The 57,474-nt window shown below is 70.0% G+C and carries 52 protein-coding genes and 1 tRNA gene (2 of these 53 only partly in view); 39 read left to right on the top strand and 14 right to left on the bottom strand.

The window, feature by feature from the left end; translation table 11 throughout:
- The 5 genes from AC4NN1_RS06620 to AC4NN1_RS06600 form a co-directional block, all read right to left on the bottom strand.
- Window positions 1–380: the 5' portion of a DoxX family protein gene (locus tag AC4NN1_RS06620; RefSeq protein ID WP_491954849.1), read on the bottom strand. Its footprint begins 52 nt before the window's first position; the window shows 380 of its 432 coding nt (coding positions 1–380); its start codon is at window positions 378–380; its stop codon lies beyond the left edge, outside the window.
- Window positions 381–425: 45 nt separating this feature from the next.
- A tRNA-OTHER gene (locus AC4NN1_RS06615) sits at window positions 426–500 on the bottom strand.
- Between the two features lie 82 nt (window positions 501–582).
- A complete protein-coding gene (locus AC4NN1_RS06610) occupies window positions 583–2,070 on the bottom strand; it encodes a serine/threonine-protein kinase (protein WP_491954848.1) in 1,488 nt (495 codons plus the stop codon).
- 90 nt (window positions 2,071–2,160) lie between these two features.
- Window positions 2,161–2,529 (bottom strand): hypothetical protein, encoded by a 369-nt coding sequence (locus AC4NN1_RS06605; protein WP_336124612.1) that lies wholly within the window; start codon window positions 2,527–2,529, stop codon window positions 2,161–2,163.
- Window positions 2,526–3,971, bottom strand: a complete 1,446-nt coding sequence (locus AC4NN1_RS06600) for a PspC domain-containing protein (RefSeq protein WP_491954847.1) — start codon at window positions 3,969–3,971, stop codon at window positions 2,526–2,528. The genes AC4NN1_RS06605 and AC4NN1_RS06600 overlap by 4 nt, the downstream gene beginning before the upstream one ends.
- 113 nt (window positions 3,972–4,084) lie before the next feature.
- Here AC4NN1_RS06600 and AC4NN1_RS06595 point away from each other — a divergent pair, with 113 nt between their 5' ends.
- From AC4NN1_RS06595 to ligD, 7 genes are all read left to right on the top strand, one after another.
- Window positions 4,085–5,350, top strand: coding sequence for a PspC domain-containing protein (locus AC4NN1_RS06595; protein ID WP_491954846.1), 1,266 nt, complete (start codon window positions 4,085–4,087; stop codon window positions 5,348–5,350).
- Complete coding sequence (locus AC4NN1_RS06590; RefSeq protein ID WP_491954845.1) at window positions 5,343–6,020, top strand: LuxR C-terminal-related transcriptional regulator; 678 nt, start codon at window positions 5,343–5,345, stop codon at window positions 6,018–6,020. Before AC4NN1_RS06595 ends, AC4NN1_RS06590 begins: the two co-directional genes overlap by 8 nt.
- 65 nt (window positions 6,021–6,085) lie before the next feature.
- Window positions 6,086–7,645: a glycosyltransferase family 2 protein gene (locus AC4NN1_RS06585; protein ID WP_491954844.1), complete on the top strand. Its 1,560-nt coding sequence runs from the start codon at window positions 6,086–6,088 to the stop codon at window positions 7,643–7,645.
- A 75-nt stretch (window positions 7,646–7,720) separates the two neighbouring features.
- Complete coding sequence (locus tag AC4NN1_RS06580) at window positions 7,721–8,824, top strand: FUSC family protein (protein ID WP_491954843.1); 1,104 nt, start codon at window positions 7,721–7,723, stop codon at window positions 8,822–8,824.
- Window positions 8,825–8,884: 60 nt separating this feature from the next.
- On the top strand, window positions 8,885–11,341 hold the full coding sequence (locus tag AC4NN1_RS06575) for an ATP-dependent helicase (protein ID WP_491954842.1): 2,457 nt from the start codon (window positions 8,885–8,887) through the stop codon (window positions 11,339–11,341).
- A gap of 41 nt (window positions 11,342–11,382) precedes the next feature.
- Window positions 11,383–12,447, top strand: coding sequence for an SseB family protein (locus AC4NN1_RS06570; protein ID WP_018188903.1), 1,065 nt, complete (start codon window positions 11,383–11,385; stop codon window positions 12,445–12,447).
- 55 nt (window positions 12,448–12,502) lie between these two features.
- Window positions 12,503–13,516 (top strand): non-homologous end-joining DNA ligase, encoded by a 1,014-nt coding sequence (gene ligD, locus AC4NN1_RS06565; protein WP_336124597.1) that lies wholly within the window; start codon window positions 12,503–12,505, stop codon window positions 13,514–13,516.
- Window positions 13,517–13,522: 6 nt separating this feature from the next.
- On the opposite strand, the gene AC4NN1_RS06560 is transcribed toward ligD, so the two are convergent.
- From AC4NN1_RS06560 to AC4NN1_RS06545, 4 genes are read right to left on the bottom strand one after another with little or no spacing between them, the layout of a single operon-like run.
- The gene (locus AC4NN1_RS06560; protein ID WP_018188901.1) at window positions 13,523–14,701 is read right to left on the bottom strand and encodes an AI-2E family transporter; all 1,179 of its coding nucleotides are present in this window, start codon (window positions 14,699–14,701) and stop codon (window positions 13,523–13,525) included.
- Between the two features lie 44 nt (window positions 14,702–14,745).
- Window positions 14,746–15,786 (bottom strand): ATP-dependent DNA ligase, encoded by a 1,041-nt coding sequence (locus AC4NN1_RS06555; RefSeq protein ID WP_491954841.1) that lies wholly within the window; start codon window positions 15,784–15,786, stop codon window positions 14,746–14,748.
- A gap of 47 nt (window positions 15,787–15,833) precedes the next feature.
- Window positions 15,834–17,060: an acyl-CoA dehydrogenase family protein gene (locus AC4NN1_RS06550; RefSeq protein WP_491954840.1), complete on the bottom strand. Its 1,227-nt coding sequence runs from the start codon at window positions 17,058–17,060 to the stop codon at window positions 15,834–15,836.
- A 59-nt stretch (window positions 17,061–17,119) separates the two neighbouring features.
- On the bottom strand, window positions 17,120–17,785 hold the full coding sequence (locus tag AC4NN1_RS06545; RefSeq protein WP_336124591.1) for a TetR/AcrR family transcriptional regulator: 666 nt from the start codon (window positions 17,783–17,785) through the stop codon (window positions 17,120–17,122).
- 74 nt (window positions 17,786–17,859) lie between these two features.
- Here AC4NN1_RS06545 and AC4NN1_RS06540 point away from each other — a divergent pair, with 74 nt between their 5' ends.
- Window positions 17,860–19,374 carry an FAD-dependent oxidoreductase gene (locus tag AC4NN1_RS06540; protein ID WP_491954839.1) on the top strand — a complete coding sequence of 505 codons (1,515 nt, stop codon included), beginning with the start codon at window positions 17,860–17,862 and terminating at the stop codon, window positions 19,372–19,374.
- A gap of 1 nt (window position 19,375) precedes the next feature.
- Here AC4NN1_RS06540 and AC4NN1_RS06535 read toward each other — a convergent pair whose 3' ends face one another.
- On the bottom strand, window positions 19,376–20,812 hold the full coding sequence (locus AC4NN1_RS06535) for a histidine-type phosphatase (RefSeq protein WP_491954838.1): 1,437 nt from the start codon (window positions 20,810–20,812) through the stop codon (window positions 19,376–19,378).
- 132 nt (window positions 20,813–20,944) lie between these two features.
- The gene (locus tag AC4NN1_RS06530) at window positions 20,945–21,445 is read right to left on the bottom strand and encodes a small multidrug efflux protein (RefSeq protein WP_311869757.1); all 501 of its coding nucleotides are present in this window, start codon (window positions 21,443–21,445) and stop codon (window positions 20,945–20,947) included.
- A gap of 152 nt (window positions 21,446–21,597) precedes the next feature.
- Here AC4NN1_RS06530 and AC4NN1_RS06525 point away from each other — a divergent pair, with 152 nt between their 5' ends.
- The 5 genes from AC4NN1_RS06525 to sucD all read left to right on the top strand — a co-directional run bounded on the left by AC4NN1_RS06525 (window position 21,598) and on the right by sucD (window position 26,433).
- Window positions 21,598–22,809, top strand: coding sequence for a sensor histidine kinase (locus AC4NN1_RS06525; protein WP_491954837.1), 1,212 nt, complete (start codon window positions 21,598–21,600; stop codon window positions 22,807–22,809).
- A complete protein-coding gene (locus AC4NN1_RS06520) occupies window positions 22,806–23,408 on the top strand; it encodes a response regulator transcription factor (protein WP_018188894.1) in 603 nt (200 codons plus the stop codon). The genes AC4NN1_RS06525 and AC4NN1_RS06520 overlap by 4 nt, the downstream gene beginning before the upstream one ends.
- A gap of 3 nt (window positions 23,409–23,411) precedes the next feature.
- Complete coding sequence (locus tag AC4NN1_RS06515; protein WP_491954836.1) at window positions 23,412–24,191, top strand: phosphotransferase; 780 nt, start codon at window positions 23,412–23,414, stop codon at window positions 24,189–24,191.
- Between the two features lie 135 nt (window positions 24,192–24,326).
- Window positions 24,327–25,493, top strand: coding sequence for an ADP-forming succinate--CoA ligase subunit beta (gene sucC / locus AC4NN1_RS06510; protein ID WP_020096637.1), 1,167 nt, complete (start codon window positions 24,327–24,329; stop codon window positions 25,491–25,493).
- 37 nt (window positions 25,494–25,530) lie between these two features.
- Window positions 25,531–26,433, top strand: a complete 903-nt coding sequence (gene sucD / locus AC4NN1_RS06505) for a succinate--CoA ligase subunit alpha (protein WP_018188891.1) — start codon at window positions 25,531–25,533, stop codon at window positions 26,431–26,433.
- A 145-nt stretch (window positions 26,434–26,578) separates the two neighbouring features.
- On the opposite strand, the gene AC4NN1_RS06500 is transcribed toward sucD, so the two are convergent.
- Complete coding sequence (locus AC4NN1_RS06500; RefSeq protein ID WP_020096639.1) at window positions 26,579–28,006, bottom strand: NCS2 family permease; 1,428 nt, start codon at window positions 28,004–28,006, stop codon at window positions 26,579–26,581.
- Window positions 28,007–28,115: 109 nt separating this feature from the next.
- Between AC4NN1_RS06500 and AC4NN1_RS06495 the strand changes: the two genes are divergently transcribed.
- The 26 genes from AC4NN1_RS06495 to AC4NN1_RS06370 all read left to right on the top strand — a co-directional run bounded on the left by AC4NN1_RS06495 (window position 28,116) and on the right by AC4NN1_RS06370 (window position 56,175).
- Complete coding sequence (locus AC4NN1_RS06495) at window positions 28,116–29,459, top strand: cell division protein PerM (protein WP_491954835.1); 1,344 nt, start codon at window positions 28,116–28,118, stop codon at window positions 29,457–29,459.
- A gap of 4 nt (window positions 29,460–29,463) precedes the next feature.
- Window positions 29,464–30,045 (top strand): phosphoribosylglycinamide formyltransferase, encoded by a 582-nt coding sequence (purN, locus tag AC4NN1_RS06490; protein ID WP_020096641.1) that lies wholly within the window; start codon window positions 29,464–29,466, stop codon window positions 30,043–30,045.
- Window positions 30,046–30,100: 55 nt separating this feature from the next.
- A complete protein-coding gene (gene purH / locus AC4NN1_RS06485) occupies window positions 30,101–31,708 on the top strand; it encodes a bifunctional phosphoribosylaminoimidazolecarboxamide formyltransferase/IMP cyclohydrolase (protein ID WP_018188887.1) in 1,608 nt (535 codons plus the stop codon).
- Between the two features lie 103 nt (window positions 31,709–31,811).
- Entirely contained in the window at window positions 31,812–32,516 is a 705-nt protein-coding gene (locus AC4NN1_RS06480; protein ID WP_491954834.1) for a WXG100-like domain-containing protein, read from the top strand.
- A 91-nt stretch (window positions 32,517–32,607) separates the two neighbouring features.
- Window positions 32,608–33,306, top strand: coding sequence for a hypothetical protein (locus AC4NN1_RS06475; protein ID WP_491954833.1), 699 nt, complete (start codon window positions 32,608–32,610; stop codon window positions 33,304–33,306).
- Window positions 33,303–34,409 (top strand): hypothetical protein, encoded by a 1,107-nt coding sequence (locus AC4NN1_RS06470; RefSeq protein WP_491954832.1) that lies wholly within the window; start codon window positions 33,303–33,305, stop codon window positions 34,407–34,409. Before AC4NN1_RS06475 ends, AC4NN1_RS06470 begins: the two co-directional genes overlap by 4 nt.
- Complete coding sequence (locus tag AC4NN1_RS06465; RefSeq protein WP_491954831.1) at window positions 34,406–34,981, top strand: hypothetical protein; 576 nt, start codon at window positions 34,406–34,408, stop codon at window positions 34,979–34,981. Before AC4NN1_RS06470 ends, AC4NN1_RS06465 begins: the two co-directional genes overlap by 4 nt.
- Window positions 34,982–35,056: 75 nt before the next feature.
- Complete coding sequence (locus tag AC4NN1_RS06460; protein ID WP_018188882.1) at window positions 35,057–35,758, top strand: hypothetical protein; 702 nt, start codon at window positions 35,057–35,059, stop codon at window positions 35,756–35,758.
- A gap of 12 nt (window positions 35,759–35,770) precedes the next feature.
- Entirely contained in the window at window positions 35,771–36,382 is a 612-nt protein-coding gene (locus AC4NN1_RS06455) for a hypothetical protein (protein ID WP_018188881.1), read from the top strand.
- A gap of 25 nt (window positions 36,383–36,407) precedes the next feature.
- Window positions 36,408–37,280, top strand: a complete 873-nt coding sequence (locus tag AC4NN1_RS06450; RefSeq protein ID WP_491954830.1) for a hypothetical protein — start codon at window positions 36,408–36,410, stop codon at window positions 37,278–37,280.
- Window positions 37,277–38,608 (top strand): RDD family protein, encoded by a 1,332-nt coding sequence (locus tag AC4NN1_RS06445; RefSeq protein ID WP_336124571.1) that lies wholly within the window; start codon window positions 37,277–37,279, stop codon window positions 38,606–38,608. The genes AC4NN1_RS06450 and AC4NN1_RS06445 overlap by 4 nt, the downstream gene beginning before the upstream one ends.
- 55 nt (window positions 38,609–38,663) lie before the next feature.
- Window positions 38,664–43,259, top strand: coding sequence for a type VII secretion EssC family protein (locus tag AC4NN1_RS06440; protein WP_491954829.1), 4,596 nt, complete (start codon window positions 38,664–38,666; stop codon window positions 43,257–43,259).
- An 84-nt stretch (window positions 43,260–43,343) separates the two neighbouring features.
- Complete coding sequence (locus tag AC4NN1_RS06435) at window positions 43,344–44,042, top strand: WXG100 family type VII secretion target (RefSeq protein WP_018188878.1); 699 nt, start codon at window positions 43,344–43,346, stop codon at window positions 44,040–44,042.
- A gap of 3 nt (window positions 44,043–44,045) precedes the next feature.
- Window positions 44,046–44,675 (top strand): polymorphic toxin type 15 domain-containing protein, encoded by a 630-nt coding sequence (locus tag AC4NN1_RS06430; RefSeq protein ID WP_349308951.1) that lies wholly within the window; start codon window positions 44,046–44,048, stop codon window positions 44,673–44,675.
- Window positions 44,676–44,685: 10 nt separating this feature from the next.
- Window positions 44,686–45,246, top strand: a complete 561-nt coding sequence (locus AC4NN1_RS06425; protein ID WP_349308950.1) for a GAD-like domain-containing protein — start codon at window positions 44,686–44,688, stop codon at window positions 45,244–45,246.
- An 84-nt stretch (window positions 45,247–45,330) separates the two neighbouring features.
- Complete coding sequence (locus tag AC4NN1_RS06420) at window positions 45,331–45,891, top strand: GAD-like domain-containing protein (protein ID WP_491954828.1); 561 nt, start codon at window positions 45,331–45,333, stop codon at window positions 45,889–45,891.
- A gap of 88 nt (window positions 45,892–45,979) precedes the next feature.
- Window positions 45,980–46,540: a GAD-like domain-containing protein gene (locus tag AC4NN1_RS06415; protein WP_491954827.1), complete on the top strand. Its 561-nt coding sequence runs from the start codon at window positions 45,980–45,982 to the stop codon at window positions 46,538–46,540.
- Window positions 46,541–46,576: 36 nt separating this feature from the next.
- Window positions 46,577–47,137, top strand: a complete 561-nt coding sequence (locus AC4NN1_RS06410) for a GAD-like domain-containing protein (RefSeq protein ID WP_491954826.1) — start codon at window positions 46,577–46,579, stop codon at window positions 47,135–47,137.
- Window positions 47,138–47,152: 15 nt separating this feature from the next.
- A complete protein-coding gene (locus AC4NN1_RS06405; protein WP_336124561.1) occupies window positions 47,153–47,677 on the top strand; it encodes a GAD-like domain-containing protein in 525 nt (174 codons plus the stop codon).
- 180 nt (window positions 47,678–47,857) lie between these two features.
- On the top strand, window positions 47,858–48,148 hold the full coding sequence (locus AC4NN1_RS06400; RefSeq protein ID WP_231370862.1) for a WXG100 family type VII secretion target: 291 nt from the start codon (window positions 47,858–47,860) through the stop codon (window positions 48,146–48,148).
- Window positions 48,149–48,256: 108 nt separating this feature from the next.
- Entirely contained in the window at window positions 48,257–48,481 is a 225-nt protein-coding gene (locus AC4NN1_RS06395) for a hypothetical protein (protein ID WP_018188871.1), read from the top strand.
- A 7-nt stretch (window positions 48,482–48,488) separates the two neighbouring features.
- Window positions 48,489–50,168, top strand: coding sequence for an ABC transporter substrate-binding protein (locus AC4NN1_RS06390; protein ID WP_491954825.1), 1,680 nt, complete (start codon window positions 48,489–48,491; stop codon window positions 50,166–50,168).
- A 69-nt stretch (window positions 50,169–50,237) separates the two neighbouring features.
- Window positions 50,238–51,743 (top strand): DNA-3-methyladenine glycosylase 2 family protein, encoded by a 1,506-nt coding sequence (locus AC4NN1_RS06385; protein ID WP_491954824.1) that lies wholly within the window; start codon window positions 50,238–50,240, stop codon window positions 51,741–51,743.
- Window positions 51,740–52,231: a methylated-DNA--[protein]-cysteine S-methyltransferase gene (locus tag AC4NN1_RS06380; protein WP_491954823.1), complete on the top strand. Its 492-nt coding sequence runs from the start codon at window positions 51,740–51,742 to the stop codon at window positions 52,229–52,231. Before AC4NN1_RS06385 ends, AC4NN1_RS06380 begins: the two co-directional genes overlap by 4 nt.
- 315 nt (window positions 52,232–52,546) lie before the next feature.
- Window positions 52,547–54,367 carry an ABC transporter ATP-binding protein gene (locus tag AC4NN1_RS06375; protein ID WP_018188867.1) on the top strand — a complete coding sequence of 607 codons (1,821 nt, stop codon included), beginning with the start codon at window positions 52,547–52,549 and terminating at the stop codon, window positions 54,365–54,367.
- A complete protein-coding gene (locus tag AC4NN1_RS06370; protein ID WP_018188866.1) occupies window positions 54,364–56,175 on the top strand; it encodes an ABC transporter ATP-binding protein in 1,812 nt (603 codons plus the stop codon). Before AC4NN1_RS06375 ends, AC4NN1_RS06370 begins: the two co-directional genes overlap by 4 nt.
- Before the next feature lie 173 nt (window positions 56,176–56,348).
- Here the strand turns inward: AC4NN1_RS06370 and AC4NN1_RS06365 are convergent, their stop codons facing one another.
- On the bottom strand, window positions 56,349–57,266 hold the full coding sequence (locus AC4NN1_RS06365) for an N-acetylglucosamine kinase (protein WP_491954822.1): 918 nt from the start codon (window positions 57,264–57,266) through the stop codon (window positions 56,349–56,351).
- Window positions 57,263–57,474 carry the end of a glycoside hydrolase family 113 gene (locus tag AC4NN1_RS06360; protein ID WP_491954821.1) on the bottom strand. The gene runs 754 nt beyond the window's last position, so only the last 212 of its 966 coding nucleotides appear in the window; its start codon lies off the right edge, out of view; the stop codon is at window positions 57,263–57,265. Before AC4NN1_RS06360 ends, AC4NN1_RS06365 begins: the two co-directional genes overlap by 4 nt.

The raw sequence follows: 57,474 nt of genomic DNA, 5'->3' as shown, positions 1-57,474 counted from the left end.
GCTGCCCACGCGCCGGTCGACCACAGGGCGGCGAGGACGAGGAGCGGTTGGAAGAGCAGGCGAATGCCGCGGGCGAGGTCGGTGTCGAGCCCGAAGGCATCGGTGCCCCGGACGAACTGCTCGATGTTCCCGGGGAAGATCGCGATGAAGAACGCTGCGACGATCCATCCGACCGCGACGCGATACCGTCCGATCAGCAGGGCGAGACCGAGCGCGATCTCGACGATCCCGGAGGCGACGACGACGACGTCCGTGGGGAGCGGCAGCCACTGCGGGACCTGGGCGACGAAGTCGTCGCGCGCGAAGGTCAGGTGAGCGGTGCCGGTGAAGACCAGCCCCGCCCCGAGCAGCAGACGGGTGATCGTTCTCGGTGCACTCACGGATCGAGCGTAGCGAGGCCGGGCCCTGCGGGGCCGCTCTCGGACTGGACGCGACGGCGGGAGTCGAACCCGCTGCACAACCGGTATGACCCGGTGCCCGGGACCACCCGGACCGTCGCGATGGAGTCACGCTAGCCCGGACGGCGGACATCACCATGGGGGATGACCGGAGATGACGCGACGTGTCGTCGCGTGACGAAGGTCAGTCCTTCTTGCCCTTGCCCTTGTCCTTCGTCTTCTCGCCGTGCACCGCGGAGTTCTCGTTCGCGTGCTCTTTGGCCTTCGGGTTCGCGTTCTCCTGAGCGGCCTGCCCGGGTGACTTCTTCGCCGAGCCGGAGTTGCCCTTCGCCGAGCCGGACGTCTCGGAGGTGGTCGTCGTCGTGTCTGTCGTCGTCTCGGTGGTCGCCGTGGCCGGATCGGTCGCCGCAGGCGTGGCCTGCGGGATCACCTCATCTGTCGCGTCGAGGGTGACGACCGCGGTCTCGCCCTCGTCCGAGACGAGTTCAGCGGGAGCGGGCGCAGTCGGCTCGCTGATCGTCTCCTCGGGGGCGGGGCGACCGCCCGGCGTGCCGTCCGCCCACCACGCCCCGAAGGCGATGAGGTGGATGACGGCGATGGCGGCCGCTGCGCCGGCGAGGATCCAGACCCGCGCGCGGCGTGGACGCCGCGCGGCCTTGGCCGAACGACGCGCGGCGGAACGGGTGACGACATCGGATGCCGCCGGTGCCGCGACCGTGACGGCAGAGGGCTCGAGGGGCCGAACCGCGCCGACGGCGGCGACCGGAGCGACGTCGAGGGCCTGCGTCTCCTGATCGATCGTGGGGAGGGCGGCCCGCGGCATCCGGACGATGTCGGTCGGCAGGGACCGGGCGCGATACGCCACCTGTCCCGCCGTCGGACGATCGGCGGGGTCCCGCGCGATCATGTCGCCCAGGAGGCCGGACCAGTCGGGACCGAGCCACGAGGGGATCTCGGGCGTCTGCACGAGGCGGGCCATGACCCGGCCGATCCCCGACGCCTCGGGGAACGCCCGTTCGCCCGTGATCGTCTCGAGGGTGAGCAGGCCCAGCGCGTACACGTCGGCCGGCGGGCCGGCCGGTTCACCGCGGACCTGCTCGGGGGCGAGATAGGCGGCCGTCCCGATGACCGTGCCGGGGGTGGTGTGGCGCGTGCTGTCGGCGAGGTAGGCGACGCCGAAGTCGGCGAGCTTCGCCCAGTGCCTGCGGCCGGGCACGGGCGACGGTGCGAGGAGAACATTCGACGGCTTCACGTCGCGATGGACGATGCCTGAGTGGTGCACGACGTCGAGCGCCGAGGCGAGCTCGCCGACGAGGCCGGCGGTCTCGGCGGCATCCAGCGGGCCCTCGTGCAGAGCTGCGGCGAGCGACTCGCCCTCGACGAACTCCATCACGAGGTACTCCGGCTGGCCGGGCACGATCTTCGCGTCGTACAGGGTCACGAGCGAGGGGTGATTCAACGAGGCGAGCAGAGACATCTCGGTGCGGGCTCGCGGCAGGATCGCCGGGTTCTCGGCTTCGGTGCGCATGATCTTGATCGCGACGGTGCGCCCGAGGATCACGTCCTCGGCGCGATACACACGGGCCATCCCGCCCTGACCGACGCACGGACCGAGGACGTACCGCCCATCCAGCATGCCCGTGGTCACAGGCTCGTCGGAGGGTTCGGTCACGGCGACTCCTGCTGCTACTGCGGACGCTGCGCGTCCGTCCACACGTCGCCCGGGTACGACGACACCGTCGAACGTAGGGCTCCGAGAGTCTCAGGTCTGGCGGGTTGACTCCGGCGGGGTTTGGTGCTTCGGCCTACGCGCCACCCGGCGCTGGCCGCCGCGCAACAGGCCCGCGATTCCCGCGACGGACACGAGGCCCCCGATGATCAGGAGGCCGACCGCGACGGCCGGCCCTACATCCGCACCTGCGACCGTATCGACGAGGATCCTCATGCTCCCCGTCGTCGACGTCGCGGCGTACCCGGCGGCGGCGAGCGCAGCGAACGTGAGGCCCCACACGACGGCGGCCCAGCGCGTGCGCGGACCCTCCCCGGAAGGGGCGGAAGGGGCCGATGCCGCGGGCCCGGCGGCGACCGCGGGCTCGAGATCGTCGAAGGCGGCGGTGGGGATGTCGGTCATGACGGGTTCCCTTCGGAGTCGAGGGCGGTGTCCGGTTCGAGCTGGATGTAACCGGTGTCCTGTTCCAGGAGCAGCTTCTGCGTCGTTCGCGGCGATTCGGTGTCGCCCAGAGTGGCCGTGTACCGGGTTCGGCCGTCCGCGAGCGGCGTGATGACGACTCCATCGATGTCGCGGAGTCCGACGTAGCCGTCTGCGACGTACATGCCGCCGGTCGCGTCGGTCGTGATGATCTCGAGATCGACGCGCACCCCTGCAGCCACCGTGACGTACGTCGCGCCGAAGCGCTTCTGGAGGTGCAGCTCGCCCTCGCGCCCCGTGTCTTCGAGGCTGACCCACAGAGTGCCCCACGGTTGTCTGAACGTGCCGGTGGGGGCGTCGACGTTCGAGACGCTCCCCGTGTCGACGTGCAGCTCCTGTCCGACGGAGACACCGGTGGCGGCTGCGCCTCCCAGGAGCGCGACCGCGGTGACGAAGGCGAGGAAGCCGCTGCGGCGGCGCAGGACGCCCGCGACCGTCATGGCGCCGGCGAGGACGAGGGCCGCGACGAAGAGCCCCGCGGCGATCGGATCGCCGCCGGGGGTGAACAGTGCGACGATCGTCCCCACGATCACCGCGACGCCGACGGCGAGCGTGACGAACGCCAGCGGGGCCCGGGGCGCGATCGCATGGCGCTCCCGCCGCTTCGCGGCCGCCTCCGCCGAGAAGGCCGTCGCGGACTCCTGCCGCTCGCGACGCAGCTGGTCCCGGGCGGCGCGAGCGGCATCCTGCTGCTCCCGACGCCACGCCTGATCCTGCTCCTTCCACGCCGCGTGCTGCTCGCGCCACCGCGCGAGGTCGTCCTCGCCCGCGGAATCGAGGGGTGTCTCGGGTTCGGTCGGCGCGTCCCGGTGGAGAGGCGGATCGGATGCCGCCGGTTCTGCGGGAGCGGGGACGCCAGCCCGGCTTTGCCGCGGTCCGGCGACCAGCACCGCGACGACCGCGACCGCGATCGCCACCGCGGCGAGGAGCAGGACCACGCCGCCGAGGTCCCCGACGTAGGCGCCGCCGAGGACGGCCAGGCTCGGGATGCCCAGGACGAGGGGAAGCGGTGCGGGGATGAAGGATGCCGCGATGAAAAGGAGCGCCCCGACCTGCCCGGTGTGGAACCGGCGGTGCCAGGCGTCCTGCGCGGGAATCCGGCCCGCCGCGTCGGGCAGCAACGCCCAGGCCACGCCGTAGACCAGGGTCACCGGGAAGCCGATGACCGCGACGACCACGAGGATGCCGCGCACGATCAGCGGATCGATCCCCCACCGGGCGGCGGTGCCGGCGGCCACTCCGCCGAACCAGCCGTCCATGCGCATGACGCCGAGGCTCGAGGTCCATTCGAAGAATCGCTCCCCCCTGCCGAGGTCGGGGGAAGGCGGGTCGACGGGCGGTGCGTTGGTCTGCGGCGAGGGCATGTTCCGAGCATCGTCGGGGTGGCGGCGCCCCGCCATCAGGGGTGACCCTGATCCGTCCCTGATACCTCTTTCGGAGGATGTCCCGAGGCGTGGCCCGATGGTTTGATGTGGACATGTCCTCCCTTGCGACCGCCCCGGATGCCGCGGCCCGCCCGGGCCGCCCGGCCCGCCCGGCGCGTCCGACCCGGAGGCCCGCCCGACCGCCGCTCCGGCGGCCTCGGGCCGTGGCGGTGACCGGCGTCGCCGCCGGGCTCGCCGACCACCTCGGTGTCTCAGCGATGCGCGTGCGGGGGCTGCTGGCCGCGGCCACTCTCGCCGGTGGCGCGGGTGCCGTGTTCTACATCTGGTGCTGGATGCTCATGCCGGTGGCGCCCGGCGACGTGACGCCCACGCGGCGCGTGCCCGTGGCATGGCTGTCGATCAGTGCTGCGGGCGTCGCCACGCTGGGCGTGCCGGTGGCGGCACAGGGAGGTTCGCTCGTCCGCGTGGACCTCCCGCTCGGGTACACCTGGGCGTTCTGGTCGACCGTGCCGTGGGTCTGGACGGCGACGGTTCTGGCGACGGCGTCTGGCGTCTGGGCGGGCGCCATCGACCGCGTCGACCCGGCGCGCGGTCCCCGCCACGCGACGGTGATCCGCGTCCTCGCCGGCGTCGCGCTCGCGATCGTCTTCCTGGGCACCCTCCCGCTTGCCGACGTGCTCGGCATCCGCGCTGTCCTGGGCGAGCTCGCTCTGCCCCTCGTCGGTGCGGCGATCATCGCGGCATCCACTCTCCTTCAGGCCTGGCGCCGGCTCGTCGACGATCGGATCGGCCGCGTGCGCGACGAGCAGCGTGCGGCGATGGCTGCCCACCTCCACGATTCGGTCCTGCAGACCCTCGCCCTGATCCAGAACCGTTCGGAGGCCTCGAGCGAGGTCTCGCGCATCGCGCGGGCGCAGGAGCGCGAGCTGCGCGCCTGGCTCTACGACGGGGACTCGCCCGCCGACAGTGACCTCCCGACCGACCTGCGGGACTACGCCGGAGCGCTCGAGCTCGACTTCCCCGTCCGCATCGAGGTCGTCTCCACGGGCACCTCCGCGGAACGCGCGAGCGGAGAACTCGCCGCCGCGGCGCGCGAGGCGATGCTCAACGCAGCGCGCCACGCGGGCGGCGAGATCTCCGTGTACATCGAGGGGGCGGCATTCGCCGTCGAGGTCTTCATCCGCGATCGCGGCGCGGGGTTCGACCCGGCCGCCGTGCCGGCGGACCGCTGGGGCGTCCGGGAGTCGATCATCGGACGCATGCGGCGGTCCGGCGGGACCGCGATCATCCGCTCGGTACCCGATGTCACCGGCACCGAGGTGCGGCTGAGCCTGCCGACGGGAGGACGGCGTGACTGAGGTGTCGACGAGCGGGCCGCTGCGCGTCGTCATCGTCGACGACCACTCGATCTTCCGCTCCGGCCTCCGGGCCGACCTCGACTCGTCCGTCCGCGTCGTCGGCGAGGCGGACGATGTGGACAGCGCCGTGGCGGTCATCGCGGCCGAACGGCCCGATGTCGTGCTGCTCGACGTCCACCTGCCGGGGGCCGACGGCGCCGCCCACTCGCTCGGGGGAGAGGGGGTCATCCTCGGCTCGAGCGGGACACCGACCCGGTTCCTCGCGCTGAGCGTGTCCGACGCGGCGGCCGACGTCGTACGGGTCATCCGTGCCGGGGCGCGCGGGTACATCACGAAGGGCTCCTCGGGGGCGGACGTGAGCCGCGCCGTGCACGCGGTCGCGGGCGGCGACGCCGTGTTCTCGCCACGACTGGCGGGTTTCGTCCTCGACGCCTTCGGGGCCGCGGCGGGGGAGACGGCCGTTGTCGACGACGAACTCGACCGCCTGTCGGGAAGAGAGCAGGAGGTCATGCGACTCATCGCCCGCGGCTACGCCTACAAAGAGGTCGCGCAGGAGCTGTTCATCTCGATCAAGACCGTCGAGACCCATGTGTCCTCCGTGCTGCGGAAGTTGCAGCTGTCGTCCCGTCACGAGCTGACGGCGTGGGCGTCCGAGCGGCGTCTGCTGTGACGCGTCCAGCGGTTCCGCGCGCGGCGGAACAGAAAAAGAATTCTATGTATACATATACTCCGTATGTGATTTCTCGTCTCCGCAGTCGCGCATCGACGGTGCTGGTCGTGGCGGCGTGGATCGGGTTCGGCGTGCCGCTCTTCCTCTGGGCCGTCGGCCAGGGGACGCCCCTGTCGATCGCGTTCGCGGCTGCGAGCGCCCTCACCTGGATCGCGGGCGGGCGAGCGGTCGCGCTGTGGCTGCGCTCATCGCCGCCCGCGCTGGTCCCGCCGCCCGCGACCGGGCGGGGGGCGGAGCGCATCGCCCTGCTGGTCTGCATCTGCGACGACCTCGACGAGCGGGCGGTCGTCCGCAGCTCCCGCCAGGACGTCCCGGTCGACGTCGTCCTCCTCGACGACTCGAGGGATGCCGCGACGGTGGCGCGCGTCGATGCGCTCGCCGCGGCTCACGGCTGGCACGTGATCCGCCGCACCGAGCGCTCCGGCTTCAAGGCGGGCAACCTGAACGCCGGGCTCGCGCGCCTGCGTGGCCGCTACGACGCGTACCTGATCTGCGACAGCGACGTCGTCCTCGACGCCGGGGTGGCGCGGGTCTGCGGAGCCGCGCTCGCCGACCCCACGGTGGCCGTCGCGCAGGCGTCGCCGGCGGCATCCGTCGGACGGACCCGGTTCGCCCGCTACTTCGGGCCGCTGCTGGCCACCCACCTCGGCGTCACCCGGCGCGGTCGAGGAGCGCACGGGGTGACCGCCTTCCTCGGGCGCGGTGCGCTCGTGCGTGCGGCGGCCGTCGAGGATGTCGGCGGGTTCCCCGAGGCCGTCGCGGAAGACCTCGCCATGACCGTGCGGCTCCGCCGCCGCGGGTGGCGGATCGTCGACGCCGATGTCGCGTTCACGGAGGACTACCCGATCGACTACGCGGCGTTCCGTGTGCAGATGCGGAAGACCGCCGAGGGGGCGGTCGAGTTCCTGCGCCGCCCCGGCCGGATGCGGGGGCTCCGCATCCGGGAAGGCCTCGACCTCGCGCTCGAGACGGCCCTCGTCCCGGTGACCGCCCTGGCGGGAGCCGCGACCCTCGTCACCGGCGCCGCGCTCGCCGGCACCGGCACGCCCCCGCCGCTCTGGGTGATGCTCGTGTCGGCGTTCGCGGCATCCGCTCCGCTCCTTCCCGAGGCGGTCCGCCGCGCCCGCGCGCAACGGGTCGCTGCCGGCGTCGCCTTCGCCCTGACCGCAGGTCTCCTCTACGCCTCGACCACGTTCGTCGTGCTGGGCGCCGTGATCCGCACCGCCCTCGGCCGGCGCGCGACCTTCTGGGTCACGCCGAAGACGACCTCGCAGCGGGGCGTCGGCGCGACGGCGGGCCTGCTGCGCGATGAGCTCGTCCTCGTCCCGCTCCTCGCGGTCAGCGCCGTCCTCGTCTCGGGATCGCTCGTCGCGGTCGCCGGTCCGATCGGTCCCGCCGCGCTCGCCGCGGTCTTCGCGGTGGGGATGCTGCGGCCCCGCTCCCGCGCGGACCGCACCCTCGCCCCGATCGTGTCGGCGCGTCACCTGGCGGCCGTGCCGCACCGTACGCTGTCGGCCGCACCGCGACCGGCGCTCCCGACGCGGTCGCGCACCCTCGCCAGCTGACCCGCGTCGTACGACCTCGCACGCGCGGATGCAAGGGGGCGGCGCGCACGACCTCGCCGCGGCTACCGTGCCGGGATGCCCCGCACCACCCCGCGACTGACCGCCGCGCAGCTGGCACTGCGCCTCCGCAGGGCCGGCGGTGACGTCTTCACGTCGCGACGGCTGATCCTCGCGCTGAAGACGGCGGTCGCGGCGGCGATCGCCTGGTTCTTCGCGCCCATCGTGCCCTTCGCCGACGCCGACTACTCCTACTACGCGCCCCTCGGCGTCCTGGTCAGCATGTACCCGACCGTCGCGGACTCGGCGCGCGCGGGCATCCAGTCCCTCATCGGACTCGCGTGCGGCATCGCGATCGGCTTCGGCGGCCTCGCCATCGTGGCGGCGGGAGCGCCCGGCATCGTCGCGCTCGGCGTCGTGGTCCTGGTCGGTGTGGCGCTCGGCGGCATCCGTGCCCTCGGCGTCGGCCGGGACTGGGTGGCCCTCGCCGGGCTGTTCGTGCTGCTGCTGAGCAAGAACGACCCGGACGGCTTCTCGACGTCCTACCTCGCGACGATGGCCTTCGGCGTCCTGATCGGCGTCGTGGCGAACTTCGTCCTCGTGCCGCCGCTGTACCTGCAGTCGGCGCGCGACCGGCTGTCCGAGCTGCGCGCCGCCGTCACCGCCGCACTCGACCGCGCGGCGGACTCCGCAGCGAGAGGGGCGCCGGACGCGGCGAGTCTGAAAGAGGACGGCGAGGCGCTGGCCGAGATGGCCATCGCCGTCGCGGCGGATGTGGACGAGGCATCCCGCTCCGAGCGGGCGAACCTCCGCGCCCGCGGCGTGGGCGGTGTGCACGACGAGAACGCGCAGCGGTGGTGGGGGCTCGAACGGGCGACGTACCTGACCCGCGACCTGCTCGACGTGCTCGCCCAGCACGAGCGGCTCGACGCGCGCCACGGCGACCCCGCTCGGCTCGAGGCGGCGCTCCGCCGGGTCGCGGAGCTGATGGCGACGCCACCCGTCGACGACGAGATGACCGCGAGAACGGATGCCGCGTGGCGCGCCGTCGACGCCTATGCGGCATCCCTGCCCGCCCCCGATGCCGCCGAGGACCCGCATGATCAGCCCGGTCTGTGGGTCGCCGCCACGCTCGGGCGCATCACCGACATCTCGCGACGGGTGTCCGACGCGCTCGCCTGATCGCGCTGCGGACGGATGCCGGGAGTCGATGTCGGCAGTCGAACGTAGACTCGTGGGGACATGAGCGACTCCATCAAGCCCGTCATCGTCGGCGCCGGAGCGCCCCGTCCAGCGGGCGATTCCCGCCCCGACGAGGACCTCCTCGCCGGCCTCAACCCGCCGCAGCGCGAAGCGGTCACGCATCGGGGGCCCGCCCTGCTGATCGTCGCGGGTGCGGGGTCGGGCAAGACAAGCGTGCTGACCCGGCGCATCGCGTCACTGATGCGCACGCGCGAGGCCTACCCGAGCCAGATCCTCGCGATCACCTTCACCAACAAGGCCGCGGGCGAGATGCGCGAACGCGTGCGTCAGCTCGTCGGCGACAACGCCCAGGGCATGTGGATCTCGACGTTCCACTCCGCGTGCGTGCGCATCCTTCGCCGCGAGGCCGACCAGTTCGGGTTCACGAAGAGCTTCACGATCTACGACTCCGGCGACTCGCGCGCGCTCATCAAGCGTCTCGTCAAGGAGCACGAGGGCGACTCGTTCGGGTTCACCCCCGCCGCCGTGCAGGGGCGCATCTCGAAGCTCAAGAACGAGTTGGCGGACGCCGAGTCCTACGCCCGGCAGGCGAACATGAGCGATCCCGCCGAGCGGGTCTTCGTCGACATCTTCGCGGACTATCAGCGCTTGCTCCAGAAGGCGAACGCCTTCGACTTCGACGACCTCATCGCGCAGACCGTCTACCTCTTCCGCGCCTTCCCGCACGTCGCCGACGTGTACCGCAAGCGGTTCCGCCACGTCCTCGTCGACGAGTACCAGGACACCAACCACGCTCAGTACGCCCTCATCCACGAGCTGACCCGGCCCGTCGTGGGCAAGGCGGGCGACGCGTTCTCGAGCGGCGGGATGATGATCTTCGAGCCCGACGAGGCCCCCGAGATCGAGGGCGCGTCGCTCACCGTGGTCGGCGATTCCGACCAGTCGATCTACGCCTTCCGCGGCGCCGACATCCGCAACATCAGCGAGTTCGAGCGGGATTTCCCGGGCGCGAAGGTCGTGCTCCTCGAGCAGAACTACCGCTCGACCCAGAACATCCTGTCGGCGGCCAACGCCGTCATCGGCCACAACTTCGACCGCAAGGACAAGAAGCTCTGGACCGACGTCGGCGACGGCGACCCGATCATCGGGTTCACCGGGTACTCGCAGCACGACGAGGCGCAGTTCGTGGCCGACGAGATCGAGGCTCTGCACCGCAAGGGCGTCGACTACTCGCAAGTGGCGGTGTTCTATCGGACGAACTCTCAGTCCCGCGCGTTGGAGGAGATCTTCATCCGCTCGGCCGTGCCCTACAAGATCATGGGCGGCACGAAGTTCTACGACCGTGCCGAGATCAAGGACGCCATGGCGTACCTCATCGCGGTGGCGAACCCCGCCGACGAGATGGCGGTGCGCCGCATCCTGAACCGTCCCCGTCGCGGCATCGGCGACGTCACTGAGACCGCGATCGCCCGGTACGCGGCATCCGAGGGCATCACCTTCCGCGACGCCCTCGCGAACGCATCGGCGCTCGGTGTCGGTGCGAAGGTGCAGAAGGCCATCGCCGAACTGGATGCCGTCCTCGTCGAGGCATCCGAGATCATGCTGCCGAGCTCGGGTGAGATCGCGCCGTCGACGTCGGTGACGGAGGGGCTCCGCGTCCTGCTCAACAAGTCCGGCTACTACGAGGCGCTGCGGATTTCGAAGGACCCGCAGGACGAGGCGCGCGTCGAGAACCTCGACGAGCTCGTCGTCGTGACGCGCGAGTTCGCCCGCAACAACCCCGACGGCACGCTGCTCGACTTCCTCACCGAAGTGACGCTGGTGTCGGATGCCGACGACCTCGACGACGCCAGCGGTTCGGTTTCGCTCATGACGATGCACACGGCCAAGGGCCTCGAGTTCGACGCCGTCTTCGTGACCGGCGTCGAAGAGGACCTCATCCCGCACCGCATCTCGGCGGGGGAGCCTGGCGGACCGCAGGAGGAGCGGCGTCTGTTCTACGTGGCGCTCACCCGGGCGCGCAAGCGTCTGCACCTCTCGCTCGCGATGACCCGCGCGCAGTTCGGCGAGGTCTCGGCCGCGATGCCGAGCCGGTTCCTGCAGGAGATCCCGCACGAGCTGATCGACTGGCGCCAGTCACCCGGCGACGTGAACTCGCGCGGCGGGACGCCGTCGCGTGCGCTGAACGGCCGGCCCGGAGGCGGCTCCCGGTTCGGCGGATCCGGATCGAATCGGTACGGCGACGACCTCGTCCCGCTGCCGAAGCGCGAGAAGTCCGATGCCCTCGCGAAGTTCGCCAACCGCATCCCGGCGAAGATCCGCGACAACGGTGACATGGAGCTCGCGGCGGGCGACCGCATCCGTCACGACGACTTCGGCGAGGGCAAGGTCGACATGGTGACCGGTGAGGGCGCGAAGCGCGTCGCCCACGTCCGCTTCGACACCGCAGGCCCGAAAAAGCTGCTCATCAAGGTCGCCCCGATCACGAAGCTCTGAGCGTCGCGCGACCCGCGGCGTATCGCGCGTACGCTGAGGGCATGGCTCTGTTCTCCCGCCGTCCGAAGAAGAACTCCGACGGGTCCGATGAGGTTCCCGTCGACGCGCAGGCGGATCTCGCCGACGTCCAGCAGGACGTGAGCGCGGCGGTCGCCGCCGAGCAGGCGGATGCCGAGGACGTGCCGTTCGTGCCGATCTCGATGTCGACCTACGGGCAGCCCGCCCCGCGGCCCGAGCAGCCCCGCCTGCCGCAGGTCGAGGAGACCGCCCCCGAGCGGACCGAGGGTCGACCCGGGATGCCGGACAACACGCTTCTGCTCGCGGCGCTGGTTGAGGCGCCCGAGGAGCCCGACAACGCGGCGATCCTGGGCGTGACGCGCCAGGCGCTGCAGGGCACGCTGTACCTGCGCATCATGGGCGACGCGCAGGCGCAGGTCGCTGCGGGCGAGCCGCTGCGCCTGGCGATCTCGATCATGAACGACAAGAAGTTCCTGCTCGCGTACACGGGTGCTGCGGCGATCCAAGCGGGTCTCAGCGATGACCCCGAGGCGGCGAACACGTCGGTCCTCGGCCAGCCCGCTCAGAACGTGCTCCGCAACGTCGTCGACGCGGGCTACGACGGCATCGTCTTCGACCACGCAGGCCCCGGCCGGCGCATCGTCCTGCCGACGGGTCTCATCTCGCGCGCGATGGATCAGGCCGACCCCGAGTTCACCATCAAGAACCTCCTCGCCGGCCCGCGGACCGATGAGACCGCTCGCGCCGTCGTCGATGCGCTCGTCACCCGCGGCGCGTGGATCGCAGCCGGCACCCGACCGGACGGCAGCATGGGCGTCGCCGAGGCACGGTCCGCCGAGGGGACCCGCTACCTCCAGGTCTTCTCGCACCCGCTCGAGATCCTCACGCTCCGCCGAGAGGATCAGCCGATGCCGCTGACGGCGGCGCAGCTGGGGGAGGCGCTCAGGAGCGAGCCCGAGCTCAGCGGCTTCCTCGTCGACGCCGCAGGCCCATGGATCCGGCTCGAACGCGAGCAGCTCGAGCCGCTCGTCACGATCGCCGATGCCGCGGAGACCGTCGACGCCGCGGCGGCCGCCGACGAGGACTGAGCCCGCGCGGGGCAAGCCCCTGGTCGTGCCGGTGGCCCGCCCCTAGGGTGGGCGCATGGCGTCGGAGCGGATCACCCTGCAATTGCCGGGAGGCAGAGAGCTCTCGCTCTCGAGCCCCAACCGCGTCGTGTTCCCCGAGCCCGGGATCACCAAGCACGAGCTCGCCGAGTACGTCCTCGCCGTCGCCGACCCGTTCCTGCGCGCCAACGGTCACCGGCCCGTCTCGCTCGAGCGGTTCCCCGCGACAGTCGACGGCGAAAGCTTCTTCTCGAAGAACCCGCCCAAGGGCACGCCCGACTACGTCGACGAGGTCGTCTGCACGTACAACAGCGGCCGGCGGCATCCCCAGGTCGTCCTGAACGAGGCCGCCGCGATCGTGTGGGCAGTGCAGATGAACACGGTCGTCTTCCATCCGTGGGCGTCTCTCGCCGCCGACACCGACAACCCCGTCGAGCTGCGCATCGACCTCGACCCTCAGCCCGGCACGGACTTCACGGATGCCGCTGCGGTCGCGCCCGCGCTGCGAGAGGTCCTCCGCGAGGCGGGGCTGGAGTCGTGGCTCAAAACGAGCGGCAATCGCGGCATCCATGTCTTCTGCCCGATCGAGCCGTCGCACGAGTTCCTCGACGTGCGGCACGCGGTGATCGCCGCGGGACGCGAGCTCGAGCGACGGATGCCGGACAAGGTCACCACGAACTGGTGGAAGGAAGAGCGCGGTGAGCGCATCTTCATCGACTTCAACCAGGCGAACCGGGACCGCACGATGGCCGGCGCCTACAGTCCGCGGGCACTTCCGGGCGCGACGGTCGCCACCCCGATCACGTGGGACGAACTCGCCGACGGCGTCGACCCCGCCGCGTTCACGGTGCGGACGGTGCCGGATCGACTCGCGACGATCGGCGACCCCTGGGAGCAGCTGCAAGCCGTCCCGGGACGCATCGACACACTGCTGGAGTGGTGGCAGCGCGACCTCGACGCAGGCCTCGGCGAACTGCCGTTCCCGCCGGAGTTCCCCAAGATGCCGGGGGAGCCGCCGCGAGTGCAGCCGTCGAGGGCGAAGAAGGACTGACCGCGGTCAGCCGGCCGTGACGGTGTCGACCTTCTCCTCGACGGGCGGACGGCGTCGAGCCCAGCGGGCGGGCGTATTCGGTCCGTCCCACACCTGGATGATGCCCCAGGCCGCCGCCGTGAGGGGAACCGCGAGGATCGCGCCGACGATGCCGCCGAGGACGGTGCCGATCGTCAGGGCGATCAGCACCGCGAACGCGTGCAGCTTCATCGACCGACCCATGAGGAACGGTTGCAGGAAGTTGCCTTCGAGCTGATTGACCGCCACGACGATCACGACCACCCAGATCGCCGCGACCAGACCGTTCGTCACGAGGGCGACCAACGCAGCCAGGATGCCCGCGACGGTCGCGCCCACGATGGGGATGAACGCCAGCACGAACACGAGGGCGCCGAGCGGGAGGGCGAGCGGGATCTGCAGGATGAGCAGACCGATCGTGATGCCGATCGCGTCCACGGCCGCCACGGCCGCGGTGCCACGGAGGTAGGCCCCGAAGGTCTGGACGGCTTTGTGGCCGACGCGCACGGCGCGGTCGTAGTTCGATCCGCGGAACGGGCGGATGAGGAACTCCCACAGATTCGGGCCGTCCTTCAGGAAGAAGAACAGCGTCACGATCATGAGGACGAGCCCCGTCAGGAAGTTCGCGACCGCGCTCACGCCGGCCAGGGCGCCTGAACCGAACTGTGCGCTGGTGAGGAAGTCGGTCGCTGTGCCGACCCACTCGTCGATCTGCTTCTGGTCGATGTCGAACGGCAGGGATTCCGCCCACGTGAGCACGCTCTGGAACCCGTCCTGCGCCTTCGTGGAGAGGTCGTCGAACTGATCGCGGACGGCGTTGACCACGAGCCAGCCGATTCCGCCCAGCACGACGACGAACGCCAGCAGCGTCAGGATGGTCGCGAACACGGAGGGGACGCCGTGGCGGCGCTGCCATGCCATGAGCGGCGCGGCGGCCGAGGCGATGATGAGCGCGAGCAGGACCGGGATCACGACGACGGTGAGTTGCAGCATCCCGAGGATGAGGGCCGTCACGATGACGGCGACGATGATCACCTGCAACGACCGGGTCGCGAGGGTGCCGAAGCCGTCGGACCACATGCTCGCGGGCTTGCCCGTCGCGGCCATGCGGACGGGCCGTCCGTCGTCGAGACGCACCGAGCGGGGAGATGACGAGAAGAGGCCCATGCTGCGACCCTACCGATCCGCCTTTCCGGGCGAGGCCCCTTGACTCAGTCGAGCACGTCGGCCAGGTCGTAGGCCGACACGGTCTCGAGCTGGTCGAAGGTGCAGGACGCGGCATCCCGGTCCGGACGCCATCGCTGGAACTGCACCGTGTGCCGGAACCGGTCGCCCTCGAGCTGGTCGTAGGCGACCTCGAGGACCCGCTCGGGGCGGAGGCGCACGAACGAGGTGTCCTTTGAGGCGGTGAACCGGGAGCGGTCCGACTGCCCCGTGACCGCGTCGCCGTCGTCGCCCCGGACGACCAGCGGCGCGAGCTCGTCGATCAGTTCGAGTCGCCGCGCGTTGCTCCACGCGGCGACCCCGCCGACCTGGCGGAGGTTCCCGTCGTCGTCGTGGAGGCCGACCAGGAGCGACCCGACGCCCTGGCCGCTCTTGTGGACGCGGTAGCCCACCGCCACGACGTCGGCGGTCCGCGCGTGCTTGATCTTGAACATCGTGCGCTTCCCCGGGGCGTAGGGGAGGGCGAGCGGTTTGGCGACGACGCCGTCGAGCCCGGCCCCCTCGAACTCGGCGAGCCACTGCTCGGCGAGGGCGGCATCGGTCGTCGTCCGGGTCAGATGGATCGGATGCGGCACATCGCGCAGCAGGTCCTCGAGCTGTGCGCGCCGCTCGGAGAAGGGCTCGTCGCGCAGGTCGCGATCGCCCCGCGCGAGCAGGTCGAACGCCACGAACATCGCGGGGGTGGTCTCGCTCAGGAGGGCGACGCGGGATGCCGCGGGGTGGATGCGCTGCGACAGCTGCTCCCACTGCAGCCGCTGCGACCCGGGCTCGCCGTCGGCGACGACGATCTCACCGTCGAGCAGGCACGGTTCGGGCACGAGACGCGAGATCGCGTCGACCAGCTCGGGGAAGTACCGGGTGAGGGGCTTCGACCCGCGGGAACCGATCTCGACCTCCGAGCCGTCCCACCCGATCAGCGCGCGGAACCCGTCCCACTTCGGTTCGTACAGCAGCCCGCCGGCCGTCTTGGCCGGATCGGGGACGGCGGGGACGGATTTCGCGAGCATCGGCGCGGGGATCTCGTACATGCGCCCATCCTGCCCGCCGGTCAGGCGCTGCGGAACGGGCTTGCGGGTCAGGCGAACGCGCTGACGCCGGTGATGTCCCGCCCGAGCAGGAGGGCCTGCACCGACTCGGTCCCCTCGTACGTGTGGATCGCCTCGATGTCGGCCATGTGCTGCATGACGCCGTTCTCGAGCAGGATGCCGTTGCCGCCCAGCATGTCGCGCGCGGTCGCCGCGACGCGGCGCGCGGCGCGGGTGTTGTGGAACTTCGCCAGCGACGCCTGCGTCGGGCGCAGCCCGCCGGATGCCTCGAGGTCGGCCAGGCGACGGCAGTACAGCTGCATCGCGGTCAGGTCCTCGAGCATGTGCGCGAGGCGCTCCTGCACCATCTGGAAGCGGGCGAGCGGTTTGCCGAACTGCACGCGCTGCTGCGCGTACTGCAGCGCCGCCTCGTAGCAGGCGGTCGCGTGGCCGAGCGCCGACCACGCGACACCGGAACGGGTCGCGTAGAGGACGGTCGAGGCATCCTTGAAGGTCCGCGTCCCCGGCAGGACCGCGTCGGTGGGAACCCGCACGTCGTCGAGGGCGATGTGGGCCTGGTGGATGCCGCGCAACGACGCCTTGCCGCCGATGACGGTGCCGGTGTAGCCGGGGCGGTCCTGCTCGACGAGGAAGCAGCGGACGTTGCCGTGGTGCTCGTCGCCCTCGTCGTCGACGCGGGCCCAGAGGAAGGTGATGCCGCCGGAGGCGCCGTTGCCGATCCACTTCTTGGCCCCGCGCAGCACCCACTCGTCGCCGTCGCGGCGCGCGACGGTCTCGAGCGAGACCGAGTCCGAGCCGTGGTCCGGCTCGGTGAGGGCGAACGCGGCCGGGACCTCGAAACGGGCGACCGGGGTCAGCCAGCGCTCCTGCTGGGCGTCGCCGCCGAAGAGGGCGAGGGTCCGCAGTGCCAGCCCGCCCTGGACGGCGAGGACGGTGCCGAGCGACCCGTCGCCGCGCGAGATCTCCATGTTCACGAGGCCTGCGGCCAGGGGGGAGAAGCGCGTGAGTCGCGGGTGGTCGATGCCGTCGTTCAGCAGGTCGAGCTCTCCGAAGCGTCGGGCGATGTCGAGCGGGTACTCCGCGGCGTCCCACGCCTCCCGCATCCGGTCGCCGACCTCGTCCACGAAGCCCTGCGTCCGCTGCCACACGTCGCGGTCGGCGTCGGGGATGTCGGAGAAGACGGCGTAGTAGTCGGTGTCGAGCCGGCCGAGCACGTCGTAGCGGCCGGACGCGCCGCCGGGCAGGTCAGAGGTCATCGCGCCAGGATACGCCCGGTTGGGATTCAGTTCCACTCCACGTGGAACGCCGTTCCAGGCTAGTCGCGCAGGGCGCCGAGCCGACGGGCGACCTCGGCGGGCGGCATCCGCCGGGGGAAGGTCGCCACGACGATGTCGTCGTCGGCGGCGGGTTCCGGGTCGGGGTGCACGCCGAAGCGGCGCAGCAGTTCGTCGTAGGCGGTCTCGAGGACGGCGGCGGGCACCCGCGTGGAGCCGCGCAGCAGGCGGCGCAGCACGTGGTTGTGCACCGCGGTCACGGCGGCGGCGAACGCCACCGCGTCGACGGGATCGAGCCCCGGGACCGAGCGGCGCAGGTACTCGTCGAAGGCGCGCTCGTAGCGGAAGACCGTCACGATCTCGCGGTCGCGCAGCGACGGCACCTGGCGTACGACCGCGTATCGACGGCGAGCGACCTCGGGATCGGACGCGAAGTGGCGGTAGATCTGCACCGATGCCTCGCACACCGCCGCCCACGGGTTCTCGTGCGTTTCCGAGAGGTAGGCCCGCAGTCGATCGAGGAGCAGCTCGTGGTCGGCGAAGACGACGTCGTCCTTGCCGCCGAACTGCCGGAAGAACGTCGACCGCGACACCCCCGCGGACTGGGCGATCTGCTCGACCGAGGTCTGCTCGTAGCCGTGCTCCGCGAACAGCGCGAGCGCGGCGGCCACCACTGTGCTGCCCGTGGGACGGAGGTCGTCGGCCATGGAGGGAAGCCTAATGCGAAGGCCGTCCTGTCAAGGCCTGTGCCTGATCCGGCCGGCGCGCCTTGACTCACCCCATGTCCTCCCTGTGGAAGCAGCACCCGACCGAGTCCGCCGACACCCCGTTCGAGCCCGGGGCACGTCACGACGTCGTCGTGATCGGCGCGGGGCTCACCGGCCTCGCCACGGCCTACGAACTGGCGCGGACCGGGGTCGACGTCGCCCTCCTCGAACGCGGCGGCATCGGCGAGCTCGCCTCGGGATCGAACACCGGCAAGGTGTCGCTCCTGCAGGGGACGACGCTCTCGACGCTGCGGTCGGGGCACCCGGCATCCCTCGTCCGCGCCTACGTCGACGCCAACCGCGACGGCTTCGCGTGGATGACGGACACCGCAGAGCACCTCGGCGTGCCGCTCACCTCGCGCACCGCCTACACCTACGCCCAGGCCGGCGAGGGGCGGCGTTCCGTCGCGCAGGAGTACGAGGCGGCCCGCGAGGCGGGGCTCGCCGTACGCTTCGTCGGCGAGGACGAGCTGCGCGCCGCAGCCGTGCCCATGGCGGCAGCCGTCGCGCTCGACGGCCAGCGCGCGGTCGACCCGATGCGGATGCTCGCAGCGCTCGCCGACGCGTTCGTCGCCGCCGGCGGCACGCTGCATCTGGGCGTCGAGGTCAGCGGCGTCAAGGTCTTCCCCGAGCCGCGCGTCGAGACCGATCGGGGGCCGATCTTCGCGTCGCGGGTCGTGGCGGCCACCGGCATCCCGATCCTCGACCGCGGCCTCTACTGGGCGAAGGTGAGCGGGATGCGGTCGGCCTGCGTCTCGTTCACCCTCACCGCGCCGCTGCCTGATGGCATGTACCTCTCAGCCGACGAGCCCACGCGCTCGGTGCGCACGGTCCTCCCCGAGGACGGTCCGGCCGATGTCGCCCAGATCGTCGTCGGAGGCGCGGGGCACCCCGTCGGGCGGGCCGAGTCGGAGCGCGCGATGCTCGACGAACTGTCGCGCTGGGCGCAGCAGACGCTGCCCGTGGGGGAGGAGACCCACCGCTGGTCGGCGCAGGACTACACCTCGCACAACCGCATCCCCTTCATCGGTACGATGCCCCGGACGCTCGGGCGCGTGCGTTTCGCGACGGGCTATGCGAAGTGGGGACTCACGAACGCGCCGGCGGCCGCGCTGCGCATCGTCAGCGAGCTGCGCGGCGAGAAGATGAGCGAACGTCCGCGGTGGATGACGCAGATCGGCACACGTCTCACGATGCCCGCCGACATCGCGCAGGGAGCGGCGGAGAACGCGAAGGTCGGCCTCGCCGCCGCGAAGGGGTGGGCGGGTGCCGAAGCGCAGGCCGTGCCGGTGCCGCAGCCTGCCGAGGGGGAGGGCGTCGTCGCGCAGCGCGCGGGACGGCCCGTCGCCATCTCGACCACCGACGGCGAGACGCGCGCCGTGAGCGCCGTCTGCCCGCACCTCGGCGGGATCCTCGAGTGGAACGACCTCGAGTGCACGTGGGACTGTCCGCTGCACGCGTCGCGCTTCACGGCATCCGGAGAACGCATCGAAGGCCCCGCGACCAGAGGCCTCCGGCCGGTCGACTGAATCAGCCCGCGCGCGGCGCGACGGGTGTCGCGTCGGCGGGGAGTGCCGCCGTCAGACAGCGGCGCACCTCTGTCGCGTCGTAGAAGAACGATCCCCGCGCGATGGGCCGACAGCCCGCACGGAACGGGATCTCCTTCTCGTTGTAGAGCATGCGGACGATCGCGCGGCCCTTGGCGTTCCGGAAGACGTCCCACTGCACGTTCGCCGCCATGGGGGTGACGGTCTCGCCCCGCCAGGCGTTCGTGGGATAGGTGTAGGGGTGCGTGGCGGTGACCTGCTGCGTCGAGCCCGGAAGGCCGATCAATGCCGCGAACGGGATGATCGTCTCGGCGTGGGCGAAGCGGAAGGTGGCGGCCGTGGGTGAACCGGTCAGCCGTGCGTCCATCGAGTCGAGGAAGTCGTCGAGCAGCGGGGTGGCCATCTTGTACGTGATGTCGTTGCCGCGAAATGCCGGCCCCTTCGAGTAGAAGTCCTCCGCGTCGAGCAGATAGGCGAACCATTTCGCTTCGCTGCCGGTGATGTAGCGCGTGAAGTCCACCGAGACCTCGTCGGTCATGTCGGGCGCGATGATGTACAGGTTGTAGAGCATCATCGCCGCATCGACCTCGTCGTCGACGGTGGTGTCGCCGTCGCCGCCGTCCACGAAGTGGTACCGCCCCTCGGCGAGGCGGTCCACGAAGGCGCGGGTGTAGATCCGCTCCAGCGTGTGCCGAGCCACCGTGTGGCTGCGCGGCTGGTCGGTGATCGCATCGACGGTGGCCGTGACCTTCGGCCCGTCCTCGTAGGCCTGGTAGTCGGCGTTCGCGGCCGACTTGTGGAAATAGAGGGTGTCGGGGTCCTTCTGGATGTCGGCGGGCAGATGCGCGGCAATGCGCGGGTCCGCCATCTCGAGCCCCTGCGCGAAGGCCTTGCCCGAGGCGGTCGCACGCGCCTCGCCGGAGCTTTCGAGGGCGACGGTGTCGGACCCTGCGTCGATTCGAGCGAACAGCGAGGGCAGCCGTTCGACGACGCGCTCGCCGATGCCCCGGTGCTGCTCGGCGCCCTGGCCGGTGAGGTTGCCGTAACCGAGCTTCTGATTGGCGGCCGTGAGTTTCTCGACCTCGGGACCGAGCGTCCTGCCGAGACGGGTGAGGGCGCCCTCCGCGCGCGCCTTCTCCCAGACCTGCATCGTCAGCGAGTCGTACTTGAAGCTCGACAGTGCGCGTGATCCGTGTCGTGCGACGGATTCCGTGTACACGGGGGTGAACCCGGCGGGCACGCGGGTGAGGTCGGCGGGGTCCTCCTGTGGCGTGTAGGGCGTCTTGCTGCTGTAGTACGCCCGGCCCGGCGTGCCATGGCCGGCGCCTGGGTGGGGCAGCAGCGCGCACCCGCAGGCGGCGATCGCGAAGGCCAGCGACATCGAGACCACGGTGGACAGGCGGCGGAGGGGAAGACGCATGCGTTCCTCACAGGTGACGCGTCGCGCGGGGGAGGGGTGGCGCGGCGAAGCGGATCGGGTGCCCGCGATGGTAGGCGCGTGCGGTGACCGGACGGTGTCGCGTCCGTGAACCGTCGGAGCCGGCGGACCGGCTCAGGATGCCGCGGCGATGACGCCCGTGATGATGAGGGTCACGACGGTCGTCCACAGCACGATCGCCGTGCCCTGCCAGAACAGCACCGTCCGGGTCGGCACGCCCGTCCCCTTGAGCGCCGCCGCCGTGAACTGGGTCGGCAGGATGAGGGGACCGAGGAGGCTGACGCCGGGCGTCCCGTAGCGGTGGTACGCCTTCTGGAACTTCTCCGAGCGCGCCGACGGCGTCTTCTCGGGTGCCCCCGCGCGGGAGGTCACGGCCGTGCGGACGCGGGCGGTCGCGAGGACGACGATCGCGACGCAGAGGAAGTTGCCCGCGGCGCCGGCGACGGCGGCGACGACGGGATGGATGCCGCCGACGATCCCGATCGCCGCGGCGCCCTCGCCCTCGATGAAGGGGACCGCACCGGCGAGGGCCACGACGAGCGGCTGCACGAGGTCGGGCATCTGCGCCACCAGGTCCTGGAAGCCGGCGACGAGGTCGGAGACGGGGTTCGACATGGTGTCCTCTCGGAGTCGGCGACCGGATCTCGTATCGCCGTGACCCCAGTCCACCGTCCCGGGCCGGAGCGCGGCAGTGCCGCCCCGTCACCTTCCTGCGGGAGGTTCGACGGGCCGAGGGGTGACATTCGTCATGGTCGTACTGTGGCCGTGTGACCACGCCCGACCCGACCCCGACGCGGACCGCCGCGTCGCTCGCGCGAGGCGTGACGGCGACCGGGTGGTACATCGCCACGTCGATGGTCTTCTTCCTCCTCGGCACCGTCGTCGTGTGGGGGCTCGTCGTCCTCGTCGCCCGCGAGGGATGGCGGAGCCCCGTCGCTCTCGTCGCCTACGTCGGTGCGGCGGTGATCGTCGTGACCTGCACGATCCTGCTCCTCACGCGCTATCGCAGGGACGGCGACCTCGACGACGGCGACCGCCCGTCCTGGCGGCGCCGGTTCCTCTCGCTCCCGGTCGTCGCGGCGGTCCTCGCCTCGGCCGTCCTCGGCGTCGTGGCCGGGTCGCCGCTGCTCGGCGCCGCGCTGGTCGGCGCCACCCTCTGCCTCGTCCGCTGGGGCCCCGGCATCCGGTGGCGCGGTGTCGTGCTGCTCGAAGTCGCCCTCGTCGTGCTCTGGCTGCTCGAGCAGGCCGGGCCGATGCCTCGGAGCGACGCGTTCGTGCTCGTGTTCTTTTCCGTCGCGCTCCCGATGACGCAGGCGCTGTCGCTCTGGTCGTGGGACGTCGTCCTCGAGCTCGACAGCGCACGCCGCACCGAAGCCCGCCTCGCCGCCGTGCAGGAGCGGCTGCGGCTCGCCGGCGAACTCCACGATCTGCAGGGGCACCACCTGCAGGTCATCGCACTGCAGCTCGAACTCGCCGAGCGCATGATCCACCGCGATCCGGATGCCGCCGCCCGCCAGATCGCGCTGGCGCGGACATCCGTCGACGAGGCCCGCGACGGCACGCGCGCGCTCGCCGGACGCTTTCGTGGCGTGCCACTGCCCGACGAGCTCGCGAACGCGGCCGACCTGTTGCGCGCCGCCGGGCTGACGGTCACGCTCGACGTCGCGGCAGACGCGGCATCCGCTCCCGCCGATCTGTTGGGACCCGTGATCCGAGAGTGCACGACGAACGTGCTCAAGCACGGCGGTGGGACCTGGGCGTGGCTCGGGCTCGAGCGGGTCGGCGACGTGTGGCGTCTGACGATGGCGAACGACCCCGGGGCGGGGTCGACGATCGGGTCGGGCGCGGGGCTCGAGGGCATCGCGCACCGGGTCGGCGTGGCCGGCGGTGACGTCGCATCGCGTCGGGGCGACGATCGGTTCGACGTCGTCGTCACGGTTCCGGCCGAGGTGGCATCGGTGAGGGAGGGGACAGGATGATCCGGGTGCTCATCGCCGACGACGAGGACATGATCCGGACGGCTCTGGCGACGCTCCTCGCGCTCGAGGAGGACCTCGAGGTCGTCGCCGAGTGCGCCGACGGCGAGACGGCCGTCTCCCGTGCGCTCGAACTGCGCCCGGACGTCTGCCTGCTCGATCTCGAGATGCCCGGGATCGACGGGGTCGAGGCGGCCGCTCGTATCCGCCAGCGGATCCCTGCCCGTTGCGTCGTCGTCACCCGGCACGCACGTCCCGGAGTCCTGCGGCGCGCCCTCAGCGCCGGCGTCGACGGCTTCGTGCCGAAGTCCCGTCCCGCCGGCGACGTCGCCGCCGTGATCCGCGAGGTCGCCGCCGGGCGCCGCTACGTCGACCCCGAGATCGCCGCGGATGCGCTCAGCGACGAGCGCTCGCCGCTGACCGACCGCGAGCTCGACGTCCTGCGCGCCGGAGCCCGCGGCGAGACGATCGCCGACATCGCGGCATCCCTCCATCTGTCCTCTGGGACGGTCCGCAACCACGTGTCGTCGATCCTCGGCAAGCTCGGGCTCGCGACACGGCAGCAGGCGGCGATCACGGCGCGCGAACGCGGCTGGATCTGACGGATGCCGCACGAGGACGCACCGCACGAGGAAGCACCGCACGAAGAAGCACTGTCCGGCGGCAACGCGAGCGGTGCCGTCGTCCGGATCGGCGACACCGTCCGCAAGCCCTGGACGGCGTCGACGGCGAGCGTCACGGCATACGTCCGCGCACTCCGCGACGCCGGGATCGATGCGCCCGAGCCGCGGGGACGCGACGAGGGGGGACGCCAGGTGATCGAGTTCGTCCCCGGCGAGCTCGCGATCGAGCGGGGGCCGATGCCGCCGGACGACCTCCACAGCGTGGGGATGATGGTGCGCGCGATCCACGATGCGAGCGCCGCCTACGTCGTCCCCGCGGGGAGCGTGTGGCAGAGCGCGATCGCTGCCCCGGGGGCCGAGCTCGTCTGCCACAACGACCTCGCACCGTGGAATCTCGTGCAGGGGGAGCGGTGGGTGTTCATCGACTGGGATGCCGCAGCCCCCAGCACCCGGCTGTGGGACCTCGCGTACGCCGCGCAGTCCTTCGCGCTCAACGACACCTCGGTGCCGCCGGACGACGCCGCCCGGGGATTGGCTGCCCTCGTGGACGGGTACGGCGCCGGTACCGCGCTGCGTCACGGGCTGCCGGAGGCGATGGTCGAGCGCACGGCGGCCATGCACGAGCTCCTCCGCCGTTCCCACGGGACCGGAACGGAGCCGTGGTCGTCGATGTTCGTGCAGGGGCACGGGGACCACTGGCGGAGGGTCACCGCGTACGTCGAGCGCCATCGCGAGATCTGGGCGAGGGTGCTGCGGGAGTGAGCCCGACCCTGCCGAACGAGGGGATCGGAGCGCGGGGCACTCAGGCGCGGGTAGTAGGCTTTTCGACCGGGCGATCTCTCGACATCGAGATAATTCCGCGCCCGTAACCCCGCCGTCGCCCAGCGAAGGATTGCAGTGGACCTTTACGAGTACCAGGCACGAGACCTGTTCGAGAAGTACGAGGTGCCGGTGCTCGCCGGCATCATCGCCGACACCCCTGAGGAGGCGAAGGCGGCTGCCGAGAAGATCGGCGGCGTGGTCGTCGTCAAGGCTCAGGTCAAGACCGGAGGTCGCGGCAAGGCCGGCGGCGTCAAGGTCGCCAAGACCCCCGACGAGGCCTACGCGGCAGCCGAGGCCATCCTCGGCCTCGACATCAAGGGCCACGTCGTCCAGCGCGTCATGGTCGCCCAGGGCGCCGACATCGCCGAGGAGTTCTACTTCTCGGTGCTGCTCGACCGCTCGAACCGCTCCTACCTGAGCCTCTGCTCAGTCGAGGGCGGCATGGAGATCGAGGAGCTCGCCGTCGAGCGCCCCGAGGCGCTCGCGCGCGTCGAGGTCGACCCGCTGCAGGGCATCGACAAGGCCAAGGCCGTCGAGATCGCGAAGGCCGCGAACTTCCCCGAGGACCTCGTCGAGAAGGTCTCGGATGTGTTCGTCAAGCTCTACGACGTCTACAAGGGCGAGGGTGCGACCCTCGTCGAGGTGAACCCGCTCGTCCGCACGGGCGCCGGCGATATCGTCGCCCTGGACGGCAAGGTCTCGCTCGACGAGAACGCCAGCGAGGTCCGCCACCCCGAGCACGAAGAGCTCGAGGACAAGGGTGCCGCAGACCCGCTCGAGGCGAAGGCGAAGGCATCCGGCCTCAACTACGTCAAGCTCGACGGCCAGGTCGGCATCATCGGCAACGGCGCAGGGCTCGTCATGTCGACCCTCGACGTCGTCGCCTACGCCGGCGAGAACCACGGCGGCGTCACGCCCGCCAACTTCCTCGACATCGGTGGCGGCGCGAACGCGCAGGTCATGGCGTCGGGGCTCGACGTCATCCTCGGCGACGAGCAGGTCAAGAGCGTCTTCGTCAACGTCTTCGGCGGCATCACGTCGTGCGTCGCCGTCGCCGAAGGCATCGTGAAGGCCCTCGAGATCCTCGGCGACGCGGCCACCAAGCCGCTCGTCGTCCGCCTCGACGGCAACCAGGTCGACGAGGGTCGTGCGATCCTCGCCGAGGCCAATCACCCGCTCGTCACGCTCGCCGCCGGTATGGACGAGGGCGCCGACAAGGCCGCCGAGCTGGCGAACGCCTGAGCCGCGCGAAGACTACCGAGACACAGGGACAACAGACATGTCTATCTACCTCAACAAGGACTCCAAGGTCATCGTCCAGGGCATCACCGGCGGTGAGGGCACCAAGCACACCGCCCTCATGCTGAAGGCCGGGACGAACGTCGTCGGCGGCGTCAACGCCCGCAAGGCCGGCACGACCGTCACCCACGAGAAGCCGCACGAGGGCGAGGTCGAACTCCCCGTCTTCGGCTCGGTCGCCGAGGCCATCGAGAAGACCGGCGCTGACGTCTCCATCGCGTTCGTGCCGCCGGCCTTCACGAAGGACGCCATGATCGAGGCGATCGACGCCGAGATCCCGCTGCTCGTCGTCATCACCGAGGGCGTCCCCGTCGGCGACACCGCCGAGGCCTGGGCCTACGCCAAGAGCAAGGGCAACAAGACCCGCATCATCGGTCCGAACTGCCCCGGCATCATCACCCCCGGTGAGGCGCTCGTCGGCATCACGCCCGCGAACATCACCGGCAAGGGACCGATCGGCCTCGTGTCGAAGTCGGGTACCCTGACGTACCAGATGATGTTCGAGCTCCGTGACCTCGGCTTCTCGACCGCCATCGGCATCGGCGGCGACCCGGTCATCGGCACGACGCACATCGACGCCCTTGAGGCGTTCGAGGCCGACCCCGAGACCAAGGCCATCGTCATGATCGGCGAGATCGGCGGCGACGCCGAAGAGCGCGCGGCCGACTACATCAAGGCGCACGTGACGAAGCCGGTCGTCGGCTACGTCGCCGGCTTCACCGCTCCCGAGGGCAAGACCATGGGCCACGCCGGCGCCATCGTCTCGGGCTCGGCGGGTACCGCGCAGGCCAAGAAGGAGGCCCTCGAGGCCGCCGGCGTCAAGGTCGGGAAGACCCCGTCCGAGACCGCCGACCTGATGCGCGCCATCATCGAGGCGCTCTAAGCCAGACAGAGCGAAGGGGCGGATGCTGCGGCATCCCGCCCCTTCGTCGTCCCCGGAACCCCCTCGCAACGACCGAGGTCCCGATCCGGCCGGGAATGCGCGAGGCATAACCGGCCCGATCGGGACCTCGGGGCAGCGAACACGGTCAGGCGCCGATGAGCGCTTCGATCGGGCCGCGCGCGAAGTAGATCACGAAGCCGGCTGCGACGATCCACAGCAGCCAGTGGACCTGCTTGGCCTTGCGGGCGAAGACGTTCACGACGACCCAGCTGATGAAGCCCGCCCCGATGCCGTTGGCGATCGAGTAGGTCAGCGGCATGACGGTCGCGGTGAGGAACACCGGCAGCAGGACGCTGAAGTCCGACAGGTCGATGTTCTTGATCTGCGCGAGCATGAGCGCACCGACGAGCACGAGCGCCGCCGCGGCGACGTAGCCGGGGACGATCGAGGTGAGCGGCGTGAAGAACATCGCCAGCAGGAACAGCACACCCGTCACGACGTTCGCGAGCCCGGTGCGCGCTCCCTCGCCGATGCCCGAGCCGGACTCGACGAACACGGTCGCCGACGACGACGAGGTCGCACCACCGGCGATCGCGCCCACGCCCTCGACGATCAGCGCCGACTTGATACGCGGGAAGTCGCCCTTGTCGTTCGCGAGACCCGACTCCTTCGCGAGGCCCGTCATGGTCCCCATCGCGTCGAAGAAGTTCGAGAACACGAGCGTGAAGACGATCATGACGACCGACACGATCCCGATCTTGGCCCAGTCGAAGCCGAAGTCGATCTTGCCGACGAGCTCGAAGTTGGGCAGGGCGACGATCTTCAGCCCGTCGAGCTTGAGGCCCAGCGCCGTCGGCCAGATCGCGTTGACGATGTAGCTGATGACCGTGCCGCCGACGAGGCCGATCAGCAGCGCACCCTTGACGCGGAGGGCCATCAGGATGCCGGAGAGGAAGAGCGTGACGACGAACATGACGGTGCTGATCGTCGTGATCGAGCCGCCCACGCCGAGGTCGAGCGGGGGAGAGGCGTTGCCCGTCGCGGTGACGAAGCCGGCGTTGACGAAGCCGATGAAGGCGATGAACAGGCCGATGCCGACCGTGATCGCGAGCTTCAGCTGGACGGGGACGGCATCGAAGATCATCTTCCGCAGGCCCGTCGCGGCCAGCAGCACGATGATCAGACCGTTGATGACGACGAGCGCCATGGCCTCGCCCCACGTGACCTGGCCGACGACCGAGAAGGCGAGGAAGGCGTTGATCCCGAGCCCCGCCGCGAACGCGAACGGCAGGCGCGTGACGAGACCGAAGAGGATCGTCATGACACCGGCGGTCAGGGCGGTCGAGGTCGCGACGGCGGTGCCGTCGAGGACCGTGCCGGCGACGTCGGGAGTCGACAGGATGATCGGGTTGAGGATGACGATGTAGGCCATCGTCACGAAGGTGACGATGCCGCCGCGGACCTCCGTGCCGACGGTCGAGCCGCGGCCGGTGATGTCGAAGTAGCGGTCGAGGAACGAGGGGGATGCCGGGGCTGCGGCACCGCGGGACGCGCGGGATGTCGTGCTGTTCACCCTCCGAGGGTAGTGGGTCGCCGGGGCACCCGCTGAGGGCGGCCGATCGCTCGTGCCTCCGGTGCGGGAGCCGGGCGCCCGGGCGGACCGCGGGTAAGGTCGGTTCGTTGTGAATCGCCTCCTCGTCTCCCTCCTCGCCGCCGTCGACGCCCTCGTGACCGTCGCGGTCGGTGTCGGCGTCGTCCTCGCGCCGGTGACCCTCGTCTGGGTGTTCGGAGTGAGTGGGGATGCCGACTGGGCGGCGCTCTGGCCGGCGGCCGCCACGATCTGGCAGCTCGGCCACTTCGCGCCCGTCGCGGTGTCGCTTCCGGCGGAGCTCGTCGCCCTCGGCGGCCTGCCCTCGCGCGCTGCCGACTTCACCGTGTCGCTCGCACCGACGCTGCTCGCCGTCTTCACCGCGATCTCGGCGTGGCGCTCCGGCAGTCGTGCCGCGCGGTCCGGGGCATGGCTGACGGGCGTCGCCGCAGGAACGGTCGCCGTCGCGGTGCTCTCGACGATCATCGCGCTCACCGGGCGGACCGGTGTCGCCGCGGTCGATCTCGGCGCAGCGGTCGCCGGGCCCACGCTCGTCTTCGCCGTCCCCGCTCTGCTCGGCGCGCTGGTCCGGGCATGGAGCGAGGGCGACGACGGCATCGTCGACGCCGTCAGCGAGCGCCTTCCCGACGACGTCCAGAACGCGGTGGATGCCGGTGCCCGCGGCATCGTGATGGCGGCGGCCGGCATCGTGGGGCTCGGCGCCCTCGTGCTCGCCGTCCTCTTCTTCGTCCGCGGCGGCGAGGTGATCTCGCTCACCCAGGCGGCCCAGGTCGATCTGCCCGGTGTGATCGTCCTCGCCCTCGGGAGCCTCTTCTATCTGCCCACCCTCGTCGTGTGGTTCGCCGGGTTCGCCGTCGGTCCCGGATTCGCGATCGGCAGCGGCACGGCGGTGTCACCGGCCGCCACCAGCCTGGGAGTCGTGCCGGGCATCCCCGTGCTCGGCGTCATCCCCGACTCGACCTCGCCCTGGCTCCTGCTCCTGGCGCTGGCGGTCGTCGGACTGGGCGTCGTCGCCGGGTCCGTCGCACGCGCCTCGCTGCTGGTCGGATCGACGGCGGATGCCGAGCCCCTCCGCCCGCGCCTGGTCGCCCTCGGTGTCACGGTCGTCGGGACCGGGCTCGTCGTCGGGGTGTTCGCCGGAGCCGCGCGCGGCTCGATCGGCCCCGGCCGGCTCGCCGAGGTCGGACCCGAACCGTGGCTCGTCGCCCTCGTCGCCGCGGTCGAGGTCGGAGTGGGTGCTGCCGTCATGCTGCTCTCGCCGCGCGGTGCGGATTCCGATCGGCCGGCTGCGGCATCGGTCCCGCGCGACGCGCCCGCGGTGTCCACGCCCGCGACGCCGACGTCGACGGCGCAGACGCGTCGTGAGCCCGCCGGGGCGGTCTCGCCCGACGAGTTCCCCACCGCCCCGCTAGACTGACCCGGTGCTCACGGTCGCCGTTCTCATCTCGGGCACGGGATCCAATCTGCGTGCTCTCCTGGACGCCGCGAGCGAGCCCGACTTCCCCGCCCGCGTGATCGTCGTCGGAGCCGACCGGCAGGCCGACGGCTTTGCCCACGCCGAGGCCTACGGCATACCGACGTTCATGGTCCCGTTCCAGGAGTTCGACAGTCGCGAGGCGTGGGGCGACGAACTGCTCGCACACCTCGGCGTGTGGAAGCCCGACCTCGTCGTGCTGAGCGGCCTCATGCGACTGTTGCCGGCCGCCGTCGTCGCCGCGTGGGCTCCTCGGCTCATCAACACCCACCCCGCGTACCTGCCGGAGTTCCCCGGCGCCCACGGCGTCCGCGATGCGCTCGCCGCGGGAGCGTCGCAGACCGGTGCAAGCGTCATCGTCGTGGACGACGGCGTCGACACAGGTCCGATCCTCGCGCAGGAGCGGGTCCCGGTGCTCCCGGACGACACCGAGCACACTCTGCACGAGCGCATCAAGCCGGTGGAGCGGCGCCTGCTCATCGACGTCGTCCGTCGCATCGCGACCGGCGAACTCGCCCTTACCTCCTGACCCGCACCACCCCCTGAACCGACACCCGAACGCCCCCGACTCGAGGAGTTCCCGCATGGCCGGCCCGCAGATCGACCCGTCCCTCTACCGCGCACGCGACGTCGTGCCCGTCCGTCGCGCGCTCGTCTCGGTGAGCGACAAGACCGGGCTGCTCGAGCTCGGTCAGGCTCTCGCAGCCGCCGATGTCGAGATCGTCTCGACGGGCGGGTCGGCAGCGCTCCTGCGCGACGCCGGCATCGCCGTCAAGGACGTGTCCGAGGTCACCGGCTTCCCCGAGTCGCTCGATGGACGCGTCAAGACGCTGCACCCCAGCGTGCACGCGGGGCTCCTGGCCGACCTCCGCCTGGAGGACCACGAGAGCCAGCTGGGCGAGCTCGGCATCCTGCCCTTCGAGCTCGTCGTCGTGAACCTGTACCCCTTCGTCGAGACGGTCGCCTCGGGCGCCCAGGGCGATGCCGTCGTCGAGCAGATCGACATCGGCGGCCCCGCGATGGTGCGCGCCTCGGCGAAGAACTACGCCAACGTCGCGATCGCCGTCTCGCCCGAGTCGTACCCCGCGATCGTCGATGCCCTCGGGCAGGGCGGCACGACCCTCGCGCAGCGCCGCGAGCTCGCCGCCCGCGCGTTCGCGCACACGGCAGCGTACGATCGCGCGGTCGCGACCTGGTTCGCCGAGGAGACGCTCGACGCCGAGGGCGACCTGCCGCAGCACCTGACGATCAAGGCCGAGCGCCTGGCGACCCTCCGTTACGGCGAGAACTCGCACCAGCGCGCCGCGATCTACTCGCGCGTCGGCGGTCACGGCATCGCGCAGGCGACGCAGCTGCAGGGCAAGGAGATGTCCTACAACAACTACGTCGACGCGGATGCCGCGCTCCGTGCCGCGTTCGACCTCGTCAAGCCGGCGGTCGCCATCATCAAGCACGCGAACCCGTGCGGCATCGCGATCGGCGCGCCCCAGGCGCTCGACCCGATCGCCTCCGCGCACCTGCGCGCGCACGAGTGTGACCCCGTGTCGGCTTTCGGTGGCGTCATCGCCGCCAACCGCACCGTCACGCTCAAGATGGCCGAGAACCTCCGCGACATCTTCACCGAGGTCATCGTCGCGCCCGACTTCGAGCCCGAGGCGCTCGAGGTGTTCCGGCTGAAGAAGAACCTCCGGGTCCTGCAGCTCCCCGCCGACTGGCGTCAGGAGCCCATGGACGTCCGCCTCGTCTCGGGCGGCCTCCTGCTGCAGGATGCCGACCGCTTCCCGAACGAGATCGAATCGCTCGTGGACTCGTGGCAGCTCGTCTCGGGGGAGCGCCCCGCGGACAGCGAGCTGGAGAACCTCTCGTTCGCGTGGAAGAGCTGCCGCGCCGTGAAATCCAACGCGATCGTGCTCGCCAAGAACTCGGCGACGGTCGGGATCGGCATGGGGCAGGTCAACCGCGTCGACTCGTGCCGCCTGGCCGTGGAGCGTGCGGGCGAGCGTGCCGCCGGGTCGGTCGCGGCATCCGATGCGTTCTTCCCGTTCGCCGACGGACCGCAGGTTCTGCTGGATGCCGGCATCACGACGATCATCCAGCCGGGCGGATCCGTGCGCGACCAGGAGGTCATCGACGCCGCGCAGGCCGCCGGCGTGACGATGTACTTCACGGGCGAGCGGCACTTCTTCCACTGAGCGGGTCGGTTGGCCACGAATCATAGCGGGTGAGGGGGAGGGCAGTTCTCCCCATCGAAATCGATCGCTCTGATCACCTACTCTCTTGGCGGGAGGTTCCGCTATGGGAATGATGTTGCCGAACGAGCTGATCTGGGTGATGGAGAAGCTCGGGTTCGATTGGCCCGACATCGACGAGGACGAACTGCGCCGCGGCGGCCAGATCATCTCGACGTTCCGGGACGAGCTCGAGAACAAGATCCAGGTGATGGACCGCAAGGTCAACACCGACATCGCCGGCGCTATGCGCGGTCAGGCGGGCCCGGCCTACGTCAGCGCCTGGAACACGAACCGTTCCCAGAACCTCCAGAAGCTCATGGACATCCTCGGGCCCGTCCCGCCGGGTGTCGAGATCGCGGCCGGCGGCGTCACCGCGCTCAAGATCAAGGTCATAGCCGACGTGACCTCCACGATGATCACCCTCGTCGCCATGCTGACGAACCCCGTGACCGCCGTCGGCGCCGGCCCCATGCTCCTCATCAAGAAGAAGCTGCTGAACGCGGCCGTCGACATCGCGGTGGAGCAGGTGCTCAACCAGGTCCTGCCGATGGTCATCGAGCCGCTGGCGAACGAACTCCCGGGCGTCATCATGGCGGCGCTCGACTCGCCGATCGTCGAAGCGGTCGCCGGCGACCCCGACGAGTTCTACGCCGACCTTCAGGCGCTCGAATCCGCTCAGGGCGAGATGGAGCAGCACGCGGCCGACGTCGAGGGTCTCACCGACCGGCTCATGTCCGACCTCGCGAGCCTGAACATCGGAGGCGATTGACAGTGCCGGATTCGGTGACCTCGCATTCCGAGCCGGATGCAGCCGTGCACAGACGACTGGCGATGAACGATTCGACGGGATTGAACAGATCATGAAGATGGGCGAAGTCATCCGTCCGCTGAAGGACTCGCTGGACGGTGTGCCGGTGCACGTCCGGCAGCTGTCGGATATGTTCCGCAAGCACGGGCAGAAGCAGAACCGCAACACCAGTCGGGTCGACGACCTCGACGCGACGAACGTTCCCGAACCGCTGCGCGACGGCTGGAAGAAGGATTCCTGGCACACCCCGGACCGCGTGGTCGGTTCGGGTAAGCCGAACCGCCCCTATCCGGCGGAGTACCTCGACGCGGACTACATCCAGCAGCACCTGCAGCGCTTCGAGGGCGGTGCGACCCGGTTCTACCGGACCGAGAGCCTGAACAATTACGGCCCCGGCAACCAGGGCACGACGTTCGTCTTCCCGACCTCCGAGATCGACAACATCATCACGCAGGCGGACGGCGACCCGAAGAAGCTCGGCGTCATGCTCGGCCTCGGCGAGAACTTCTTCGTCGACGCCGACGGTAAAGCGGTCGACATTACCCGCGCGGACTTCAACTACGACGAGATCGTCAACGGCAACCTCCGGATGCCGCGCGGAAACGAGGCGGGCGCGAACGAGGCGTGGATCCCGGGTGGTTATCTGCCTGAAGGCATCCCCGAGGCGGTGCTGAGCACCCACCCCGACGCCGTCAAGGGCGACCCGTCCGCCGGCGGGACGTGGGGCACGTACACGCCGTTCGGGCTGTGAGCGTTACGGCCGCCTCCGGCGACGTCCGCTACCCCCGTCGGTTCGAGATCTTCCGGTTGGAAGCGCTGGGCGACGCCCCGTTCTTCACCGACGAGGACGCACGGGAGGAGTACGACCAGGGCCGTCGGCTCGCCGTGACGGATGCCGGCTCCCCGCCGACCTGGTACCTCGACATCCTGCCGGGGCAGCAGCGGTTCACGGTCACCTTCTACTCGTCCTACAAGACCCCCATCCGCGAGGTCGTGTGGGAGGCGACGGCCGGCCGCCTTCTCCGGCGACGCGCGCTCGACCTCTTCTACCCCGAAGGGGACCCGAAGCGTCGAGTCCCGTACTCGCAGCTCCTGACGGTCGATCAGCACGGGTACGCCGACGGGGTCGCGCGCATCGAGCGGTCATCGCCGATCGACGCGGATGTGTTCGCGGAGATCACCGTGAGTGAGCAGGAGCGTATCGACGTCCCCGAGTTCGGTGCGTGGTCGGCGCTGATCGCGGCATCCGCTCCGTCCGATGTGAGCCGCTTCGATCTGGACGCGATCGATGCCGCGGAGGAGTACGTGCGGGCCGCGATCGCCGCCGGTGAACCTCTCGCCGTTCCCGGCCGGTGGAGTCTCCCCGCTTCCGCGTCGACGGTCCTGGGCACCGTGACCGCTCTCACCGCCTTCGAGCCGACGCCGTCGCTCGTGCCGGTCATCGAGCGCGACGCGGCGAAGATCCTCCCGGTGTTCGTGCAGGGGGCATCCCCACGGCAGTCGGGCCTCGACGCCCGCGAGGAGCAGCGGCGCGTCGACGACCTGGCGTCCGACCTCGCCGGCGCGCTCGAGTATGCGGCGGGACGGCCGATCGCCTTCCCGCTCGACCAGCGGGGCGACGGCCCGGTCGCGGAGTACGCGGCATCCCTTCGTGACGCGAATACGCGAACCGCCCAGTGGTGGACGCTGAACGAGACAGGTGTCGTGGTCGTGCGTTCGGGCGACGAGGATGCCGGTGACCTGGCGCTCGCCGTCCATCTGGTCCCGGCGAGGTGGGTCTCGGGCCGGAGCGGGACGCCGACAGGGCGCGCGCCGATCGATCTTCGCTGGTCGCGGGCGGAGATCGCCGGGTGACCGCCGCCCCGTTGGGAGGAAGCGGGTGGATCACCGGACACCCGCGCGTGGCCGCCGGCGTGGCGGTTGACGGTGACGGCGTCCTGATGACGGGCGAGCGCATCGTCGGCGCCGCCGAGGAGCTTCTCGTTCGTCCTGGAGCGGAGCTCGAGGAGGGGGAACTGCTCCCGGGAGTGCCCGTGATCCGTCGAGGGGAAGCATGGATCATCCCGCTGTCGTGGCAGCCGCCCGCGGCCAGTGCCCCTGGCAGCGCCCTGCGACGCCGCTCCGAGGACCTGCGTTCGAGCATCCGATCGGCATGCGAGTTCCGCTACGGTTTCGGGATCGTCGCGGACCTCGAGAAAGCTCCTCCCGCCAACCCCTACCTCCGAGAGCTCCGACGTCAGGGAGCGCGGTTCGCCGGGTGGTGGGCGACGGAGGGCAAGGCTCTCGTCCTCGTCGTGCACGGTGCCCCCGTTCCCGAGCCCGTGTCGGCTGCCGCCCTGCACGTCGTTCCGCTGGGCTGGGTCTCCGACGCGCGGCCCGCACGGCGGGTGCCGGAGGTCGATGTCGGATGGAGCGGGCCCTTCTAGACGGGCAGCCGGTTGATACGCAAGACCTATGTGCTCTCCAACGGGCGTGGTTAGCATCTTCAGCAGGGGGGATACATGGGAATCGGAGAAGTCATCCGGCCGCTCAAGAACTCGCTGGACGGGGTTCCCGTTCACGTTCGGCAGCTCGCCGAGATGTTCCGCAAGCACGGTCAGAGGCAGGGGGACAACACCGCTCGCGTGACCGATCTCGATGCCACCGATGTCCCGGAGGCCCTCCGGAACGGGTGGAAGGGCGACTGGACGCCGAGCGACGTCGTCAAAGTGCCTCAGGGGCAGCGACCGCATCCGTCCGAGTACCTCGACGCGGAGTACATCCGTCAGCATCTCGATCAGTTCTCCGACGGTGCGACCCGCATCTACAAGAAGCCCAGCCTCGACGGCTATGGGCCGGGTAACAACTCCGGGCCGGACGGCAGGAACACGACCTACGTGTTCCCGACCGACAAGCTGGGCGACGTCATCCGCGCGGCCGATGGCGACCCCGTCAAGCTGAGCGACGCGCTGGGATTGCCGAAGGACTTCTTCGTCGGTGCGGAAGTGGAGCTTCGCGACTTCGCGCCGCACGAACTCGACGGACTAACGGTCCCCACGGGCAACGAGGGTGGAACGGATCTCGAAAAGTGGATTCCTGGGGGCTACCTGCCCAGCGGTATCCCCGAAGCCGTGATCGATATCCCGGAGACGGCCACCGGCCTCAACAACGGCGGGTTCGACCCGTCCTATTGGCCGGGTACCCCGCGTCATTTCGAGCTGTAGGCGGACACCCTCATGCGTGATGACACCGACCTCTGGCGGGGCCGGTCCGAAGCTTTCGGGCCGGCGTCCGCCGTCGGCGGCGCGGTTCTCCCTTACGAGGGGAGAACCGCACTGCAGGCGCCCGACGGGCTTCCGGCCGCGGTCTTCCGCGCGGATGTCGACGGGTGGGCGACCCCGTCCACGCCGGTCCTCGTCCGCGGACGAGCGAAGATCCTGCCGCTCGCGTGGTCCGGCGACCCGACGGCATCCGTCCGTACCGTCGACACGGCCGAGATCGATGCCCTCGCCGAGCAGATGCTCGCCGCCGGCATGCACTGGGCCGGCAACTGGCGCCTGCTCGAGCTCGTGGAGCGGCGAAGCGACAGCATCGGCTCATACGCCGACGCCCTCCGCACGGCGGGGGCGACCCGGGTGGATTGCTGGACGTACTCGCATGAGGTGGGGCTCTCGCTCGTCTGGGCGGGGAGAGCGGATGCCGGCACGGCATCGCTCGCGCTCCACGTCGTCCCGGCGTCGTGGGTGTCCGAGCCGCGTGCAGGCAAACCGGTGAAGAACATCGACGTGCGATGGTCGTGGCACGACGTCGTCGGACTTTTCGAGCACGACCGAGGATTTAGTCTGTGAGCAAGCTGATGAGAGGGCTGGACCAATGAGTGCTGTCGACGGAATCGCCACCGATGTGACCCTTCGGATCTACGGTGCGAGCGAGCTCGGCGTGCTGTCGCAGACCGCTCCCGGCGCCGCCCACCCCCGCGTGGAGTACGTCGGCGGCGAGGTGTTCGTCGGGCTCGATCACCGCGACGGCAACGCCCCCGTCACCCAGGGTGAGACCGACGGGGCGGATGCGGACTTCCGCGATGCCGTGCGTTCGGCGATCTCCGCTGCGGTCGACAGCCCCGTCGAGGGAGCGAGCTCACTCGTCATCACCGAGGAGGCGCTCGCCGCCGCCATGCTTCTCGACCCCTCGCGACTCGCGGGTGCGGGTCTGTCCGGGGCGCCGGTGGCGTTCCCCTATGCGCGGGATCGCGTCATCATCGTGGGCGCGGACGACGACACCGCGATCGGGCGCGTTCTCGACGTCGCCGAGCAGTTGTACGAAGCGGAGCAGCCGCTCGTCAGCGCGCACCCCATCGTCCTGACCGACGACGGTTGGGCGCCGTTCCCGTGGCGCGAGCGTCTGCCCGAGCTGGAGTTGCGTTTCGAGCGGGTGCTGCGCCTGTTCTCGGTGCGCGCATACGACGTGCAGACGGCCGCGTTGCAGCGACCCGACGTTCACATCGCTCCCGCGAAGATCCAGGTCCTCGAGTCCGGCGTGACGACGACCTTCGCGGCATGGCCGCAGGGCACCGCGACACTGCTCCCCGTGGTCGACAACGTCATCATCGCCGACCCCGCCGGCACCCTCAGCGTCGCGACGATGACCGAGTTCCTCGACGCCGCCGGCGATGCGGTGATCCGGACCGGACTGTCACCCGCTCGCTACTTCGTGCCGGGTGACGAACCGGACTCCTCGCAGGCATGATCTGGGAGATCGATCAGCCCGAGGACCGACCCGACGGCGTTGACGCCCTCGGACGGCCCGATCCGGCGTACGCCGCGGCCCTGGGGCTCATCCGTGCCCCGTTCGGCCGTCGGTCGATGGCGTACGTCATCGACATGCTCGTCTGGGTCGTGCTGCAGCTTCCCCTGTGGCTGGGGGCGCTGCCCCTGCTGATGAAGCTCGCGACCGGCTCGATCTCGCCCTATGGCCTCGTCAACCATCCCGACTTCGTGCTGGCCGCTGTCATGGCGGCCGTCTCGGTCGCTCTCTCGCTCGCGCTCACGATCGTCCAGTGGATCCTGCAGGCGCGCCGCGGACTGACGATCGGCAAGGGGTTCATGGGACTTCGCAGCGTCAACGTCCGCACCCTGGAGCGACCCGGCGCGGGTCCTGTCCTCCTCCGTGCTCTCATCGTCGGGGCGGCCGGCATCATCCCGGTCATCGGCACGGCCGTCATCCTCGCCTCGCCGACCTTCGATTCGACGGAGCGCGGGCGGGGCTTCCACGACCGCGCTGCACGGATGTGGCTCGTCGACGTCAAGCTCGGGCTGAACCCGTACGACGAGAAGCGGATGCGGATCGCCCGGAAGGCGGTGAAGGCGGAACCCGTGCGCGAGCGCGCCGAGCGCCCCTCGTTGGCCACCTCGACGCGTCCCGGCACCACTCCCGAGTACCGGCCGGGCAACCGCATCAGCGCCGGTGTCCTCGGCGTCGTTCGGTCGAAGGACGGCACCCCCGATGCGGGGAAGGATGCCGCGCCTGCGCCTGCGGCAGGATCGGCCCCGGTCATCGACGCCGCCCCCGGTGTCGACGAATCGCGACGCACCCCGTTGCCGGATCGCGGGACCTTCGTACCCGCGGAACCGGTCGGTGGTCCCGAGGCGGCTGTCGCCGTGCCGACGTCCGCCCCCGCCGAAGCCCCGGCTCCGGCTGTCGCGCCTGCGCCCGTATCGCCGTCGCAGCCGGAACCTTCGCCTGCGCCCGCGTCCCGGATCGGCCTTCGCTTCGACACGGGGGAGACCGTCGTCCTGTCGGCGGCGCTCCTCATCGGACGCGATCCCGACCCCGCGTCCACCCCCGGGGCCGAACCGACCCGGCTGACCGACGAGAGCCGGTCGCTGTCGAAGACCCACGCACTGCTCGTCCCGACGCGAGGCGGCCTCGAGCTCATCGACCGCGGGTCGACCAACGGCAGCGCCGTCATCCATGCGGGTGCGGAGACGCCGGCGGTCCCCGGTGTCGCCCTGCCTGCCGCCGTCGGAGACACCGTCCGTCTCGGCGACCGCCTCGCTGAGATCGTCGTGTTGTGATCGTCTTGCCCGCCCCCGTCGAACGAACGCGACCCCATCCCTTCGGAGAAGACTCATGCGGCTGAAGCTCACCCTGCACCGGCAGGGCAACGACCCCGTCGATATCGTCGTGACGGCGGACTCGACCGCGACGGTCGGCGACGTCGCCCGCTACATCGCGGCATCCGATCCGATGCGGACCACGACCTTCGCAGAGGACGACGTCCTCACTCTGTCGGTGGCGCCGCCCACGGCCTCGCGCGCCGTGGAGCTGCCGCACGACCTGCCGATCGGTGAAGCGCCCATCGGGTCGGGATTCGCGGCATCCATCGTCAACTACGGGGCGGGGTACATCAAGGCCGGTCGCGGCGAGACGGTCGGCATCCTCCGAGCTCTCGCGGGTCCGCTCGCCGGGCAGGAGTTCGCGCTGTCAGCGGGTCACGTGTCCATCGGCCGCGACCCGAGCAATGACGTCGTGCTGGCCGACCCGCTGGTCTCCAAGCGGCATGCCCGTCTCGAGGTCGGGACGTACGCCGAGGTCGTCGACCTGAACTCCGCCAACGGTGTGCTCGTCGAAGGCGTCGAGGTGCAGCGCGTCCGCGTCGAGGACGGTCGTCCGTTCGTCATCGGCAACACGACCCTCGCGGTGTACCTGACCCGTTCGTGGGACGGGGCGGCGACCGAGGATCCGGTCATCGAGCGCGGCGGAGGCCTGCTCTTCAACCGCAGCCCTCGCGTCGAGGTGCGGTACCCGGGGACCCGTTTCAAGCCCCCGCGCCTGCCCACCGAGAAGATCGGCAAGATCTTCCCGTGGCCGATCATGGTCGCGCCGATCCTCATGGGTGCTGCCCTCTTCGCGCTCAACGGCAACCCCCGCTCCCTGCTGTTGATCGTCATGACCCCGCTCATGGCGTTCGGCAACCTGATCAACCAGTCGGTGCAGAGCCGCAAGAGCGAGGACCACGAGCGGCTGCTGTTCGAGCGTCAATTCGAGCAGCTCGAAGAGGATCTCTTCCGCGGCAAGCCTGAGGAGGAAGCAGCGCGCGACGCGGAGGTGCCGGCCGTGGCCGACGTCTTCGAAGAGGCCATGCGCCTCGGTCCGCTCCTGTGGACCAGGCGTCCCGAGCACTGGAACTTCCTCGCGCTGCGTCTCGGCACCTGCTCGCTTCCGGCTCGCAACGGGATCGACGACGCCGAGACCCCCGACGGACTCCCCGAGTACATCGACCGTGTCGATCGGCTGCGGCTGCGCTACGCGACGGTCGACAACGTCCCCGTCTTCGAGACCTTCCCCACTGCCGGATCCATCGGCATCGCCGGCCCGCGCGCCCTCGTCGCCGACGTCATGCGCGGCGTCGCCGTGCAGGTCTTCGGGCTGCACGCCCCGAACGACGTCGTCACGGTGGCGTTCTCGGATTCCTCCTGGACCCCCGAGCTCGAATGGCTCAAATGGCTGCCGCACACATCCGCCGAGCGGAGCCCGTTCCGCGGTGCGGCGCTCGCCGATTCCGCCCCGAGCGGCGCGGCCCTTCTCAACTCGCTCGAGGAGTACGTGCGGCGCGCCGCAGGCGGTGGCACCGGAGCGCCCCGCGGACCTTTCAAGGACGACTGGAACCCGCTCCTCTACGGCACCGATGTGGCTCGCGCCGCTGAGGATCGAACCAAGACACCTCCCGTGTCCGTCATCGTGTTCGTCACCGGGGATGCACCGGTCGACCGCGGTCGGCTGACGGATGTGCTCGAGAGGGGCGCCGACCACGGGGTCCACGCCATCTTCATCTCGGAGACCGTGGAATCCCTTCCCGCCGTCTGCCGCAGCTTCATCGAACTGACGTCGGATCTCGGTGACGCTCGGGTCGGTCTCGTGCGCAACGGCGAGAGCTTCGAGCACGTCGCCGTGGAGGGCGTCTCCAACGCGTACATGGAGATGTTCGCGCGGCGGCTGGCTCCGGTCGTCGATGCGAGCACCGTGGTGCACGACGCATCCGACATCCCGAACGCGGTCATGTTCCTCCAGCTCATCGACCCGGCCATCGCCGAGAACCCGAACGCCGCCATCGAGCGCTGGCGGCAGAACAACACGATCCTCGACCGCACGCCCACGCCGCGGCCACGGCTCAAGAAGGCGGGCACGCTCCGCGCCATCATCGGCCAGGGCCCGAGCGACGCGATGGCGCTCGACCTCCGGACGCAGGGCCCGCACGCCCTCGTCGGTGGTACGACCGGCTCGGGCAAGTCCGAGTTCCTGCAGGCGTGGGTGCTCGGTATGGCGGCGGCGCACAGCCCCGACCGCGTCACGTTCCTCTTCGTCGACTACAAGGGCGGGTCCGCATTCGCGGACTGCGTCGACCTGCCGCACTGCGTCGGCCTCGTGACCGACCTCAACCCTCACCTCGTGCGACGCGCGCTCACCAGCCTCCGGGCCGAACTGCAGCACCGCGAGCACCTGCTGAACCGCAAGAAGGCCAAGGACCTCCTCGAACTCGAGAAGCGCCAGGACCCCGAATGCCCGCCCTCGCTCGTCCTGGTGATCGACGAGTTCGCCGCGCTCGCATCGGAGATGCCGGAGTTCGTGGACGGCGTGGTCGACATCGCCCAGCGCGGCCGCTCCCTCGGTATCCACCTCATCATGGCGACCCAGCGTCCCGCCGGCGTCATCAAGGACAACCTCCGCGCCAACACGAACCTGCGCATCGCGCTCCGAATGGCGGATGAGGCCGACTCGCGCGACGTGGTCGACGACGACGTCGCGGCGAGCTTCCCGGCATCCGTCCCCGGTCGTGCGATCGCGAAGACCGGTCCCGGCCGGCTCGTCCCCTTCCAGTCCGCGTACACCGGCGGGTGGACCAGCCAGGAGGAGACGACGGTCGCCGAGGTGCGCGTGGCCGAGCTGCGTTTCGGTGCGGCCCCCGAGTGGGAGCCGGATCGCCCCGCCGAGTCGGACTCCCACGAGGAGGACCTCGGCCCCAACGACCAGAAGCGCATCGTCTCGACGCTCGTCGCCGCGCGGGAGCTCGCCGAGCTGCCGCTCCCGCGACGTCCGTGGCTCGACGACCTCTCTCCGCTCGTCGACCTGGCCGATCTCGAGAACGACGGCGACACCCGCATCCCGATCGCCCTCATGGACGTCCCCGAGAAGCAGATGCAGGAGTCGGCCGCCTTCGTCCCCGATCGCGACGGCTCCCTCGTCGTCTACGGCACGTCGGGGTCCGGCAAGTCGACCGTCCTCAAGACGATCGGCACCGCCGCGGGCATGCGTCCCGACCGCGGCCGCGTGAACGTGTACTGCCTCGACTTCGCCACCGGTGCCCTCGGCGCGCTGTCGGCGCTGCCGCACGTCGGATCGGTCGTCGACGGGTCCGACGTGGAGCGTATCCAGCGTCTGTTCCGCACCCTCGACAGCGAGATGGACCGGCGGGCGACGGCGTTCTCGGCCGCGAGCGCGGCGACGCTGCAGGAATACCGCGAGATCGCGGATCCGAACCTCCCGCGCATCATCCTCCTCATCGACAACTTCCCCGAGTTCAAGAAGGACTGGGAGGTCGCCCCCGGGCGCGGGCCGTTCTACCGCACCTTCATGCGGATCCTCGGCGAAGGCCGCACGCTCGGCGTCCACACGGTGCTGACGGCGGACCGCGGCAACGCGGTACCGAGCGCGGTCGCCTCGAACATTCCGCGCAAGGTCGTGCTGCGCATGGGCGACCCCTCGCAGTACATGCTGCTGGGCACGCCGCGTGACGTGCTGGACGAGCAGTCCGCCCCCGGTCGCGCGGTGATCGACGGCCACGAAGCGCAGATCGCCGTCCTCGGCGGCACCTCGAACGCGATGGAGCAGACGAAGGCGCTCGGTTTGCTGGGCGAGAAGCTCCGCGCCGAGGGCGTGCGGGATCTGCCCGAGATCGGCGCGCTGCCGACGGCGGTGCCGGCGTCCGACATGCCGGCACGGGTCGACGGGATGCCGGTGTTCGGCGTCGCGGACGACACGCTGTCGGCGCACGGTTTCGAGCCGATCGGTTCGTTCGTGATCTCCGGGCCCCCGGCATCCGGTCGCACCAACGGCCTCAAGTCGCTCGTCATGGCGATGGAGCGCTTCGACCCGGGCGTGCAGATGTACCACTTCGGCAGCCGCAGGTCCGAGCTCAAGGACTTCCGTCCATGGGTGAAGAGCGCCACGCGCCCCGACGACGAGAAGGAGCTCGCGACCGAGCTGACGGAACTCGTCACGCGGGAGCTGTCGGAGGGTCGCATCCTGATCGTCATCGAGGACATGCCTCACCTGTCGGACGGACCGGCGGACCGCCCTATGCGAGCGCTCCTGCAGGCCATGAACGACAGCGAGCACATGCTGATCGGCGAGGCCGAGATCTCCCGCGCGAGCGGCAGCATCGGCGTCCTCGGCGAGTGGAAGGCCGGCAGGCAAGGCATCGTGCTCAAGCCCGACACGTACGACGGCGAGGCGATCTTCAAGACGCCGTTCGGTCGTGTCAAGCGGTCGGACTTCCCCGTCGGCCGCGGCATCTTCGTGCAGGCGGGTCGCGCCGTCACCGTGCAGATGCCGCTCGTCGCCGACGTCGCGCCTGCCGCGGAACCGGTCGTCAGCGTGCCGACGACGCGTGCCGCGGCTCGCGAAGCGGTGACAGCGGATGCCGCGGGCGCGACGCTGGGGGCATAACCCTCGATCGAAACGGGGACTTCTCCCCATGTACGTGGCGACGAGTCTTTTCTACTCTCGAGAGGGAGGTGATGCGCTGTGGGCATGATGCTGCCGAACGAACTGATCTGGGTGATGGAGAAGCTCGGATTCGAATGGCCCGACGTCGACGAGGACGAACTGCGACGCGGTGCGCAGATCGTCTCGCACTTCCGGGACGACCTCGAGGACTCCCTGCAGGCCATCGACCGGAAGGTGAACGGGGACCTGGCCGCGGCGATGCGGGGCCAGGCGGGGCCTGCGTTCGTGTCGGCGTGGAACACCAACCGGTCGCAGAATCTGCAGAAGCTCGTCGACCTGCTGGGCCCGGTTCCACCGGGGATGGACATCGCCGCCGGGGTGGTCCTGGGGCTCAAGATCAAAGTCATCGCCGATGTCACGACGACGATGATCGCGCTGGTCGGCATGCTCACGAACCCCGTCACCGCGGTCGGTGCCGGCCCCATGCTCATCATCAAGAAGAAGCTTCTCAACGCCGCGGTCGACATCGCGATCGAGCAGGCGCTGAACCAGATCCTGCCAACGGTCATCGAGCCGCTCGCCGATGAATTGCCCGCCGTCGTCATGGCCGCGCTGAACGCTCCCGTCGTCGAGGCCGTGGCCGGCAACCCGGATGAGTTCTACGCCGACCTGCAGGCGCTCGAGCAGTCCGAGGAGGAGCTCGATCTGCGCGCGGCCGACATCGAATCGTTGATGGACCGGCTCATGGCCGACCTCGCCGGACTGAACATCACGGGGGACTGACACATGGCTCGAGTCGGGGACGAACTCATCAAGCCGATGCTGCGTGCGCTGGACGACATCCCGGTCCACGGCCGGCAGCTCGGCGAGATGGTGCGAGGTTTGCGCGGCAAACAGCGACGCAACCGCGACGGTGTCGAGGAGATCGACACGTTCGATGTCACGCTGCGGCCCTTCAAGCGGAACAAGAAGCACGACCCGGTCGAATACGACCGCCAGTACAACGAGCAGATGGATGCCCTGCAGCAAATGCCGCTGTCCGACTGGCTGCGTAATCGTACGGAATACGTGCAGAACGGCCGCACGCCCGACTCGCTGCGGGCGCAGGAGAACGCTCGCGCGGCTGCGCTCAAGGCGAAGATCTTGGAGCTTCGTGAGCAGGGCCAGAGTCGATCCGAAGCTGCGGAGAATGCGTCATCATGGCTTGCGACGCAAGCGGCCACTCACAGGCTGGACGGCATCGCGGGGGGCAACGTCACTGACATCTCCGGTGTCGGCGACGCTCGCATCAACTCGTCGCTGGGGTCTCAATGGCGGTCTCGTGTCGGTGACATCGACGCCGCCGTCGTCCGGTTCATCCAATCCCATCCGGGCGTCGACCTCTCCGATGTCTACATGAATGTCACCTTCAGATAAGTTGAAAACCATGGTCCAGATCGAAGATTTCGTCGCGCACTCGCCGGTCTCGCAGGAAGTCATAGCCGCGTATCGCGACCGAGTTCCCTCGGAGATCGTCGAGATCTGGGAGCAATACGGCTACGGCACGTTCGGCGAGGGGTTCATCCGCGTGATCAACCCTTCAGTGTTCGAGGCTGAGCTCGGTGATCGGATTGGGAAAACCCAGGGCGACGGCATCGCGATCCCCGTCATGGTGACCGCCCTGGGCGATCTCATCACCTGGGAGCCGAGCGTCGATTCACTCGTTGCGATCCTCTTCCGGAAGTTCGAGACGGTGGGTCTGGGTTCGCCCAAGACCTTCCTCGGCCTGACTCGCCTCGACGGGGCGGAGCACCTGGAGGAAGAATTCGCGTGGGACCCCTACCCGGAGGCAGTTGCCCGTCAAGGGGCCGTGACGTTCGACGAGTCGTTCATCTTCGTCCCGCTGCCGTCGTTGGGTGGTCCGGGCACGGTCGACACTCTGCAGAAACGCCCCACCATCTCGGCCATTCAAGTAATGGTCGATCTGCAGGGTCCCATCGGCCACTGAAGTCGGCCGCGCCCGAGGTCAAGACTGTCCGCTGGCGCGAGTCGGAGACGAAACCACCATCGTCATCGTCGATAGGTTGTGGGCATGATCGAGATCGCGGACTTCGTCGAGCATGCACCTGTCGAACCCGAAGTCGTGGCTGCCTATCGCGATCGGGTTCCCGCAGAGCTGGTCGAGGTCTGGGAGCAGTACGGCTACGGCACGTTCGGGCAAGGTTTCATCCGCGTCATCAATCCCGCGGTCTATGAGGCTGAACTCGGCGACCGGATCGGCAAGACCCAGGGTGACGGTGTGGCGATCCCCGTCATGGTCACCGGGCTGGGAGATCTCATCACCTGGGAGCCCAGTCTGGGTGGACTTGTGGGTCTCATCTTCCGCGAGAACAGAGGCGTCGGCCTGGGGGATGTCGATTCATTCCTTCTTCTCACCGAGGCGTTGGGCGTGGACCATTTGGCCTCGGAGTTCAACTGGGGCGTCTTCCCCGAAGCGGTTGCAGCGCAGGGCGCGCCCGACTTCGATGAGTCGTTCATCTTCGTTCCCTTGCCATCCTTGGGTGGCCCGGGCACGGTCGGCACTCTTCAGAAGCGCCAGACGCTCTCGGCTATCCAGGTGATGGTCGACCTGCAGGGCCCCATCGGCCACTGAAGCCGACGGCGGGAACCCGGTGTCGAGACTGTCCGATGGCTTCAATCGGAGACGTAATCACCATCGTCGCCGTCGATAGGTTGTGGGAATGATCGAGATTGCTGACTTCGTCGAGCACGCGCCTGTCGACCCCGACGTCATCGCCGCGTATCGCGATCGGGTACCCCCGGAACTCGTCGAGATCTGGGAACAGTACGGATACGGCACGTTCGGTGAGGGTTTCATCCGCGTCATCAATCCCGCCGTCTACGAGGCGGAGCTGGGGGACCGGCTCGGCAAGACCCAGGGCTCCGGTATCGCGATCCCCGTCATGGTCACCGGTCTTGGCGATGTGATCACCTGGGAACCCAGTATGGGCGGCCTGATCGCGCTGATGTTCCGTAGCAATCGAGGCGCGGGTTTGGGTAAGGTGTCCAGCTTCCTGACCTTGACGCGTGCAGGCGGCGCGCGTCACCTCGCCCGTGTTCTGGACTGGGGTGTATTCCCACAAGCGGTTGCGACGCAGGGCGTACCGGACTTCGACGAATCGTTCATCTTCGTGCCGCTGCCTTCCATGGGTGGTCCGGGCACAGTCGACACTTTGCAGAAGCGGCCGACGATCTCCGCCATCCAGGTCATGGTCGATCTCCAAGGGCCCATCGGTCACTGATCGACCACACCTGGGTTCTTCCCTAGGTTGGAAACCATGGTAGAGATCGCAGATTTCGTCCCGCATGCTCTGGTGGAGCCGGAAGTGATCGCTGCGTACCGTGACCGGGTTCCCGCAGAGATCGTCGAGATCTGGGAGCAGTACGGTTACGGCACGTTCGGGGAAGGCTTCATCCGCGTCATCAACCCTGGCGTGTACCAGGCGGAGCTCGGCGACCGCATCGGTAAGACACAGGGTGACGGGATAGCGATCCCCGTCATGGTGACCGGGCTGGGAGATCTCATCACATGGGAGCCGAGTCTCAACGGGCTCGTCGTACTCATGTTCAGGAGCAACCGCGGAACGGGGATGGGCAAAGCCGCTACTTTCCTCGGTCTGTTGAAGCTGGACGGCTCGGACTACTTGTCGGAGAAGTTCGGGTGGGATGTCTTCCCCGAGGCGGTCAAGCAGCAGGGGGCGCCCGCATACGATGAGTCGTTCATCTTCGTCCCCCTTCCTTCCTTGGGTGGACCGGGCACGGTCGACACCCTGCAGAAGCGTCAGACGCTGTCGGCTATCCAGGTCATGGTTGACCTGCAGGGGCCCATCGGGCACTGACCGGCCACTTCTGGGGTGGTCCCGAGGTTAGAAACCGCGGTTCAGGTCGCAGATTTCGTCCCGCATGCTCCGGTGGAGCCGGAGGTGATCGCTACGTACCGTGACCGGGTTCCCGCAGAGATCGTCGAGATCTGGGAGCAGTACGGTTACGGCACGTTCGGGGAAGGCTTCATCCGCGTCATCAACCCCGGCGTGTACGAGGCGGAGCTCGGCGACCGCATCGGTAAGACACAGGGTGACGGGATCGCGATCCCCGTCATGGTGACCGGGCTAGGGGACCTCGTCACCTGGGAACCTAGCCTCGGGGGCCTGGTGGCGCTTCTTTTCCGGGAGCAACGCGGCACGGGTCTGGGGAAGCCGGCGTCGTTCCTGACGCTTCTGGGGCTCGACGGTGCGGAGCGCCTCGAGGCCGACGAGTCGTTCATCTTCATCCCGCTGCCGTCCTTGGGTGGGCCGGGCACGGTCGACACTTTGCGGAAACGCCCCACGCTCTCGGCGATCGAGATGATGGTCGACCTGCAAGGCCCCATCGGGCACTGAGCGCACGCTCGGAATTGCGCGGTCGATCAGCCCTTCGCGTCGGCGAGCAACTGGTCCGACGAAGGATTGTCAAGAGGGGACTTCTCCCCATGGGGTGGGAGAGACCTCTTCGCTAGCATCGTTCACGCGGGGGAGGAAACGGGTTCTCCGCACCACGACGAAACGCTGGGAGGCGGGTTCATGGCTCACGATTTTGGTGCAACATACAGCGAGATGGAGAGCGCGGCGCAGCGCCTGCGCGACGGTCGTCAGACCGTCACCGACACGCTGAAGGAACTCCAGGGCATCATCGATGACCTGGTGCAGGACGGCTTCAAGACCGAGAACGCGTCCGAGGCCTACTCGACCGCATACTCGGAGCTCACGACGTCGCTCGACGATGCCGCTGAGGCCGTCAACGACATGGCTCAGGCGCTCGACCGCATGGCGGACCGCATCCGCGACACGGACGCCGAGCTCGCCGGCGGTTGATCCCTCGACACGCTCACGGGCCGCGATGCGATCTCATGATCCGCATCGCGGCCCGTCGCCTGTGTTCACGATGATTAGGATCAGGATGACGAACGGAGTGTCGCGACGATGACCACCTCGCAGACCTACTGGTACAACCTCTCCACCCAGTCCGTGGTGCGCGATGATCAGCGCCCCTCCGAGGACTGCCTGGGCCCGTTCGCCACCGCGGCAGAGGCAGAGGATTCGCCCGCCGTGCTCATCGAGTATGCGAAGAGCTGGCTCGAGAGCGAAGAGAGCGAGCCGTATCGTCAGATGGCGGCGGAACTCGACGACGACATCGATCGCGCCTGACGCGCGCATGCGTGCCTCCCGCCGCGGAGCGGTCGCTGTTCTCGCTGCTGCCGCCCTCGCCCTGAGCGCCTGCGCGCCTGCATTGCCGCCGTCGGTGGTCGCCGACAGCAGCGTCACCGTCGGATGGGGCGGCCGGCTCACCTCGTTCAACGCCGCGACCGATCCCACGGCAGCCAACCGAGACATCGCCGCGGCGACGCGCTCAGCCTTCGGTCACATGGTCGACGGGGAAGTCGTCCCCGACGAGTCGTTCGGCACGGCGAAGATCGTGGGCAAGGACTCCTTCACTGTCCGGTACGACCTGAAGGAGCCGCTCTGGTCCGACGGCATCCCGCTGGACGCCGCCGACCTCGTGCTGGGATGGGCGGCATCCGTCGGTCTTCTCACGAAGGACGGCCCCACGGATGCGGCGCTGAAAGCCGCGCGGCCGAAGGTCGACGAGTTCGCTCGCGCCATCGACGTCACCTACCCCGCCCCCACCATCTCGTGGCAGACCGCGATCGCCGCTGACGTGCCGGCGCACACCGTGGGGATGCGCGCCTTCGATCTCGATGACCCGATGGAGGCGAAGCAGGCCGTCATCCGGGCGGTGCTCGGCCGGGACACGACGGCTCTCGCCGCCATCTCGGACGTATGGAACACGGATTTCACTCTCACGGACGGCAAGCTCTCGCCGACGATGGCGCTCTCGAGCGGCCCGTACGTCGTCTCGAAGGTCTCCGACGAAGGGGCGAGTGTCACGCTGACGCCGAACCCCCAGTACCGCGGAGCGGCGGTGCCGCAGGTCGCCGACGTCGCGCTCGTCCCTCGCGGGGACGACCCTCTCGCTGCCGTCGGGAAATCCCTCGACGTCCTCTCGTTCACGCCGACTCCCGCTGACCGCACGCCGGTGAAGCAACTCGAGCGGCGAGACTTCGGGGCGCAGACGACGAACGACGGCACGATCTGGACCGTCCTCCTCAGTACCGACGGGGTCTTCTCCTCGCGCAACGCCCGCGCGGCCTTCTTGCGCGCCATCCCCGCGGACGACATGGTCGCCGCCGGCGCGGGTGAGTGGTCGCAGTCGTATCCGAAGACGACGTCGATGGTCACGGCCCCGGGTTCGCGGGCGTTCGAGATCGTCACTGAGGATTCCGGTTTCGCGAAGACGATCGGCACGCCCGCGGACGACGCCGCCGTCGATCGTGCTGCCGCCGGTGTCCGCGGCGGTGCCCGGGTGTGCGTGCTCTACGACCGAAAGAGCGGATTCGCGAAGGGCGCCTTCACAGCCCTGAAAGCCGGCATCGCCGAGGCCGGCTGGAACGCCGTCGACTGCGCGACGGATGACCTGGATGCCGCGCAGAAGGCGTCGGGATGGGATGCCGTCATCCGGCGCGTCCGCGTTCCCCAGACACCCCAGCAGATCGCGAGCCAGTGGAGCACCACGGGCTCCTCGAGCCTCGTCGGTCGGGTCGATCCGAAGCGCGACGAGCTGATCGCCACACTCCAGCAGACGGTGGACGTCTACGACGCGCGCGACCTGCTGGCGAAGATCGAGTCGACGATCGTGTCGGACGCGGTCGCCCGACCGCTGGCCGCGGTCCCGCGTCTGACGATCTCCGCGCCCCGCGTGACCGGCGTCACGGTGCGCGACGGCGACGACGCTCCGGTGCTCTCCGGGATCTCGGGGTGGACGCCCTCGGGGTGAGCCGCCGCATCCCGCCGTCGTGTCCGATTTCCGCGAGTCGATGTCGGGCGGTCGTGTCAGGCTGAGGTCATGACGATCGCAGCGATGACCTTCGACGAGCGGTATCGCGCGATCGACGCGCGCGACGCCCGCTTCGACGGGCAATTCGTCACCGCGGTGCACACGACCGGGATCTACTGTCGTCCCAGCTGTCCGGCGCGGACCCCGAAGGCGGCGAACGTCAGCTTCTTCGCCACGAGCGCCGCCGCGCACGAGGCCGGGTTCCGGGCGTGCAAGCGCTGCCTGCCCGAGGCGACCCCCGGCTCACCGCAGTGGAATCTGCGGGGCGATGTCGCCGGGCGGGCGATGCGTCTCATCGCCGACGGGGTCGTCGACCGGGACGGGGTCTCCGGGCTCGCCGCGCGGCTCGGGTACTCCGATCGTCACCTGACGCGGCTCCTCACGACCGAGCTCGGCGCCGGCCCCCTCGCCCTGGCGCGTGCGCATCGCGCTCATACGGCGCGCACCCTGCTCGTCGACACCGATCTGTCGATGGCCGACGTCGCGTTCGCCGCCGGATTCGGCAGCATCCGTCAGTTCAACGAGACGATGACCGAGGTGTTCTCCCTGTCGCCGTCCGACCTCCGGGCCCGTCGGCGCGGGACGACCGCGGCTCCCGGGCGGATCGACCTCGTCCTCCCGGTGCGCGGGCCGTTCGACGCGGTCGGGCTGTTCGGATGGATGCGGGCGCACGCCATCCCCGGGGTCGAGACCGGTGACGCCGCGACGTTCGCGCGCACGATCCGTCTCAGCGGCGGCCCGGCCTGGTTCGAGGTGCGACAGGATGCCGCGGGTCGCCTACGGCTGCGCGCCGAGCTCGCCTCGCTGCGAGACCTCGCACCGCTGATCGCGCGGGTGCGTCGGCTGTTCGACCTCGACGCCGACCCGACCGCCATCGATGCCGCCCTGTCGCGGCATCCCGAACTGCGTCCTCTCGTCGAGCGCATTCCCGGAGTTCGGCTGCCGGCAGCCATGGATGCCGACGAGATGCTCATCCGCGCCATGATCGGGCAGCAGATCAGCGTCGCGTCCGCGCGCACCGTGATGGGGCGGCTCGCCGCCGCACTCGGCGAACCGATCGACTCGCCCGCAGGGCCGTCCTTCCTCTTCCCCACACCCGCCGTCATCGCCGAGCGCGGGGGAGAGGTGCTGCGCGGGCCCGGCGCCCGGATCCGCGCCATCGTGGGCGCAGCGACCGCGCTCGCCGACGGGTCGCTCCGCCTGAGCCCCGGCGACGACACCCTCGAGCAGCGCGAGCGGCTGCTGGCTCTTCCGGGGATCGGTCCCTGGACGGCCGACTACGTCCGCATGCGCGTCCTCGGCGACCCGGACGTCCTGCTCCCCGGCGACGTCGCCGCCCGGGCGGGAGCCGCAGCGGCCGGCATCCCCGCGGATGCCACCGGCCTCACGACCTGGTCGACCAGGGTCGCGCCGTGGCGCAGCTACCTGATGGCGCACCTCTGGTACGCCGCCCCCGTCACGCAGGCGTGGCGCGCGGAAACCCCCGACACCCCATCCCGAAAGGACGACCGATGAGCGCGGTCCTGCAGACCCTCGACACTCCCGACGGCGCATTCACGATCCTCGAAGAGGACGGTCGCGTGCTGGCGTCGGGATGGACCTCGGATGCCGACGCGATCCTCGGCAGGCTACGGGCCGACCGCGTGCCCGCCGACGTGACGACGGGTCGAGTCCGGTCCGCGGACGCCGTCGCCGCCTATTACGACGGCGACCTCGCGGCGATCGACGACGTGCCGGTCAGCCAGCACGGCACAGCGATGCAGCTCACGGGGTGGAGCGCGCTGCGAGACATCCCGGCGGGAAAGCCCCTCACCTACGCCGAGTTCGCCGCCCACCTCGGCTCACCGACCGCGGTCCGGGCCGCGGCATCCATCTGCGCGCGGAATGCGCCGGCCCTGTTCGTCCCCTGCCACCGGGTGCTGCGGACCGGGGGAGCCCTCGGCGGATTCGCCTGGGGTCTCGACGTCAAGGTGCGGCTCCTGGAGCGCGAAGCGGCGATCTGACTCGATTTTTTCGAGTAAGCGCTTGCTTGCGGCGAAATCACAGGGATATCCTGGAGGGCTCCCGCGCGATGCGGGCGCCTCGTCCGGCCCCATCAAGGAGGAAGCCATGTCCACGGAGATCGTCTACACGAAGTCCGCCGCCTTCCTCGTCGCCGGACGCCCCGTCCGTCAGGGATGACACCGAGGATCTGATCCCGCGCGGAAGCTTCCCGCGCACCTCTTCGTTCTCCCTCGACGGGTCACCGCGACCCTGATCGTCCGCGCCACGCCGCGCTCCTCGCCGCCTCGGCATCCGCTCCTCACCTGTGCAGGATCATGACCTCCTCGACGCATCCCCGTCTGTCCACCGCCCGCTCCCTCGCCCGCCTGATCCCGTTCGCGAAGCCCGTGCTCCCGCGTCTCGGGCTCGGTGCCCTCAGCGCGCTCATCGCGAGCCTGCTGGGCCTGTCCATCCCGCTCGTCCTCGAGCAGATCGTCGGCACGAACGGTCCCATCGCCTCGGGCAACCCGTGGCTGATCGCCCTCGGCGGCGGCGCCGTGCTGCTGCTCGGCCTGCTCGAAGCGCTCATGGTCTGGGCGCGCCGCTGGTTCGTGCTCTCTCCCGCCACCGCCGTCGAGTACGAGCTGCGCACCGACTTCTACGGACGGTTGCAGCGCCTGCCCGTCGCCTTCCACGACCGGTGGCAGTCGGGCCAGCTGCTCAGCCGCATGATGCAGGACATCGGCCTCATCCGCCGGTGGATGGCGTTCGGCGTCGTCCTGCTGGTCGTGAACATGATCACGATCGTCGTCGGCTCGGCGATCCTGTTCAGCTGGCACTGGCTGCTCGGCACGATCTTCGTCATCGTCTCCGCACCGCTGTGGATCGCGGGCTTCGTGTTCGAGAACCGTTACGGCATGCTGTCACGGCAGAGCCAGGACCAGGCCGGCGACCTGGCGACCGCCGTCGAGGAGTCGGTGCACGGCATCCGCGTCCTCAAGGCCTTCGGGCGCGGCAGCCATGCCCTGCGCAAGTTCACCCGCCAGGCCGAGACGCTGCGCGAGACCGAGATCAGCAAGGCCAAGGCCGTCGGCTGGATCTGGTTCTGGCTCGTGCTGCTGCCCGACATCGCCTTCGCGCTGTGCCTCGGCGCGGGCATCTACCTCGTCTCGGTCGGCGAGATCGACACCGCTGCGCTCATCGCCTTCTTCGCGATGGCGACGATCCTCCGCTGGCCCGTCGAGTCGATCGGGTTCCTGTTCTCGTTCCTCGTCGACGCACGCACTGCGACGGACCGCATCTTCGAGGTGTTCGACGAGCAGAACACGATCGTCGACCCCGAGAACCCGGTCTCGATCGCGGAGCCCCGCGGCGAGCTGGTCTTCGAGGGGGCGCGGTTCCGGTATCAGGATGCCGCGGCCACCGAGCGCGACCTGCTCGACGGCATCGACCTGTCGCTGCGACCCGGCGAGACCATGGCTCTCGTCGGTCTGACGGGGTCGGGAAAGACGACGCTCACGACCCTGCCCGGGCGCCTTTACGACGTCACCGGCGGTCGCGTGCTGATCGACGGCGTCGACGTCCGCGACCTGCCGTTGACCGAGCTGCGCCGTCACGTCGGCATGGCTTTCGAGGACGCGACGCTGTTCTCGCAGACCGTGCGTGAGAACGTCCTGCTCGGGCGCGAGGACCTCGACCCGCAGAGCGCCGAGGGGGAGCGCGTCATGCGCGAGGCCCTTCAGGTCGCGCAGGCCGCGTTCGTCGACGACCTGCCCGACGGCGTCGACACCGTCATCGGCGAAGAGGGGCTCAGCCTCTCGGGCGGTCAGCGTCAGCGCCTCGCGCTCGCGCGCGCCGTCGCGGCGCGTCCGGCCGTCCTCGTCCTCGACGACCCGCTGTCGGCGCTCGACGTCGACACCGAGGCGCTCGTCGAGGACGCCCTCCGTGTGGTTCTGGCCGAGACGACGGCGCTCGTCGTCGCCCACCGGCCCTCCACTGTCACGCTCGCCGACCGCGTCGCGCTCCTCGAAGAGGGACGCATCACCGCCGTCGGCACGCACTCCGAGCTCCTGCGCACCAGCGAGCACTACCGGCACGTCATCTCGAGTCTCGAGGACGAGCAGGAACGTCAGCACAAGAGGGAGGTGTCCCTGTGAGCACCGTCACGGGCACCAGCGGCGAAGACCGCTCCGATTACACCCGCGAAGAGAGCCGGCAGATCCGGCGTCGCTCGCTGCGACTCCTCGGGTCGCTCGTCACGCCGCTGAAGATGCAGCTCGTCCTCGCGGGGATCGTGCTGGTCATCTCGACCGTCCTCCGCGTCGCCGGTCCCGCCCTCGTCGGCTGGGGCATCGCGAACGCGCTCCCGGCCGTCCAGAAGGAAGCCGACTGGATGCCGACGATCGTCGTCGTCATCATCTTCCTGATCTCCGCGATCGGCGGCGCCGCGCTCATCGGCTGGTACGCCGTCGTCGTGGCGCGCCTGACCCAGGCGGTCATGCTGGACCTCCGCAAGCGGATCTTCCTGCACACGCAGAAGCTCAGCCTCGAGTTCCACGAGTCGTACACGTCGGGCCGCATCATCTCGCGACAGACGAGCGACCTCGACACGATCCGCGAGCTGCTCGACGGCGGTCTGAACGAGCTCGTCTCGGGCCTGCTGTACGGCGGGTTCACTCTCGTCGCGCTGATCCTGCTCGACTGGCAGTCCGGTCTCGTCCTCGCAGCCATGGGCGTCCCGCTGTTCTTCCTCATGCGCTGGTTCTACCTGCGCTCGCAGGTCGTCTACCGCGAGTCCCGCGTCGTGAGCGCCAAGGTGATCGTCAAGTTCGTCGAGACGATGACCGGTGTCCGCGCCGTCAAGGCGTTCCGCAAGGAGCCGGCGAACGACCGCGAGTTCGGCGGTCTGGCGAGCGACTACCGCGACATCAACATGCGCTCGATCCGCCTGTTCGGCACGTTCGAGCCCGCGATGATGGCCCTGGCATCCTTCGCCCTCGCGGCAGTGCTGCTCTGGGGTGGTCTGCGCGTGGTGAGCGGGGCTCTCGAGCTCGGTTTCCTGCTGTCGGCCGTCCTGTACGTGCGGAACTTCTTCGCGCCGATGCAGGAGGTGGCGTTCTTCCTGAACTCCTACCAGTCCGCCACGGCGGCGCTCGAGAAGGTGTCGGGCGTCCTCGAGGAGTCGCCGACCGTCCCGGATCCGGCGAAGCCGGTCGACCTCCGCGAGGCGAGCGGCCACCTGAGCTTCGACGACGTGACCTTCGGGTACTCCGAGACGAAGATCATCCTCCCGGACTTCCGCCTCGACATACCCGCCGGGCAGACGATCGCCCTCGTCGGGACGACGGGTGCCGGCAAGTCGACGCTCGCCAAGCTCGTCGCACGGTTCTACGACCCGACGAAGGGTGCGGTGACGCTCGACGGCGTCGACCTGCGGGAGCTGCACCCGAAGGATCTGCGTCGCGCGATCGTCATGGTCACGCAGGAGGCCTACCTGTTCAGCGGGACCGTCGCCGACAACATCGCCCTCGGCAAGCCCGACGCGACGATGGACGAGATTCGTGCGGCGGCGCGCGCCGTGGGTGCGGACGGCTTCATCCAGAAGCTGCCCGACGGCTACGACACCGACGTGAACAAGCGCGGTGGCCGCGTGTCGGCGGGGCAGCGTCAGCTGATCTCGTTCGCGCGCGCCTTCCTCGCCGACCCGGCCGTGCTGATCCTCGACGAGGCGACGGCGTCGCTCGACATCCCGAGCGAACGGCAGATCCAGGAGGCCCTCGGCACCCTGCTCGCCGACCGCACGGCGATCATCATCGCGCACCGCCTGTCGACGGTCGCGATCGCCGACCGCGTGCTCGTCATGGAGCACGGCCGCATCATCGAGGACGACACCCCCGACGCCCTCATCGCGGGCACGGGCAAGTTCGCCCAGCTGCACCGGGCCTGGCGCGAGTCGCTCGTCTGAGTCGATCCTGGTCCGCTGACGGATGCCGGGGCCCGATGTCGGGGCCCCGGCATCCGTCGTTCGCGGCGGCCGAGTGGGCCGGATGCAGGTTCAGGGGGTGTTCACCGCGCTCAGGGCACCATCGGAGCCGTCTGAACCTGCATTCGGCACGGTCACCGCGCGTCGCGTGCGGGTCAGATCGCGCCGGCGCGGTGGACGGCGGCGCCGAGCGGATGCGCGGGGGTGATCTCCGCCAGGGCGAGGGCGCCGTCGATCCCGACGCCGCGGGGCGAGACGAGGCGGAGGTCCTCGCCGAGTTCGGACTCGAAGGCGTCGTGCAGCGTTCGCGAGGCGAAGACCCCGCCGATGGCGCAGACGTCGAACGCCGGCTCATCGGTGCGCACGCGTCGGACCGCGGTCCGGGCGGATGAGGCGAGTTCGTGCGCCGCGCGTCGCGAGATGTCCCGCGCCACCGCGTCGCCGGCATCCGCGGCTGCAGCGACCTCGCGAGCGAGCGAGGCGACGACGCGCACGCGGTCGTGGTCGGCCTGCAGCGCCATGTAGGCCTGCGTCAGGTCCGGCCAGCGCGACAGCGCGGCCTCGGTCAGAACCGTCGCGGGGCCGCGTCCGTCGTAAGCGCGCATCACGGCATCGAGGGCCGCGCGCCCGATCCAGTAGCCGCTGCCGGCGTCGCCCATGATCCAGCCCCAGCCGTCGACCCGCGCCGTCTCGGTCTCGCCGACGGCCAGAGTGACGACTCCGGTGCCGGCTGCGACGACGGCGCCGTGCCGATCGCCCAGCGCACCGAGGAACGACGTCGTCGAATCATGCGCGAGCATCGTCGCCTGCACGCCGTCGGCGTGGACCAGCGCGAGGAGCGCATCCGCATCGGCGTCGCGGTCGGTGAGTCCCGAGATCCCCGCCGTCACGACGTCGAGGTCGGTGCCGGTCCGCGCGAGGGTCTCGCGCACGACGTCGGCGAGCTGCGGCAGGAGGGGGATGCCGGTGTGGATGCCGCGGAACGTCAGGTCCTCGCGGCGGGTGCCGTCGTCGACTCGCACCTTGATGTCGCTCTGTCCCGCATCGATGGCGAGCACTCGGCGCGCGTTCATCGTCCTCCTCCGGTGGTGGCGCCTGCCAGCGCCCGGTACCGCTCGCGCAGGAACTCTCCCGCCGGCTTGCCATATGGACAGTAGTCGTCGTTGCGGTCGGCGACGTCCGGGTCGTAAAGCTCGGCCGGCCAGTCCCAGAGGAAGAACCCCGACATCCACTCGCGTTCCGCGCACGCGTCGAACATGACGCGGTAGTAGTCGAGCTGCG

Source organism: Microbacterium sp. MDV22-iso44 (assembly GCF_058629135.1).
The sequence above is the reverse complement of the archived record's forward strand: the minus strand, read 5'-3'. Positions and strand labels throughout refer to the sequence as shown.

Bases quoted from the DNA above. Each gene is read 5' to 3' on its own strand.
- AC4NN1_RS06605 (WP_336124612.1), bottom strand. From the start codon at position 2,529: ATGACCGACATCCCCACCGCCGCCTTCGACGATCTCGAGCCCGCGGTC.
- AC4NN1_RS06600 (WP_491954847.1), bottom strand. From the start codon at position 3,971: ATGCCCTCGCCGCAGACCAACGCACCGCCCGTCGACCCGCCTTCCCCC.
- AC4NN1_RS06595 (WP_491954846.1), top strand. From the start codon at position 4,085: ATGTCCTCCCTTGCGACCGCCCCGGATGCCGCGGCCCGCCCGGGCCGC.
- AC4NN1_RS06580 (WP_491954843.1), top strand. From the start codon at position 7,721: ATGCCCCGCACCACCCCGCGACTGACCGCCGCGCAGCTGGCACTGCGC.
- AC4NN1_RS06575 (WP_491954842.1), top strand. From the start codon at position 8,885: ATGAGCGACTCCATCAAGCCCGTCATCGTCGGCGCCGGAGCGCCCCGT.
- AC4NN1_RS06570 (WP_018188903.1), top strand. From the start codon at position 11,383: ATGGCTCTGTTCTCCCGCCGTCCGAAGAAGAACTCCGACGGGTCCGAT.
- ligD (WP_336124597.1), top strand. From the start codon at position 12,503: ATGGCGTCGGAGCGGATCACCCTGCAATTGCCGGGAGGCAGAGAGCTC.
- AC4NN1_RS06560 (WP_018188901.1), bottom strand. From the start codon at position 14,701: ATGGGCCTCTTCTCGTCATCTCCCCGCTCGGTGCGTCTCGACGACGGA.
- AC4NN1_RS06555 (WP_491954841.1), bottom strand. From the start codon at position 15,786: ATGTACGAGATCCCCGCGCCGATGCTCGCGAAATCCGTCCCCGCCGTC.
- AC4NN1_RS06550 (WP_491954840.1), bottom strand. From the start codon at position 17,060: ATGACCTCTGACCTGCCCGGCGGCGCGTCCGGCCGCTACGACGTGCTC.
- AC4NN1_RS06545 (WP_336124591.1), bottom strand. From the start codon at position 17,785: ATGGCCGACGACCTCCGTCCCACGGGCAGCACAGTGGTGGCCGCCGCG.
- AC4NN1_RS06540 (WP_491954839.1), top strand. From the start codon at position 17,860: ATGTCCTCCCTGTGGAAGCAGCACCCGACCGAGTCCGCCGACACCCCG.
- AC4NN1_RS06535 (WP_491954838.1), bottom strand. From the start codon at position 20,812: ATGCGTCTTCCCCTCCGCCGCCTGTCCACCGTGGTCTCGATGTCGCTG.
- AC4NN1_RS06530 (WP_311869757.1), bottom strand. From the start codon at position 21,445: ATGTCGAACCCCGTCTCCGACCTCGTCGCCGGCTTCCAGGACCTGGTG.
- AC4NN1_RS06520 (WP_018188894.1), top strand. From the start codon at position 22,806: ATGATCCGGGTGCTCATCGCCGACGACGAGGACATGATCCGGACGGCT.
- AC4NN1_RS06515 (WP_491954836.1), top strand. From the start codon at position 23,412: ATGCCGCACGAGGACGCACCGCACGAGGAAGCACCGCACGAAGAAGCA.
- sucD (WP_018188891.1), top strand. From the start codon at position 25,531: ATGTCTATCTACCTCAACAAGGACTCCAAGGTCATCGTCCAGGGCATC.
- purH (WP_018188887.1), top strand. From the start codon at position 30,101: ATGGCCGGCCCGCAGATCGACCCGTCCCTCTACCGCGCACGCGACGTC.
- AC4NN1_RS06480 (WP_491954834.1), top strand. From the start codon at position 31,812: ATGGGAATGATGTTGCCGAACGAGCTGATCTGGGTGATGGAGAAGCTC.
- AC4NN1_RS06475 (WP_491954833.1), top strand. From the start codon at position 32,608: ATGAAGATGGGCGAAGTCATCCGTCCGCTGAAGGACTCGCTGGACGGT.
- AC4NN1_RS06460 (WP_018188882.1), top strand. From the start codon at position 35,057: ATGGGAATCGGAGAAGTCATCCGGCCGCTCAAGAACTCGCTGGACGGG.
- AC4NN1_RS06455 (WP_018188881.1), top strand. From the start codon at position 35,771: ATGCGTGATGACACCGACCTCTGGCGGGGCCGGTCCGAAGCTTTCGGG.
- AC4NN1_RS06450 (WP_491954830.1), top strand. From the start codon at position 36,408: ATGAGTGCTGTCGACGGAATCGCCACCGATGTGACCCTTCGGATCTAC.
- AC4NN1_RS06445 (WP_336124571.1), top strand. From the start codon at position 37,277: ATGATCTGGGAGATCGATCAGCCCGAGGACCGACCCGACGGCGTTGAC.
- AC4NN1_RS06440 (WP_491954829.1), top strand. From the start codon at position 38,664: ATGCGGCTGAAGCTCACCCTGCACCGGCAGGGCAACGACCCCGTCGAT.
- AC4NN1_RS06435 (WP_018188878.1), top strand. From the start codon at position 43,344: ATGATGCTGCCGAACGAACTGATCTGGGTGATGGAGAAGCTCGGATTC.
- AC4NN1_RS06430 (WP_349308951.1), top strand. From the start codon at position 44,046: ATGGCTCGAGTCGGGGACGAACTCATCAAGCCGATGCTGCGTGCGCTG.
- AC4NN1_RS06425 (WP_349308950.1), top strand. From the start codon at position 44,686: ATGGTCCAGATCGAAGATTTCGTCGCGCACTCGCCGGTCTCGCAGGAA.
- AC4NN1_RS06420 (WP_491954828.1), top strand. From the start codon at position 45,331: ATGATCGAGATCGCGGACTTCGTCGAGCATGCACCTGTCGAACCCGAA.
- AC4NN1_RS06415 (WP_491954827.1), top strand. From the start codon at position 45,980: ATGATCGAGATTGCTGACTTCGTCGAGCACGCGCCTGTCGACCCCGAC.
- AC4NN1_RS06410 (WP_491954826.1), top strand. From the start codon at position 46,577: ATGGTAGAGATCGCAGATTTCGTCCCGCATGCTCTGGTGGAGCCGGAA.
- AC4NN1_RS06400 (WP_231370862.1), top strand. From the start codon at position 47,858: ATGGCTCACGATTTTGGTGCAACATACAGCGAGATGGAGAGCGCGGCG.
- AC4NN1_RS06395 (WP_018188871.1), top strand. From the start codon at position 48,257: ATGACCACCTCGCAGACCTACTGGTACAACCTCTCCACCCAGTCCGTG.
- AC4NN1_RS06390 (WP_491954825.1), top strand. From the start codon at position 48,489: ATGCGTGCCTCCCGCCGCGGAGCGGTCGCTGTTCTCGCTGCTGCCGCC.
- AC4NN1_RS06385 (WP_491954824.1), top strand. From the start codon at position 50,238: ATGACGATCGCAGCGATGACCTTCGACGAGCGGTATCGCGCGATCGAC.
- AC4NN1_RS06380 (WP_491954823.1), top strand. From the start codon at position 51,740: ATGAGCGCGGTCCTGCAGACCCTCGACACTCCCGACGGCGCATTCACG.
- AC4NN1_RS06375 (WP_018188867.1), top strand. From the start codon at position 52,547: ATGACCTCCTCGACGCATCCCCGTCTGTCCACCGCCCGCTCCCTCGCC.
- AC4NN1_RS06365 (WP_491954822.1), bottom strand. From the start codon at position 57,266: ATGAACGCGCGCCGAGTGCTCGCCATCGATGCGGGACAGAGCGACATC.